The organism is Agrobacterium sp. V1 (genome assembly GCF_030518355.1).
Lineage (GTDB): Bacteria > Pseudomonadota > Alphaproteobacteria > Rhizobiales > Rhizobiaceae > Agrobacterium > Agrobacterium cucumeris.
In genome coordinates this window covers 115,344-173,014 of the sequence record NZ_JAULSF010000003.1, presented here as the reverse complement: position 1 = coordinate 173,014, position 57,671 = coordinate 115,344, and the positions used below count along the sequence as shown (strand labels likewise).

Below are 57,671 nucleotides of genomic sequence, written 5' to 3'. Positions count from 1 at the left end.
AGCAGACGTCGATGAGGTCAGGACAATCGACGCCCCATCGTTTAGCCGCTCCGCCAGTGCGGCAAGCTGCAGGGCCGGACCGCGAACGTTAGTATTCATCAGTTGATCAAAGAACGCAGCGTTGACATCGTCAAACGGGCGTATGCCAACGATACCGGCATTGAGCCACAGTCCGTCAAGCATCTCACCATTATCGAGTTGCGCGACGAGATTGCTCCCCGCGTCGGGTGCGGCGGCGTCATTTTGAATTACCCGAATATCGGACGGTAGCTCCGAAGATACCCTGGCAATGCCCTCTGCCGATCGTCCCGTGATCGTGACAGCCGCACCCTCTGCAAACAGCCGTTCGGCACCCGCCAACCCCATGCCGTTGGTCCCGCCGGTCACCAACACCCTCTTGCCATCAAATCGTTTCATTGCCTCGGTCCCTCCTTGCTTAATTTGGATTGCGGCCAATCACTTGAACGCGCCATCAAGTTGGCCCTTATTCACCTATGGCGTCACCCGCCGCTTCGCCATCGGTGGACGGGCCAAAGTCGTGGCAATTTGAGCCATTCAAGAATTCGGCCGCGCCGCTCTGCGAAGGCTGGCCACCGGCCATTGATCTCACGGCTCAGGCGCAATCAGCGTCGCGTTGTCGGCGCGGGACTGGTGCAATGACTAAAGCTGTTTCTTTATCGCCGGACCGAACCAGCGCCGCCAAGCCCTGTTGAAGCTCGCCGGATCCTCATATCCCAGCCGCGAGGCAATATCATCGCGTCGCAACCTCATTTCTTTCAACTTTGTGGCCCTGCGGCGCAGTTCCCTATCAAGCAGTTCCCTGAAACTAGTTCCGGCTTCTTGAAGTCGACGCACCATCGTTCGCCGCGATAGACCCAGGCTCGCAGCCACCATCTCGGCGCTTGGACGTCCATCGGGCATTGTCTGCAGCAATCGTTCCACGCGCCCTTGAAGCGGGACTGAGTTTTCCTGCCGGCGCTGCAGGGTGAGTTCCAACTCGTCGATCGCCCTCTCATAGAGGACGGGATCTGCGGTGACCGACCGCATAGGCCACCAGGATTGCGGAAATTTCACTCGATTGACCGGCGCACCATACTGCACCTTCTCGCCGAGAACTTCACGTGCGCGAGCCGCGTAAGGCGGAGCAGGCGCGGCAAATGCAAACTCCAACTCAAGTGCCTCACCGCCCAGGGCCGCCCGGATCATCGAACGAATAGCAAGAAAATTGACCTCCATCATCGGTAGCCATTGCGCCTCGGTAAGGGGGACAGTGACCTCCCAGTCCAGCAGCATATAGGTGCCTGAAGGCTTGATCACTCCACGTTGGTACGGCGTTCGCGCCGGGCCGTAGCGGGGCAACACCGCCACCCCGTCCCCAATTGTTGGCGCTGACATGGCCGCGATTGCGACTGCCCCATGGATGGAGGTGTTCCAAATGTCCGGTTTCAGGAACACGAAGCCTGGCCCAAAGAGCGTGAGCAGGTTGTCGATCGCCCGAACCTGCTGGAAGAGGCTGATTTCCGCATGAGGGTTGTCGAGGTCGCCTTCCGTCAGGTTGGTGCCCGCCAAAACCTGATCGCTCTCCGTTCCGTAGGCGCGGCACAGAAGGCGTAGATAGCTTACCGTCATCGGCAATTGATGTAGCGAGTTCTCCATTGGCTCAAAATGCCACATTTTTGGCGTGAGGCCAACTGGCGCCTTCTGACTGACGAATTCTATTGTCGCTGGACGTCAGAAGATCGTCCCACCCATCACGGCTGAAGCACAGGAGGTTGCTTGAGCGCTTTATGGTTCGTGGCCCGTCCTGACGATGGGAGGAAGCAGATGAACGAGCAAACAAGTACCAAAGTGCTGAGTGTGTTTAACACTGATCAGCCAGAAATTGAGCATTTCGACGTTTTGATTGTCGGCGCCGGCATCTCGGGCATTGGCTCCGCTGCACGTCTCATTCGTGATTGTCCCTGGGCGAGTTTCGTTATGCTCGACGCTCTCGATGGCCATGGCGGGACTTGGCGTTCAAACAGCTTTCCGGGTGCGCGATCCGATAGCGATCTGTTCACCTACGCCTACAGCTTTAAGCCGTGGGAAGGTCCCCCGATCGCGCGACGTGACGCAATCCTTCAATATCTAGGTGACGTTATCGACGACTACGATCTTCAGAAGCACATTCGTTATGGCCATAAGACACTGCGCGCCATGTGGTCGAGTACACATTCGTGCTGGTTTGTCAGTGTTCAAACTGACCGGCAGGAGGTCGTAACGATCAAGGCCAATTTTCTCTGGATGTGCCAAGGTTATTATCGGCATCTTGAAGGGTACACTCCAGACTGGCCGGGCATGAGCGATTTCAAGGGCGATATAATTCACCCGCAACGCTGGACGAAAGATTATGATTACGCTGGCAAGCAGATTGTCGTGATTGGCTCCGGAGCTACGGCTGCGACGCTCGTTCCTGCCCTTAGTGAAGAGGCCGAGCACGTCGTCCAGCTTCAACGCCCCCCGTCGTATTATTTCGCTTCGCCGAATGAACATCCGCTGGCGACGCAACTGCGCCAACTGGACATATCGAAAGAATGGATCCATGAAATCCTGCGCCAGCAGCTCCTGAAGGAGCATAATGCCTGGGTCCGCCACAGCCTTGATAATCCAGAAGTGGCGATGAAGGAAATGCTTGATGGCGTCCGCAGCGCGCTTGGCGGAGCCTTGCCAGACGATTTTGTCCCGCATTACAAGCCGTGGCAACAGCGTGTCTGTATGATCCCGGATGGCGATTTCTTCAACGCGATTAACAGCGGCAAGGCAAGTGTGATCACAGGTGAAATCGACAGATTCACGATGAATGGCGTTCTCCTGGAGTCTGGAAAGCTGCTTGAAGCGGATCTGGTGGTCACAGCAACAGGTTTCAACGTCAACGCATTCGGCGACATCCAGATTACCAAGGATGGCGCTGCTTTCGACATGGCGCAGACCATAACTTACCGCGGCTTGATGTTTACGGACGTTCCCAACCTCGCCTGGGTGGCGGGCTATTTCCGCTCCGCCGCCTATACGGTGAGAGCCGAACTTGTCGGCGACCTCGTCTGTAGAATACTGAACTTCATGCGCTCTAAGGGCTTAAAGTCCGTTACCCCAAAACTGCAGGATGAAGACCGAAGCATGAAGCTCGGCTCCGTGCTCGATACTGAAGAATGGAATCCTGGCTTCGTCACGCGCGGGGCAGAGCTGCTACCGAAAAGCGGCAACCGAGACCCGTGGCGCCACTCGCAGGATTATTGGGCTGATCGGGATGATTTCGAAGCGCTCGATCTTACCCGGGAACCTCTCATCTTCAGATGAACACTGTGTTGTAGCCGCGCCCCTGATGCCCGGAGGCGTTCTTCCCGGCGAGGGCACGCAGCAAGCGCTTCTAATTGCAGTCGAATTTTAACTTGGCAGAGGAGACCAGGGCATATGGCTCGCGGAGCGGCATTTCCACCACTTGTTCGGCCAGATGTGCAGGCGTTCTTGAACAGCCTGAACGATATGCCAGGCCCCAAATTTCACGAATTGGAACCCAAGGAGGCACGCTCGCGCTTTCTTGAGGATGTGAGCATGACCGATCTGCCCATGGGAGATCTGGCTGTCATACGTGATCTCGAGATTCCCAGTGCGAATGGCCTGATCCGTGCAAGGATGTTCGATCAACGCGCGAGACAGGGAATAACGGCGGTAGTGGTGTTCTTCCACGGCGGCGGGTTTGTCGTTGGCGACCTCGATTCTCATGCCAGCTTCTGCGCGGAGATGGCCCGCGTACTTGATCTACCTGTCATCGCCGTTGATTACCGGTTAGCGCCTGAGGCGAAGTGGCCAGCAGCGCCAGATGACTGTGAGACCGCCACCCGCTGGGTGGCCGAAAGTCCAGCTGCACTCGGCTTCGATGTGTCTGGACTGATCCTCGTTGGCGATTCTGCCGGTGGAAATCTTGCAATCGTCAGTGCGCTCGCCTTGCGAGAACGTCCGGCTAAAGTGCCGGTACTGATACAGGCGCCTATTTATCCGGCCACGGATATCAGTCGCCCATATCCGAGTGCTGAGGAATTTGCCGACGGTTATCTGCTAACCGAACCGATGCTGGACTGGTTTATCACCTGCTACGTCGCCGATGCGCAAGATCACCGTACCTCACCGGTACTTGCAGATCTCGATGACTTGCCACCAGCCATTGTTGTCACTGCAGGGCTCGATCCGCTTCGCGACCAGGGACGGGCTTATGCGACAGCGCTGGCGGAAGCAGGCGTAGACGTCTGGTTTCATGAAGCGAAAGGGAATGTCCACGGTTTTGTTGCACTGAGGCAGGCAATTCCATCTGCAACTGCCGATGTGGCGTGGATTTTGACGATGCTGCGCACAGAAATCCATCGGGTCATTGCGCAAAATTCACCGGCGGATATGCGCTGAGACGACTCAGGCGCCAGCAAGCGTCAATCGACTGAACCTGACCGTTCAGAACTTCGGCTCTGCACTACAATTTACTTCACCAAACCAGGAGGAAACAGCAATGCGCGGTATGATGATGAATGTTCCCCTGTTGATTTCATCAATACTGAAGCATGCGGTCGAAAACCATGGTGATACAGAAATTGTTTCACGCGCGACCGAAGGTGGAATTCACAGATATACATATTTCGATCTTGATCAGCGCAGCAAGAAGTTGGCGAACGCGCTCCAGAGGATGGGCCTGAAATCAGGTGATCGCGTTGGAACACTCGCATGGAATGGATACCGGCATATGGAGCTCTATTACGGTGTCTCTTGCTCCGGGTTCATTTGCCATACGATTAATCCACGCCTCTTTCACGATCAAATCGCCTATATTGTGAACCATGCCGATGACAGCGTTATCTTCGTTGACCTGACCTTCGTGCCGATACTGGAAGCGATCGCTCCAAAGATTGAAAACGTGAGAGCAATTGTCGTACTGACGGACGAGGCGAACATGCCAAGATCTGCCATTCTGCCAAATCTGCTTTGCTATGAAGATTTGATCGCTCCAGAATCCGAGGCGTTTGATTGGCCTGAATTGGATGAGAACACGGCTTCCGGTCTCTGCTACACGTCGGGCACAACGAGTGATCCCAAAGGTGTGCTTTACAGCCACCGATCCAGCGTGCTGCATGCATTGACCTCTTGTTTGCCTGAGATTTTCGGCTTTACCGTCTGCGACGTCATCACTCCCGTTGTGCCCATGTTCCATGTCAACGCCTGGGGTATTCCTTTCTCCGCATTGATTGTGGGGGCCAAGCTGGTCATGCCCGGCGCAAACCTCGATGGAGCAAGCCTGTATTCCCTGTTCGAAAGCGAAGGCGTCACCATTGCCGGCGGCGTCCCTACCGTTTGGATGGCGCTGCTTGACTGGGTTGATGCAAATGCCCAGTCCTTATCCAGCCTTCAACGAATTGCCGTAGGTGGGTCAGCGCCTCCGCTCGATATGATCAACCGCTTCCAAAGCCGAAACATCCTGGTACGACATGCGTGGGGCATGACAGAGACGAGCCCTATCGGCTTGGTGTCAGCAAAACTGCCAAAACATCAGAATCTCTCGTCGGAAAAGCAAGCGCTCAATCTGACCAAGCAGGGCCGACCGATTTACGGTGTGGAGATTCGTGTTGACGGCGCTGACGGCAAACCCATCCCACGTGACGGCAAGGCCATGGGCAACCTGCTGGTTCGTGGCCCCTGGATTGCATCCGACTACTTTAACAGCAGACAAAACTCTACACATGAAGACAATGGTTGGTTTGACACGAATGATGTCGTCACGGTCGATGCAGACAATATCGTTCAGATCGTTGATCGCACTAAAGACTTGATCAAGTCCGGCGGAGAGTGGATCAGTTCAATTGAACTGGAAAACATCGCGCAGGCGCATCCCTCAATTAAAGAGGCGGCGGCAGTTGCGAAACTGGATCAACGTTGGGGAGAGCGGCCCGTTCTCGTCGTGCAGCTGCAACCCGATGCGCTATTCACACACGACGATATGGTTTCGCTCTTTTCCGGCAAGGTTGGTAAGTGGAGCATTCCGGACGAAGTCATCATCGTTGACGAACTTCCCCACAATGCCACCGGAAAACTCTTGAAATCAGCCATCCGCGAACTTGTCACCATTCGCTTGGCCGGCAAGGCAGACGCGGCGGATGACGACTAAAAGACCTTTACCATTCTCTTGCCGACATTTTCTCCTGCAAGCAGGCCAACCAGGGCACTCGGGAGAGAATCAAAGCCTTCCAGAACATCTTCGCGAACCTCTATCTGACCTGTATTGACCCAGCCGCTTAGTTCGGAGATTGCGCGCTCTTGCTCCCCAAGAAAGTCAAACAGGAGGAAGCCACGGATGGTTAGGCTCTTCAATATAGCCTGACCCGGAAAACCGCTTGGACCAGCACCCGGAGTACCCGCATCATATTGGGAAACTGCCCTGCAGCAAACGATCCGCCCATATTGTGCCATGTTGGCCAAGCAGGCATCCAGCACCTCTCCTCCGGTATTATCGAAATAAACATCGATACCGTCTGGGCAGGCAGACTTTAGATCTTCCAAGAGATTACCGGCCTTGTAGTCGACGGCTGCGTCAAAGCCCAACTCCGCGGTCAACAAAGCACATTTTGCACGGCCGCCAGCAATTCCAACGACGCGGCAACCCTTGATCCGGGCGATCTGACCGGCAATGGAGCCGACCGCACCACCGGCGGCGGATATGACGACCGTATCACCCGGCTTCGGTTGGCCGCATTCCAGCAGACCGAAATAGGCCGTGAGACCAGGAACGCCGTAGATACTGACCAGATGGCTCAACGGCTCAATTCTGGGTAGCTTGGTAAGGGTCTGTGCCGGGACGACGGCGAAAACCTGCCAACCCGTTTCCGTGAAGACAAGATCGCCAGGTGCCAGGTTGGACGAGCGCGACTCGATCACTTCTGCCAGCGACATACCGGCCATGAGATCGCCGCTCGCAAGGCCTGCCCGATAGGTGGCCCCGTGCATCCACGCTCGACTTGCGGCATCTAAAGCCATGTACAACGTTCGGAGAAGAACTTCTCCCTCCGCCGGAACAGGACGTTCAGTTTCACGTCTCTCAAAATGATCTGCGGAAAGCTTGTCCTTCGGAAGTGTAGTCAGAAAGAAATGGCGATTAATCACAATGCTCTTCCTCTCATTTGCTAGATCAGATGCTTTCGACCAACCTTGCGGAGGTGCGAACCGCTCGTCTCGATATCCGGTAGACGCTTGCCGGCGGAAAGTTCGCAATTGTGCCACCGATCCGAGTTGCCTTTAACCCGAGGCGATCGAGTAGTTTTCTGTCAACAGGACAGGTAGGGCCGTAGGTAAACTGGAAAAACGATCCCCCTTGTCCGAGCGCGGCAAAGGCCCCCTCGAGAATTCGCATCACCGTTCGCGGCCGCATCGACAAGAGTGGAAGGCCGCTGACAACGGCGCCAAAGCTGGATTGCTCTAAGCGTGTATCAGCAGGCAGGGAGGATGCATCTATTTGCAGCACGGTGGCGTCAGGGAATCTGTTAGTCAGAAGTTCTGCAAATGCTTCCTCGAACTCAACCAGAGTCAGGTCCGTTTCTGGAACACCACGCCTCAAGATAGCACGGGTAAATACACCAGTCCCGGGACCCAATTCCAGAACTTTCCCCGTCTTGGGTGAGAGCTCCTTGGTCATGAGTTGGGCAAGAGCAGAACCGGAGGGTGCTAGCGCCGCGATTTGCAGAGGTTTTGCACGCCACGCGTTGAAGAATCGCAACTTATCGCCGCGAATGTCACTCCGGCTCGATTCAATGGGAATTGCGGGCTTCGACGATGACAGTTGCTTTGCTTCTTCATGGCAGGAGCAAAGTGAAAAGATGAAATGATGGCTTTTACCGGCTATGTGTTCGCGCATGATCGTCCTTCTTGACAGGATAAGACCATCAGTCTCCACTGATGAATGGGATTGCTGCACCGACCTGTCGCCACACAGTATTCGGTACTTGATCGCGGCGATGGGGCTTCGCCGTTGCTTCGGACCGATCGTAGAGTCCGGTTTGTATAAGCACGGCTACCTCTTGAGCCAAACCCTTACGGCGGATGCTATTCCGGTATTTTGCTCGCCCGATAGATCGTCCCGATCGCCAAAAATACGCCAATCAGAAATGCATACCGAAGACCAATCGCGTCAGAGATAAACCCGACTAATGGCGGAAAAACGAGAAGCCCCGCAAATCCAATGGTCAGAACAGACGCAATCGCGGAACTTGGGGCCATTGTTGAAGATCTGGCGGCAGCGCCCGCGACCAACGGAATGACGCCGCAGATGCCGAGGCCTGCCAGGCAGAAACCGATTGTCGACATTACGAGAGTTGGAAATAGAATTGCTGTTCCGAATCCCGCCAGAATAAATATTCCACTCCATTGCAGTGTTTTTCTCATGCCAAACCGGTTTACGAACCTGTTCAATATGAACAGTCTGCCAACAGTCATCGCGCCCATGAATACTGCAAAGCCGATGCCAACATATCGCTGATCAGGCGAGATGACGTCCTGAAAATAAATGGTGCTCCAGTCATACATGATCGCTTCACATGCCATGCCGAAGAAAGCTATCAGACCGTAATTGAACAACGACCTGTCCGGTATTGCGAATGCCCTGCCCGTCTGTTCGAGGCTTGGCTCGTTGTACAGAAATCGCCAGCAAGCCAAGGCCGATATTGCTGTTATAGCAGATATCAGCCCAAAATGTAGAGACAGATTTACGCCTTGACCAATGGAAAGAGCGCCTAATCCTGCGCCAGCGAAACCTGCCAGTCCCCATATTCCGTGAAAGAACGGTAACCGGGTTTCGCCGCTGATTTTCTCGACAATACTGGCTTGCGTATTATTTGAGACATTGACAGCGCTGTAAGAGAACCCGAAGGCAAACATTACGAGAGCTAATTGGGAAACACTGGCAATAAAAGGCACCAGAGCGAGCAGAGTGGCAATGGTGATAATTGTGAACACACCAACGGTCCTGCTGCCAAATCTCGAGATTGCCCACCCCGATACCGGTAATGAAATCAACAGGCCGGACGTCATGGCGAGCAACACACTTCCCAGCATGCTGTCCGACATTGAAAGCCCATCCCTGACTGTTGCGATCCGTGAACTCCAGCTTCCAAAGCACAATCCCAGCATGAAGAACATGCTGGACACCGCGAAGTTTTTTCCGTTCATATGTAGTTCCGCATTCGGTTGCCCGCCGATCGCCAAACCAAAATGCAGCTGGATCGATAGCAGGGAGACTGCCCATTTGGGCCACTGGTTAATGGATATCTGTCCGGCGACCGCACCGGGGCACGCCTTGCTTCTCGCCCGGCTTCAAGATCACCTTTTCACTTTCTGTTCCCCGCGGCTCCAACACTCCGCCCAGGATCGGTCTGCAGGTCACACCGCGTAACGGTCGTGAAATCTTCGGCGCTAACAGCGCAATTTGCGAGGGTAAGCGGTGCCAAAAAAGTGGCACTTTGCGCCAGGGGTTTTCATGGTTGGCTTCAGGAGCCTCGTGGAACTCTTCGATCACTTAGGACAGGGTGAAACATCTGGTGCATCATCGATCTCGATCCGAACCGCTATTCTGGGCCAGACGGACCCATGAGAATGTCCGGGCGATGCTTGCAAAGGAACCTGCGGAATCGCTTCGCTCCCGATCCTCGCTCCCGGCGGCGATCTTGGCGAAATGCCCGATGACAGATTGCCGCTCACCGGGGCCGGCGCCGCAATCCAGCAAATGGTCGATGAGCTCTCCCCTACCGATCCCGAATTTAAGGCGATGTGGAGCGACAACGAAGTTACGAGCATGCGTGAGGGCGTCAAACGCCTTCACCATCCTGTACTCGTGACAATTGAGCTGGAGTTTTCAGTTTTGCGATCGGGGCACGTTCCGATCTCAACATGATGGCTTATAATCCCTCTAATCCGCGGATGACCGAACGGTTTCGTTCGCTGATCGCAGAAGCCCAATGAATTTGTCGCGCTGTTTGGCTCATGGCCAACGTTCAGCGAAATGCTCAAAGCCATATTTCAGTGCCGATGCCCGCTGATGGAGCGATCTGGGATGCGGCACTGGCCAAATAGAAACCTGATCCTTGATGCCATGGCGTTTACGCCGCGATTTACCGTTGCGTACTTACGCTCGTGCCAGGCTGCCGCCTAACCTCAGACTGTCCGCTTTGCATGGACGCAAAGAAAGGCGAAGTGATGCGCGATTTTAAACGATCGTGCGCGCAGGGATTTGGTCGACCCTTGCAGTTTTTATGGACATCGCCATTGTTCTCCCAAGTTACAAGGCGATGTTTGTGAAAGGCATATCCTAAGAGGCAATGGAAACCGGTTCGAACAGCGCTACAATGGCCAATCGGTGATCTACGCAGCGGCGGCACGGCCTGATCAAGACCAGACTAACAAAAACTGGCCTTGGACAGTTTTTTGTCGCAGTCTCTTGGAGAGCGGGGATAAACCATGATCGCAAAGGACAAAGCCGCCGAAAAACAGACTGTGGCAGCTGCCTTGGGGGGATAGCGTGGAAGCTGACATGCTCCTGGCCTTCAATGCTGGTTCATCGTCCCTCAAGATCGGCGTCTTCGAGGTGATCGGTGGGATGGCAAAGCCTATTGGCCGAGCCAGGGTCGACCTCGAGATTTTACCGCTGAAGCTCTCCGTCAGGACGAAAAACCTTGACAGGGAGGAGCAGATTGCCGGCGATCCGGAAGGTGATTTTTCCAGGGTCATCGAACAGGTCCTCTCGCATATTGAGACCATCCTGCCGGGAAACATCCTGGCCGTCGGGCACCGCGTCGTTCATGGGGGCATGACGTTCGGCGGCCCGGTACTGTTTGATGACAAGGTTGCAGAGAAAATAGAGGAGCTCGTTGCCCTTGCGCCGCTTCACCAGCCAGTGGCTTTGCGCGTCATGAGAGCGGTAAGTGGCCACAATGCGGGCATCAGACAGACTGCGTCCTTCGATACGGCATTCCATATGTCGCAGGATGATCTGGCAAGGAGGCTGGCCATCCCCCGTAAACTTCATGATGCTGGTGTCCGCCGATACGGATTTCACGGTTTGTCCTATAAATACATCGTGACGCGCCTTGCAGAGATCGATCGGGACGCGGCAAATGGACGGGTTATCGCGGCCCATCTGGGAAGCGGTGCGAGTATCTGCGGGATGCTCGCCGGGCGAAGCTGCGACACGAGTATGGGATTTTCTGCCCTGGATGGCATTCCAATGGCCACAAGGCCCGGCTGGCTCGATCCTGGCGCGCTTCTCTACCTGATGCGCAACGGGATGCCAAAGCCAGGGCAGATCGAGCATTTTCTCTATCACGAATGTGGATTGCTCGGCGTCTCCGGGATCAGTGGAGACGTCCGGGTTCTTCTCAAGGATCCGAACCATCGCGCAGAAGAGGCGGTCGAGCTTTTCTGCCTGAGAGCCGCTGGGGAAATATCGAGACAGGCAGCAACTCTGGGTGGGATCGATGCTCTCGTCTTCACTGCGGGCATTGGCGAAAATCAGCCGGCGATCCGCCGGTGCATTGCAGAGCGCCTGAGATGGCTTGGTCTGGAAATCGATGACAAGGCGAACGAGGCTCATGCACAGGAAATCAGCGCGAAGAGCAGCCGCATAAAGGCATTCATTATACCGACTGACGAAGAGCAGGTTATCGCCGACGAGGCACTGTCCGTACTGTCCCGCCACAGTTTTCCGAGGGGAATATCATGAATGAGAATACAGTCACGACCGTTGACGCCGCAGAAATTTCCTTGATCGACCGCTACTGGCGTGCAGCCAACTACCTGTCAGTCGGCCAGATTTACCTCATGGACAACCCGCTACTGCGTGAACCTCTCAGGTCGGAACACATTAAGCCCAGACTTCTGGGACATTGGGGAACGACGCCGGGCCTCAACTTCATCTATGCTCATCTTAACCGTATCATCAGGGCACGCAGCCTGGACGTCATTTATATTTGCGGACCTGGTCATGGTGGTCCAGGCATGGTGGCGAACGCTTATCTCGAAGGTACATACAGCGAGATTTATCCCGAAGTTCCCGAAACCACGGACGGAATGCGGCGGCTTTTCAAGCAGTTCTCCTTTCCCGGCGGTATACCGAGCCATGCAGCACCCGAGACACCGGGGTCGATCCATGAAGGTGGAGAACTCGGCTATGCCCTCGTCCATGCTTTTGGTGCGGTGTTCGACAACCCCAACCTGATCTCGGCATGTGTTGTCGGTGATGGCGAGGCGGAGACCGGTCCACTGGCTGCCGCCTGGCACTCAACAAAATTCCTCAATCCGTCGCGTGATGGGGCGGTACTGCCGATCCTGCATCTCAACGGATACAAGATCGCCAATCCAACCATCCTCGGACGAAGCAGCGACGAAGAATTGACGAGCCTGTTTCGCGGTTACGGCTACGAACCAATCTTTGTTGAGGGCCAAGACCCCGTGCTTATGCATTGCAAGATGGCCCAGGCGTTTGATGATGCCTTCGAAAAGATTCGCGAAATACAGCAGGAAGCCCGCCGAGACGCAGCCTTTGCCGGCGTGCCACGCTGGCCAATGGTCGTGCTGCGCAGTCCGAAGGGTTGGACTGGGCCAAAGGAAGTCGATAGCAAGAAGGTTGAAGGCTTCTGGCGTGCACACCAGGTCCCCGTCGCCAATTGCCGCGGCGACAGCGCGCACCGGAAAATCCTTGAGGACTGGATGCGATCCTATGATCCACAAGAACTGTTTGACGGCGAAGGACGCTTAAAGCCAGAACTACGCGCCTTCGCTCCGAGCGGGTCAAAACGTATGAGCGCAACCCCTTTTGCGAACGGCGGGCTCTTGCGTAAGGAACTGCTGACGAAGCCGATCCATGAATTCGCGGTCCTGATTAGCGAAAGAGGGTCGCAACAGATTCAGTCGACCGAAATCTTCGGTCACTACCTTCGCGAGATCATCAAGCTCAATGCTGAGATGAAGAATTTTCGCGTGTTTGGGCCGGACGAAACGGAGAGCAATCGTCTCGGCAGTGTGTTCGATGAGACGCAACGGGTCTGGATGCAGGCAATCGAAGATTACGACGTTCATCTCGCCCGCGACGGCCGCGTCATGGAAGTGCTCTCCGAACACCTGTGTCAGGGGTGGCTGGAAGGGTATCTTCTAACAGGACGGCATGGTCTGTTCTCGTGCTATGAGGCGTTCATACACATCATAGACTCCATGTTTAATCAGCACGCAAAGTGGCTCAAAGTGACACGGGAGCTGGAATGGCGAAAGCCGATCTCGTCACTAAACTATCTTTTAACCTCGCATGTCTGGCGGCAGGACCATAATGGCTTCTCGCATCAGGATCCGGGCTTCATCGACCTCGTGGCCAACAAGAAGGCAGACATCGTCCGGATTTATCTACCCCCGGATGCAAACACCCTTCTCTGGGTCGGCGATCACTGCCTGAAGACCTATGACCGTATTAATGTCATCGTCGCGGGAAAGCAGCCCGAGCCACAATGGCTTTCGATCGAAGAGGCTGCCGCACATTGCAAGGCTGGCCTTGGCATCTGGGAGTGGGCGAGCTTTGAGGAAAACACGATCTCTCCCGACGTTGTAATGGCCTGCGCGGGCGATGTGCCAACCATGGAAACCCTTGCGGCTGTTATGATGCTTCACCAGGCCATACCTGATTTGAAGATCAGGACGGTCAACATTGTTGATCTACTGGCGTTACAGGATCCTGAACAGCATCCCCACGGCATCAAGAATGATGAATTCGACCAGGTATTCACAAAGGACAAACCGGTGATCTTCGCCTACCATGGATATCCCTATCTGATACACAGGCTCACCTATCGCAGGACCAACCATAAGAACATTCATGTGCGGGGTTTCATCGAAGAAGGCACCACGACTACTCCTTTCGACATGACGGTGCTGAACGAACTTGACCGATACCATCTGGCTCTGGAGGTAATATCGCGTGTACCGGGATTGGCCGACAAGGTGCCGGACGTCGCTGATAGCTTTAGGGCAAAACTCATCGACCATCGAGCCTACGTGCAGGAGCATGGGGAGGACATGCCCGAGATCGCAAACTGGCGTTGGAAACAATGATGGGCAACTGGGCCGTTGGACGATGGCGACGCGTTCAGGTCGCGCAGCCGATCAACCATTGGAAGGAAATGCCCAGGCGAGCCCTGGTATTGGCGTTTTGGTCGAGCCGGTAAACATCAGCCTTGATAGTTCCGGATCATGGCATTCCCGTTGTCTCAGTCTTTGCGACAGCAAGAGGTCGCCTCTGGCGTCTAGATCAACCCCAGTTCCTTCGCCGCGGCGGTTGCCTGTGGAAGAGAAACGGCACCAAGCGCACTCTTGGCTGTTGGTTTGCACGCAGAACTGAGCCGGTTAGGCGCATAATTTCCATTGAGAATTGAGCCATGTGAACCTTCCCCCAACGCGGAGAGCGACGGGGGCAACGGAGTGATCCACATGGGACTTTTAAACATCATCCGTCGGATGGCACTGCGTGAGAAGCTGTCAGTGCGGGAGATCAGCCGACGCACCGGGCTGTCACGTAACACGATCGCGAAGTATCTGAGCGCGGGTACGATCGAGCCGACGTTCACGGTACCGGAACGACCGAGCAAGCTTGATCCGTTCGCCGACAAACTCTCTGGCTGGCTGAAGACCCAGGCCGGAAGGTCACGCAAACAGCGCCGAACGCTGAAGCAACTTCATGCCGATCTGACGGCTCTGGGCTTTACCGGCTCCTATGGCCGTGTCGCCGCCTTCGCCCGTGAGTGGCGGGTTGAGCAGCAGACGGCTGGCCGCGGCATATTCGTTCCGCTGTCTTTCCGCCTAGGCGAAGCATTCCAGTTCGATTGGAGTGAGGACTATGCCGTGGTCGGCGGCGAGCGGACGAAGCTGCAGGTGGCGCACATCAAGCTATCGCACAGCCGAGCTTTTCTGGTCCGAGCTTACCTGTTGCAAACGCACGAGATGCTCTTCGACGCTCACTGGCACGGGTTCCGGGTGTTCGGCGGCGTCCCTGGTCGCGGCATTTACGACAACATGAAGACCGCGGTCGATCGTGTTGGCCGCGGCAAGGAACGGCAGGTCAACGTCCGCTTCCAGGCAATGACGAACCACTACGTCTTTGCGCCTGAGTTTTGCAATCCCGCCGCAGGTTGGGAGAAGGGACAGGTTGAGAAGAACGTTCAGGATGCCCGACCACGTTTGTGGCAACAGATGCCGGACTTTCCGGATCTGGCGGCATTGAATGTCTGGCTGGAACAGCATTGCCAGGACCTGTGGCGCGACACAGCGCACGGCACCTTGCCCGGCACGATCGCGGATGTTTGGGCTGATGAGCGGGTAGCATTGATGGCGCTCCCCGCCATGTTTGACGGCTTCGTCGAGCAGAGCAAGCGCGTCTCCCCCACCTGCCTGATCACCTTCGAGCGGAACCGCTACAGCGTACCTGCGTCTTTTGCGAACCGACCCGTCAGCCTGCGGATTTATCCCGAGCGGCTGGTCGTTGTGGCCGAGGGCAATATCCTCTGCGAACATCCGCGGGTGATCGAGCGCAGTCACGACAAACCGCCGCGAACGATTTACGACTGGCGGCATTACCTTGCGGTCATCCAACGCAAGCCCGGTGCTCTACGCAATGGCGCACCCTTCCTGGAATTGCCGCCCGCCTTACGCAAATTGCAGGACCAGATGCTTCGCCGCCCCGGCGGCGATCGTGAGATGGTCGACATTCTCGCTCTCGTTCTTCATCACGACGAGCAGGTTGTCGTCAGGGCTGTGGAGCTGGCTCTGGATCAAGGCGTCGCGACCAAGACGCATGTGTTGAACCTGCTGCATCGCCTGATAGATGGCAAGACGACTGACGACCCCGACATCGACACGCCACAGGCGCTGACCTTGCGGCGTGAACCTAAGGCCAATGTAGAACGCTACGATGGTTTGCGGGTCCGGATCGTGGGAGGTCGCCATGCGTCATGATCCTGCCAGCGCCGCCGTCGTCATCATGCTGCGTAGCCTGAAGATGTATGGCATGGCCCAAGCCGTCACGGACCTGATCGAGCAAGGAGCTCCAGCCTTCGATGCGGCCGTGCCGATCCTGTCCCAGTTGCTAAAAGCCGAGATGGCCGAGCGCGAGGTCCGCTCTATTGCCTATCATATGAAGGCTGCTCGCTTCCCTGCCTACAAGGACATCTCCGGCTACGACTTCGCCGCCAGCGAAATCAACGAGGCGACGGTGCGCCAACTGCATCGATGCGAGTTCATGGACGATGCGCATAACATTGTCCTCGTCGGCGGGCCGGGCACAGGAAAGACCCATATCGCGACTGCCCTCGGTGTTCAGGCTATCGAGCATCACCGCCGAAAAGTCCGCTTCTTCTCGACTATCGAATTGGTCAATGCGCTCGAGCAGGAGAAGGCAAAGGGCAAGGCAGGCCAGATTGCCGAGACGCTGGTCCGTCTCGATCTGCTGATCCTTGATGAACTCGGATATCTTCCGTTCAGCGCGTCAGGCGGAGCGCTGCTCTTCCACCTGCTAAGCAAGCTCTACGAGCGCACCAGCGTCATCATCACCACAAACCTCAGCTTTAGCGAATGGGCCACGGTCTTCGGCGACGCCAAGATGACCACCGCTCTGCTCGATCGCTTGACCCACCGCTGCCACATCCTGGAAACCGGTAACGACAGCTTCCGCTTCAAGGCCAGCTCGGCCGCAGCAGCACAGAAGAGAGGAGAAAAGGCCAATCCCTTGACCAAAGCCTGATCAGAAAACCATACTTAGAGGTGGCTCACTTCTCGGTGGAAAAACCGGCTCAGTTCCGCGTGCAAACCAACAGGTTGCCTTCCAAATCGGGCAGCAGGTCGATGTTGTGGTTGATCCGCTTGTGATCACCTGTTTTGTAACGCCCGAAAGGTCTGCGGCATGAGCGACCTTTCGATCTTGAAGACCCGCCCAAGCCTGAGGGAGCGGGTATTTCTTTCATCTTCGGCAAAAACCTACCCTCATGCCACGGCAATATTGTTACTCCTGCCATTCTTGGCCGTATTGAGCGCGGGCTTCGCGTATCCCCTTCTCAAACTCATCGCCCTGAGCCTGCCCGATTTCAGCCCTCACCACTATCTGAGAATAGTTCGCGAGCCGCTTTATTTCGGCGTCCTGATGTCAACAGCAATGACTGCCATGTCCGTCATGGTTGCTGCTCTCTTTCTCGGATTCCCGGTCGCCTATGCAATGACACGGCTGAAGCATCGGCTGGCCCTGGTGGTAACGGCTTGTGTTCTCATTCCGCTTTGGACCTCGGTGCTCATCCGCTCCTATGCCTGGATCGTCATTCTTCAACGCAATGGCATCATCAATGAAGGCCTTGTTGCCCTTGGAGTGGTCGATGCTCCTTTGCGCATGATATACACGCAGGGTGCCGTGATCCTGACCATGGCACATGTGCTGTTACCCTTCATGATCCTGCCTGTCTTTTCGGCGTTGCGGGCAATTCCGCCCGAATATGTCCAGGCAGCACGGACGCTTGGCTCCGGTCCGGTCCATGCTTTTGTCACCATAACGATGCCTCTGGCGCTACCGGGCATATTCGCGGGATGTGTCATCTGTTTCGTCCTGGCGCTTGGTTTCTACGTCACGCCGGCACTGGTTGGCGGGCCGGGCTCGATGATGATCGCAACGCTGATAGGACAACAAACGACAGTACTTCTCGATTGGCCCTTTGCCGCGGCGCTCTCAACTGTCCTGCTGATTTTGACCCTGACCGTCATCCTCATCTTTCGCAAAACCCGCTCGCTTAGCAAAGGACTGAACGGTGGTGTCTGACAACCTTACACTAGCGACTGAACGCTTCGCCACACGACCTGGCAACCTCCCCGCTGTCTATGGGGCTATATTGAAGACATTTCTGTCAGCGGCAATCGTCACCACGATCTTGATTTTCCTGGTGTTGCCGACATTGCTGGTGATCCCGATGAGCCTCAATGAAGGAAGTTATCTCGAATTTCCGCCACGCGGGCTGACCTTCGAATGGTACCTTGCGTATTTTGCGGATCCCGACTGGATGGAGGCGACCCGTTTCAGCCTCCAGATTGCGTTTCTTACGGCCGTCATCTCAACAGTCGTCGGTACCATGGCGGCTCTTGCGATCGCCAAGAGCAGTCTACCGGGTCGGGGTATTCTTCAGAGCCTCGCCCTTGGCCCGATGATCGTTCCCCACATCGTTCTGGGCGTTGCCCTGTATCTGGTTTTTGCGCCGTTGCGGATGACGGGAACGATCATCGGTTTCGTCCTTGCCCACACCGTCCTTGCCGTACCCTATGTCGTAATTGTCATCGGGGCGGCCCTGCAGAAGCTCGACAGTTCGCTCGGGCTTGCTGCACAAAATTGCGGGGCAACCCGGATGCAGGCCTTCTTTTTCGTCGAACTCCCCAATATTGGCCCCAGCATTGCTGCGGCATCGGTATTTGCGTTTCTGGCCTCTTTCGACGACGCGACCGTCTCCTTCTTTATTTCAGACGTCGGCGGGAAATCGATCGGGCGAAAGATGTTTGAAGATATCGACTTTAATCTCACACCGGTCATTGCAGCAGCTTCGACCGTGCTGGTCGCTGTCTCTCTCGTTCTCATGGTCGGGGTAAAACTACTGACAGGCAGACGGGCAAAATAGCAGTCTCAACCAAACAACAAAGGATATTAACATGGTCAAATTTGATCACACGCCGAAGGCTTGCCGAGGCCCTTCAACCATTTCGTTCGCGACAATGGCAGCGATCACGATCTTCTCGTCTGCCTCGGTGGTGCGCGCCGAAAGCGTCACTATCGCCACAACCGGAGGGACTTACGAGAAAGTCCTGCGTGATGCCTGGTTCGAACCGTTTACGAAAGTGACAGGAATCGAAGTTGTCACGGTGTCTGCCACGGATGCGGAAAAGCGCGCCAAGGCATCCGCCATGGTACGGACCGGCAATGTGACGTGGGATCTGTTTCTTGACGGAGAAATTCAGACTGGCTCCCAGGCACACTTTGATGTCGCCGAGGATCTCACGGAGTTCTGCAAGAGCTTTGCCACAAGCGCGGACCTTGTTTTCGATGCCTGCACAAGGGGTGGCGTACGTCTGCAATCAACCGCAACGCTTCTGGTGTTCAAGCCGAGCGGCGATGGCAATCATCCGAAAAACTGGGCGGATATGTGGGACACCAAGCGATTCCCGGGGGGGCGGGCCTTTCCGAATTTTGATGACCCCTGGCGAGTGATGGCAGCAGCACTCCTCGCAGATGGTGTGAATAAAGACGCGCTGTTTCCTCTGGACATCGAAAGGGCCTTGCGCAAACTCGACGAAATTCGCCCTGCCGTCGAGCTATGGTGGAAAACCGGCGATCAGAGTGTGCAAGGCTTTCGCAACGGTGACTATAATCTCGGCCAGATTTGGCTCACCCGAGCAAAGGCCCTGCAAAATGAGGGGTTTGATATTGGCTGGAGTTACGATGGTGCCTTTTTGGTCGGCGATCGCATAGCGCTCATAAAAGGCGCAAAAAACCGGGAAAACGCCCTCAAACTCGTAACCTTCTGGCTGGATAACCCCGACGTGCAGGCAAAAGCCTGCGAGCAACTTTCCTGCACGCCGCCGAGCCGAAAATCGATTGCAATGATGTCCGCGGCGGGTCGGGCCGGATTGCCCTCTGCTGCTGATGTCGAAAGCAGGATAATCGTTCCGGACGCTGACTGGATCAATTCTAACATGGCGATGCTGATCCAGCGCTGGAACGAGTGGATCCGCTGATCTTCATTTCAGCACGGTGTTCCGCCCAGAGTCGGGCGGGACGGAAATATCTGGTTCTCTCCGCACTTTGGCATGCTGGGAACCAAGTGGAATGGTTTCGGCGGCGTTAAGGAACGTTGAATGCGTCGCAAGCACTCCGTGCACGAGCTGGATGATGGCCCGATTGGGCGAACTTCGACAGCGTCGTCACGTATTATGCCGACTGTTACGAACTGCTCTCGATTGAAGATCAGGGCAGGCTGGTCTCCGGTTCGATCTTTGGGGGAAGCTGACGCCCAAGGCGTATTAGAGGTGCAGTCGCTCATGGACCTCAAGCCTCCGCTGCAAGCGGTTCTGCATTCCCGTACGGCGATCGCAATCATGATTATGCCGGCCAGACAGCTTCCACGGTCTTCTGGGGAGCCTGTCGCGCTTCTTCGACCGCGCCGCCGTGCAGGTCGACAACCACATAGCCAACGGAGCCGACAAGTCCAACGTGCTCACAATGGGGCCTTCGTCACGTCCTTTTGCGCTACGTCTGGTTGATGAAGTGCGTCATCTCGCTCGCCTCCCGCTATTTCCCGCATACCAGTAATATTGCCAGTCGCTTCCTTCGACTGGCGTGGCTCTGTAGCCCCTTGCCCGCTTCCGCCGTGCCAGTTCCAGAAACATGGCTACAGCGTCCAACTCTTGCCCAAACCTGTGGAGCATAGTCTGTCCGCGTGCACCAATACGTCCCCAACGCCGCATCAGGCAGAGTTCGCCGAACAAATCCCGTTCAATGGACAAGGCATAAAAGCGTGCCATGTTTTTGGACGGTTCCTTGCGCTCGAAATAAAGATGAAAGTGCTGTGTGATCATGCCCAAGATTCGCGCGAACGGAATCTCTGGTCCAACGACATTTCTGAATCGGTCCGGATAAACCGATTCATTTTTGTGAAGTCTCCAATGGACTACATGATTTTTCCCGCCAACCGGCGCCATCACGTCCGGCGCTATTTGGGGACGACCAAGGCGGGCGAAATTAAGTGATCACCTGCATTATTTCTGGATGTGGAATAAGGTTCATCCGGAGACTTAGCCCGTCTACAATAGAAGTTCGCTTTTTCAGGACTGTCGGAATGAATGCCTCATCCTCGTTTCTTGGCTTCCCCGCCCACATGGCGAATGATCGTTTGCCTCGTATGGTGATATTTGGTGTCGGTCACGGCAGCACCTATCCGGGCAAAGATAGCCGTGGCTACACCTTGGCTGCCGACGCCATCCGCGCTGCAAGCCAGGACGATGCCGGACTTGTTGAACACTGGGATTTCGACATGGGTGGCCCACTTTTCAATGGGGGCCCGCAATGCTGCTTGGATGCGGGTAATATCCAGACTACTATGTATGACAATGAGGGTAACCGAGCCCGTATCGAGGCGAAAACGCTTGAAATCCTGAAGTCGCAGGCCGTCCCGATCCTGCTCGGCGGCGACTGCTCGGTGACATTTCCCTTCCTCGCCAGTTTTAAGGACCAGGGTCCGGTCTGGGTTTTGCAGATTGATGCCCATCTCGACTGGCGTGACGAAGTCTACGGTGAACGCTATGGCTATTCCAGTCCAATGCGCCGGGCGAGCGAGATGCGCCACGTCGCTGGCATCGTGCAGGCCGGTCTGCGTAGCGTCGGCAGCGCAGGTCCGGCTGATGTCGATGCAGCAAGATGTTATGGCAGTCACCTTGTAACGGCTCGTGAGATTCATGCCCAGGGGGTCGAGGTCGCTCTTGGCCATATTCCGCAGGGCGCGCGGGTCGTCATCACCCTTGACTGCGACAGCCTTGACCCCAGTATCATGCCGGGGGTGGCTGCGCGCACCCCCGGTGGGCTTTCCTATACTCAGGTGATCGATCTGATAGCAGGCGTGAGCACGCGGGCAAGTATCGCAGGATTCGATCTTGTCGAATTCTATCCGCCCGCCGACATCGACGGGATGTCCGCGCTGACGGCCGCGCGCATTATCGTAAATACGATCGGCTCAATCGCCCGGCAGGTTTAAAACGATAGCGTTAACGCAGGCGCGCGCCCCGCCACTGCAAACCTCCCCGGCCATCATACCAGAAATGCCCCGGAAGGATAAATGCTGTATCGGATCATGATTGTAGACGTTTCAGGCTCGGACAAGACTTGGCCAGCACCCCTTCCAGGGCAGCCTCCTAACCTTCCCAGCCATGCCGTCAACGTCTAGATGACGAGGGCCTGTCGGACGCTACGCTTGAAAGGGGACCGCATCTGCGGTCAACTCCGTTTGGTGCATCCGCTGCGCTTGCTGCCCTTCTCCCCGTTTCCCCCGCTCTACGATGCTTCGTGGATCTCGCCAATGGGCAAGCAGGCTTGCGCCTGTCCGTTCGCCAGAAAATCGGTTTTCAGCGACTGGGCACCGAACCTTCCGATTTTCAGCCGGCCAGACCCATGACCAGCCCCACGCATCACCGGGGAGCGGGCTTTGCCCTTCCCCCTTCGTTCCGGCGGATGTGAGAGCACATCCACCAGAACGGTGGTAAAGGCTTCGCCCATTGCGGGGCTTGCTCATGAACCAAGGCAACAATGGAGAGCCAATCATGACCGTTTACACCTCGTCCGCACGTTTTGACACTGGCCGCGCTTTGAGTGAAGACGAGCTCCGCAAGGCTGCGTCGTCAATTTTCGCGACCTCGGCGCATGAAAGCAGGTCGCGACGGTTCCAGCCAATTCCGACAATCGAAATCCTGCGCGGGCTTATGAAGGAGGGTTTTGTGCCTGTCGGGGCAAAACAATCAGCCAGTCGCATTGAGGGAAAGGCCGATTATACCAAGCACCTCATTCGTCTTCGCCGCATCGATGACGGCAAGATCTATAACGTCGGTGACACCGTCTGCGAAATTCTGCTCAAGAACGCCAATGACGGCACCAGTTCCTACGAGTTGATGGCTGGCCTGTTCCGGGTGCGTTGCCTGAACTCACTTGTGACGCAAACCGGCACGGTCGAGGAGGTCAAGGTCCGCCATTCCGGCGACGTACAGGCGAAAGTCATCGACGGGACCTATGCCGTACTTAGAGCCGCAGAGAATACACTTCGGGCCCCGCAGGACTGGGCAAATATGCGTCTCAACGAAGAGGAAAAGCAAATTCTTGCGCAAGGGGCGCACTTGCTGCGCTTTGGCGATGCGAAAACACCCATTCAGCCAAAGCAGCTTTTGAGGCAACGCCGCGCCGATGATGTCGCTGACGATCTCTGGACGACATGGAATGTGGTGCAGGAAAACACTATCAAGGGCGGTATTCGCGCGATCGATCGTGATGATCCCCGCCATCCTCGCCGCGTACGATCCCGCGCCGTGACTGGCATCGATCAGGACATAAGGCTCAACAAGGCACTTTGGCTTATTGGTGCCGAAATGGCGAAGTTGAAGGGCATACGTTGATGCGCCCTACCATCTCAAATTTATCGGCCCGGAACGCTGCATTTAACTGCCGTCCAGCCCAGCCGGATTGGAGCGATTTTACAAGTCTCGTCCTTGGTGGCTGCGTCGATACCTCTGCCAGGGATTATGACGGAACCTGCATTGAGGGCGGCAAGTCCCGCGCAGAAGCGGAGTTTTTCACGATCTATGGAGAGCTCGCTGCAGGAGGATACCAGATACTCACCGATAGCCCGGATTTTGACGCGGCGCAGCGGATTGCTGCTGATCTATGCTATTTTAGCGGATTGACCCTCAAGGTCGAATGCTAGAAGACATTTGCGGACGCGCTGGAGATGCGGCGTAACCAATAGGCCGGGTTTTGCGAGGAACCCGGCCACTCGCCCCACCCCGCCTATCAATAGCGGCTGGCCGGAGTTGCTTTTTATATGGAACGGGCGAGGTGGATCCAGTCGATCCCGACTTCCCCCATCGATCGCTACGCTGCAACTGCCGCGGCTGGCCTTGTGGCGGACCTGGCGTGAGAGAATTTCCAAAACCGGCCCCGCACGTCTTTCATCATCGCGGCGGGGGCGGGCTTTTTCCCACTCATTTTTTGGCGAAACAAGTCCGATCAATCATGCGGAATCGCAATAAACCGACACTATGCAACCGCAATAGCGTCCATTTCAAAAAGAATGTCAGGGTGGAAAAACGCCGATACCTGTACGAGGGTGCTGGTGGGTGCGTTTTGCGTTGAGATGAATTCATCTCTGACGCGACGAAGCGTCGGAAGCTCACATATATCGCTGAGATAGAGTCCAATCTTGACCAATGCGTTGAAGTCGGCGTCGGCTGCCTTTAAGGCAGCACCCATGTTTTCGAAAACTTTTATCGCCTGAGCCTCGAAATCATTTTTCCCAACCAGAGAGCCATCGGCGTTCAACGGAACTTGCCCGGAAATGTAAATTGTCCTCGCCGCTGCCGATACGATAGCGATATGGGAGTAATTTGCAGTGGGTGGAAGGTTTTGTGGGGACAGAAACTCGACGTCAGGGACCATTCGTCAACTCCAATTCCTGGCTCTTTGCGGTGCGCGCGCCGTGAGGCGGACGATGTCGGTCACCCTGCGCCAGTCGAGGTTAGGTGTTCGATTAATTGGCGCCATGCATGTCATAACGTCACTAAAGTAAAGAAGTTTGCGGTATTCGCAAATGCCTATATCGGCGTTTTGTTTGCTGGCTTCTGGAGACGCTGGCGGTTTGCATTGATCGTCGTGAACAGTTTGGCACGCCGTCGATACGCACGGATATGTTCCGGACGACATCTTGCACCCTCGTCGCGACACTGCTTGGTCTCACAGACGCAGGGGTTTACGCCAAGGTGGATAATTCACGCGCCACTGTAGAAACAAAAGCGAGTGATGCAGGGCTTTCAACCGTCGTGTGGCTTGCTGATGTTTTTGCACAGTCAAAGCGCTTCGCCAGTTCAGACAAGCAACGTGATATCAACCCTAAGAGTGATACTGGTGATCGCCGTGTACCTCTCCGCGTTCTTCCATTTGAATCGTCGAGTGCGCGATACCGAAACGATTTACAAGCATCTGCTCGATCTGCCCCCTGACGGCAGTGCCGTTGGCTTGCCTGTCCAGAGCAACGTGTGCTGTAAAACTAATCTCCCTGCCTGACATCGACCACAGGTGAAGATCATGAACATCGGCAACGCCCGAAACACAAGAGATTGCCTGTCGAACGTCTTTCAGGCTCAACCCTGATGGCACGCCTTCCAGGAGGATGTTTGTCGTATCGCGAAGAAGGGTCCAGGTGCGTGGCAGGACCCAAACAGCGATGAGCACAGCGACAATTGCATCAATCCATGACCACCCCGTGAGATAGATTGCCGTTGCACCCGCAATCACACCAAGCGAACCGAGCATGTCGGCCCAAACCTCCAGATATGCGCCTTTCACGTTCAGGCTCTCCTTTCGTCCCGCGGCAAGAATTCGCATGGAGACGAGGTTTACCAGCAGGCCGAGAGCAGCAACAATCAACATTCCGGTTGATCCTACAGGTTCCGGGTTGCGGAAACGGTCAATCGCCTCAACGAAGACGTAGATGGCGACGGCAAAAAGCAGCAGAGCGTTAAAGGCGGCCGCGAGAACCTCAAAACGCTTGTACCCAAACGTACGCTTATCATCTGCGGCGCGATTTCCAATCTTGATGGCCATCAGGGCTATGGCGAGTGCCGCTACATCCGTCATCATGTGAGCTGCATCGGAAAGAAGTGCCAGGCTATTGAAGTATAGACCCGCGACGACCTCGGCGACGAGAAAGACTGATGTCAGCGTCAATGCAATACGCAGCATCCTAACATTCGCTCCGGCGGTGTGATCGTGACTATGTGCTTCTTGGTCGTGGGACAACACTCATCCTCCTGATGGGCCTTTGAAGCATTGATATTATCTGCCGATCGTCAAGGCCACGTCGGGTGGTTACGGACTATCTCGATTTCCATGCATTTGAATGTTCATGGGTCGCCCGTAATTTGCGGGCATCGCGGTCGGGGCGAACACTGATTATTGTGTTGATCAGCTGGTGATTTGAGCAAAGCACGACATCTCGGACGAAACCGGAGCCGAAGAATTCCCAATTGAGCGACATATCGCTTGGGTCGGCCGATAACCATAATATGACTTGAAATATCAAGTTTTATTGTTATAGAAGCGACGGAATCTGGATTGGATGACCACCCCTTGCTGGACATAACAACGCTTTACGTGACGGAATACGAGCGGCTTCGCTCATTCGTGCGGCGCATGGTCCGCAATCCCGATACGGCCGAAGACCTGGTCCAACAGGTGTTTGCGAACATCCTCGGCTCCGGCGGCAGCTCCAGTCCTCATAATGCGGCCTATGTCAGGCGGGCGGTGCGAAATCTTGCCCTCAATTATCTGCGGGACTCAGGCCGGCATTCACAGGTGGAGATGGTCTGTGCTGCGACAGACGATATAGCGGATACGAAGCCTTCACCGGAGATGGTGGTCCTTTATCGCAGCGAACTCCGCAGGCTTCTCATGGCTATCGCCCAATTGCCCCCGCGTCGGCGGCAGGCTTTCGTGCTTAACAGGATCGAGGGTCTTTCCTATGACGAAATCGCCCGGCACATGGATATTTCCCGCAACACCGTGATCACGCAGGTGGTTGCTGCCATGGCGGAACTCGATCGTCGCCTGGGCGCGGAATAACCGCAGCTTTACATTGGTTTCCCTTCGCCATCTGTCCTATAGATCACCGGAGATGGAAATCGGTGAAACCGACACAACAGCTGGATAGACAGAGCCGGCGAATGACAGGCTGCCATGCAGGACGACGAGACTGATCCAATCTACATGGAGGCGCTGGAATGGTTCGTCCGGATGAAAGAGGAGCACGCCAGTGAAAGGGACCGGCTTGACTTCGAGACCTGGCTGGCCGCCCGCCCATCCCATCGCATCGCTTATGATCGGGCTCGGACATTGTGGGATCGCTTCGATGTGGTGAAGCCGGAATTCGAGCGGCAGCAGCCGGGGGCAATCGGCAGGCGCGGCGCCCTTCTTGGCGGTCTGGCGGTACTGATCGCAGCGCCGGCTGCATATCTTTATACCCGTGCAGACCTGTTTGCGGATTTCCGAACCGATATCGCCGAACGCCGCTCATTCCCTCTGCCTGACGGCAGCTCTGTCGAACTCGGTGGCTATTCCGCCCTTTCGATGCAATATTCCGGCGGTGAACGGCATCTCATCCTGCACCGCGGCCAGGCTTTTTTCCAGGTGGCTGCCGATATCAACCGGCCATTTATTGTTCAGGCCAAGAAGGGTCGCATACGGGCGCTCGGAACCGAATTCGACGTCAAGATCATGTCCGATATCGTGACGGTATCGGTTATCGAGCATGCTGTCGCGGTTCAGACGCCTGGAGCGAATGACGTCGTGGTCCAGTCCGGATGGCAGCTCGATTATGGCGCCGACGGCATCCGGCCGCTGACACAGGCGGATGCGGCCACCGTACAGGCCTGGCGCCGTGACCGCATCGTTTTCGAGGATGTTCCCCTTCGGCGGGTCCTTGCCGAGCTCGAACGCTACCGCCGCGGTCGTATCATTCTGATGGACCAGTCAATCGGCGATGTTCCAGTCACCGCGATCTTTGACACGAGGCATACCGAAACCGCGTTGCAGACAATTGCAGACACCTTGCCGCTCCGGATTTTAAACGCGAATGGCTATGTAACGGCCATCTATCGCCGATAAACCAGAAAAAACTAGAAAAAAAATGCAGCCGCCAGTCATTAGATCGGTCTTCCCAAGTGTCTGACACCATGAGGGTAGCAGCAAAGATTGACCCTCAAGCGAAAACTGAACCCGTGAGGCGGGTTTTCGGACACAGGGGGCGGTTATGCAGAACGAACACGTATCAGGACAGCGTAGGCATATAGAAGGCGGCGTAACTGTCCGACGGCTGCCGCTATCCTTTTTCCGCCGGTCCCTGATGCTCGGAACCGCCCTTGCCCTTGCCTGCGCAGTTCATCCGCTACCAGTACATGCTCAATCGACACAAACAACCGCACGTGAGCGCAGGATTTCTTTCGATATCCCGTCCCAGCCGCTTTCAAGGGCTCTGGTCGCTTATTCAAGCACAACCGGTACCCAGCTGTTCTTCGACGCCAATCTCGCACGAGGGAAAAGCGCTCCGGCCGTGCGGGGCTCGTTTACCCGCAACGATGCGATCGCGCAGTTGCTCGCCGGGTCAGGCCTCGATCACCGCATCAACGGCAGCACCATAACGATCACCGGATTAAACGCGCCGGCCGGAAATGGCGGCATCTCGGCGGATGGCTCGACACTGCTTGACCCCATCCTCATCGAAGGCATCAATAACTGGAATTCGCCCCCGGTCTACGCCGGCGGCCAGATCGCAACCGGCGGAGCGCTCGGCGTTCTTGGCAATCGCGACGTGATGAGTACACCCTTCACCGTCACGAACTATACGGCGAAACTGATAGAGAACCAGAACGCGCAATCCGTCGCAGATGTCGTAAAGAACGATCCGGCCATCCGCAACGTCGAGCCGACCAACGTCGGCAATGGCAACTACTTCATTATTCGCGGCGTCCAGGTTGGCAATGGTGCCCTGGCTTATAACGGGCTGTTCGGGGTCGCACCCAACAGCCAGACCACCCTTGCGGGCATAGAACGTGTCGAGATTCTGAAAGGTCCGGGCGCTTTCCTCGGCGGTCTTTCGCCAAGCGGGGTCGGGGGCGTGATCAATCTCGTGCCCAAACGCGCCGAAGATGAGCCGCTCACACAATTTACCACTACCTACACGACCGACAGCCAATTTGGTGGGCATCTGGATATCGGCCGCCGTTTCGGCGACGGCAAGGAGTGGGGTGCCCGTGCCAATATCCTGTATCGCAACGGCGATACATCGATTTCGGACCAGGCGCAGGAATTGTCCAACGGAACGGTTGCTCTGGACTACCGGGGCGAACGCTTCCGTTTTGCCGTGGATCTTGGGCAGCAGGTGCTTGATACCGAGCGGATGAGCAATACGGTTATAGCAGCGCCCGGCGTTGCGCTGGCGCGCCCACCAAAACCCCAGGAAGGCTGGGTGTCCCCCTGGAACTACAGCGATTTCACCGACCGTTATGCGGCTGTTTCGACGGAGTTTGACATTTCCGACCAGCTGTCGATTTACGCCAAGGGCGGCCTGAGCTCCATGGACTGGAATCAGGCGGTCGAGGCAGGGACCGGTCTCCTGCCGAATGGTGATTTCACCGCTACAGGCCGACGATACCTGATTGACATAGACCGCCGGTCCGCAGAAGCAGGCCTGCGCGCCAGTTTCGATACCGGCCCGGTGTCCCACGACGTCACGCTTTCCGTGAACGGTTATCGCGCCGACCGGAGTTCTGCGACGACCCGGGTTCTGTCGGTAACGCAGTCCAACATCTATAATCCCGTATTTGCACCAGCGCCGACCATCATCGACACGCCGATCGGACTGCAAAGTGAAACGACCTTCACAAGCGTTGCACTGTCCGATACGCTTTCCGTATTCGATGAACGACTGCAACTGACGCTCGGGCTGCGCAAGCAATATGTCGAGGTTGATAATTTCAACATCGTGACAGGATCAAAAACGGGTGCTTATGAAAGTGATGCACTGACGCCCGTCGTCGGCCTGTCGGTGAAGCCGTGGGACAATACCACGATATATGCCAGCTACATCGAAGGGCTGAGCGCCGGTCAGACCGTACCCGATACCTATTCGAATGGCGGCGAGGTACTTTCCCCTTACGTCACCGAACAATATGAGGCCGGCGTGAAGGTTGACTGGGGTGATATTCTCACTACGCTGAGCATTTTCCAGACCACACAGGCTTCCGGCGTCGCCAACAGTGCAAACAACACCTTCAGTGCCGACGGTGAAACCGTTTATCGTGGTGTTGAATTTAACGTGGCGGGCGAAATTACGCCATCGCTTCGCGTTCTGGGTGGGCTTGTTCTGCTTGACGCAGAGACGACAAAGACGGCGAATGGTCTTTATGACGGAAAAAAGGCTGCCGGCGCACCGGATTATACCGTCACGCTCGGAGCGGAATGGGATCCCGAGTTCCTTTCCAACCTGACCCTGTCGGCACGGATGAATTCCACCGGTTCATCCTATGTGGATGCCGCCAATTTGCAGAAAATGTCCGGATGGAACACCTTCGATTTTGGCGCGCGCTATACCTGGGAGCGGGAAAATGCCCAGCCGATCATCTTCCAGGCCAATCTCACCAATGCTTTCAACGAAGCCTATTGGAGCACCTTCCCTGGATTTAACCTGCTGTATCCCAGCGCATCGCGCGCCCTGACCATTTCAACCACCTTCAAGTTTTGACCGGGGCGAATTATGATGCCTTGCTTTTCGCGGCGCGCATTTCTGGCGGCCGGTGCTTCGATGACGCTGCCTGCGCCATCAGCGTCGCCTGCCCCGGACGGGCGACGAAGGGTGGAAACATCTTTTGGGGGCGTGGACATCCCCGCAAGTCCGCAGCGTGTACTTGCGGTCGATTCCCGTATTAGCCTGGAATCGGCGCTGGCTCTCGATCTGCCGATAGCCGGTTACAGCCACAGTCGAGCGCGACCCTGGGTTCCCGTGGCCGATAACGTGCCGATGCTGACGGCTCCGCCGGACCTCGAACAGATCCTCACGCTGGCACCGGACCTGATCTTGTGTCCGGACTCCTCGCCCAGTTCCGACTGGTGGCCATTGATCCGGTTGTCGTCCATCGCGCCGGTTCTGCCCTCCAATCATCTTCAAAGCTGGCAGGTCAATCTGCAGCAACTCGGCAACTGGCTCGGCAAGCCACAACTCGTGCAGCAGCGCCTCAGCGAACACGACAGACTGATCGCGGATGTCCGTTATCAACATGCCGATACGCTGGCGCTCCAGCGTTTTGCCGCACTCTATTACGATACGGTCAAGCGGCGCGCGATGGTTTGCAGCCAGGGTACCGGCTACGGTCTTGTCATGCCGGCGCAGGTGCTGTCGGAACTCGGCGGACAGGAGATCGGCGCGGACCGGCTCGGCCCCTATGGTGAGGTGGCGCTGGAGTGTTTCGGCGAGGTCTTTGGCGATGTCGATGCTATTCTGCTGATCGATTTCGGCAATGGCGCCGCACGCCATCTATCCGCAGAGCCCTTGTGGCAAAGGTTGCCCGCCGTTCGCGCCGGTCGCGTCCATCTCATCAATGGAAACTGCGTGTTCGGTTCATTTTACACGGCGCGATACCTGGCGCAGGGCTGGCGCAGCCTTCTCGTCAGAGGCAAACCGCAATGACGTTGATCGCCGGCAGCAGACTGCGTGTGATCCTGATTGTCCTGTGCTGCGGCCTCATACTGTCAGCAACGCTCCTGCTTGGCCTTTCCACCGGAGCCCGCCATATGTCTTTCGGAACCATCCTCGACGCAGTTCGCAGCCGCGCCGATGATGAGGCAAGCCTGATTTTGTGGGATATCAGGCTACCCCGCGTCATGCTTGCCGCACTGGTGGGGGCTGCCCTGGCCATATCCGGGGGCATCATTCAATCCGTCACCCGCAATCCCCTGGGCGATCCCGGTCTGCTTGGCATCAACGCCGGCGCCGGACTGGCGATCATCATGGGAACGGGATTTTTGGGAACAGACATCGTTTCCTCGCCTTTCTGGCTCGCTGCCATCGGCGCGGGTCTGGCGGCTTTCACCGTGCAGGCTCTGGCAGGCATCCCCACGCCAATGCGCCTCACGCTGGCCGGTATCGCCGTCGGTGCCTTCTGCTTTGGCCTGACACAGGCCATTGCCCTGGTCGATCCGGACCGTTTCGACCTCGTCCGCAACTGGCGCGCCGCCTCGCTGGCGGCGGCAACGGTAAAAAATGTCGTCGCATCGCTCTGGATGTTCGGCCCGGGCTTTCTGCTGGCGCTGTGGATTGCGCCACGCATAAGTCTGATCGCCCTCGGCGACGAGCGGGCGGCCTCGCTTGGTGTATCCGTAAACCGCACGAGATTGATAAGTCTCATAACCGTGATGCTGCTGGCGGGAGGCTCCACGGCAGCCAGCGGCCCCATTGCCTTCATCGGACTAGCTGCCCCGCACATCGCGCGGCGGGCGGTGCGGGCTGGCGAAGGTTTGACGCTGGCTGTTGCCGCTTTCATCGGTGCTGAACTGGTCATTCTGGCAGACGCGATGGCGCGCACGGCCGTCGCGCCGGACGAGATTCCCATAAGTGTGGTGATCGCCGTGCTCGGCGCGCCATTTCTCATTTTCATGGCGCGCCGGCGACAGCCCACGCGCCAGGCCTAGAGGACGGACCGATGCGGCAGCCTGCGGAGAGGCATTTTTCACGGGTCCCCCTGCGCAGAGCGGGATGGAGCACCTTTTTTATCGCGGTGTGCCTCGGCCTGACCATTGTGGCGTTGGCTACGGGGACGCTTTCGACCAGCCTGCAGCAGGTGGTGATCGCTCTGTCAGGCGAAGGTGACCCATCCATCAAGCTCGCTGTCCTTGAATGGCGCGCACCACGCGTTGCTGCCGCAACCCTCGCCGGAATGGCGCTCGGCATGGCTGGCGCACTGTTCCAGACCTTGCTACGTAATCCGCTCGGAAGCCCCGACATTCTCGGTTTCGATTCCGGCGCCTTCACAGGCGCGCTGCTGGCCATGCTCGCTGGGGCCTCCCAGGTGATGATCGCCATCGCAAGCCTGGCAGGAGGAATGCTTGCGGGTGGGTTCGTCTATGGTCTTGCCACCCCCCGCAATACCGGCACGGAGCGCATTATTCTGATCGGCATAGCGGTCGGTGCGTTCTTCATGGCATTGAACGACTGGGTCGTCATGACCGTGCAACTCGATATGGCACTCGCGGCCGCCAACTGGAAAGCAGGATCACTGAACGGGGCAGATGGAACCAGACTTTACCTGGGCCTGCTGATGCTGTGCCTGCTTGTGCCTGCGGCGCTGGCCTGTGCACGCCCCTTGCATATCCTCGAACTGGGAGAGGACAGGGCCGCCAGCCTGGGAGAAAACGTTGCGGCAACGCAACTGAAGATCGCCGTTATCGGACTGGCTCTGACGGCGGTGGCAACCTTCGTGGCCGGTCCAGTCGGGTTCGTGGCATTGATTGCACCAAGGATTGCCTTTTGGCTGACTGGCAGCGCTTCGATCCCGCTCTTCGCCTCCTGCCTGTCCGGCGCCGTGTTTTTGCTCAGCAGCGACCTTGCCGGCCGAATTCTGTTCCTGCCCCGCATTATACCTGCGGGGGCAATGACAGCCGCATTGGGAGGTATTTATTTCGTCGCACTGTTGTGGATCAGGAGAAACGGTAAAGGAGCGGCGGCATGAATGCCTCTTGCCCTGCCATTCATACCGAAGCCCTTTTTGCTGCACCCGGCCGCACCCCGGTTTTGCGCGACGTCAATGTGCGTTTTCCACGCGGAGCCTTTTCTGCGATTATCGGGCCGAATGCATCGGGCAAATCGACCTTGCTGCGCTGTCTGGCGAGGTTGCTGTCCCCGTCCTCGGGACACGCGTTTCTCGACGGGACCGATGTTGCGCACCTCGAGCGCCGCGCTTTCGCAAAAAGGGTCGGTTTCCTGCCGCAACAGGCGCAATTCCCCGACGGAGCAACAGCGCTGGACCTGGTTCGGCGCGGCCGTCATCCCCACCACGGTTGGTTCCGTCTCTGGTCTTGCGCTGATGAGGCAGCCGTGGAAGAGGCCATATCCGTCACGTCCATCGGACCCTTCGCGCTGCAGCCGGTCAATCAGCTGTCGGGCGGGCAAAGGCAAAGAGTGTCTCTGGCCATGCTTCTTGCACAGGGAACCGATATTCTCCTACTGGATGAACCAACCACCTATCTCGATCTTGCCCACCAGATCGAGATGCTTGAAATCTGCCGGGGCCTCATCGCCAGCAATAGAACGATTATCGCGGTGATGCATGACTTGACCCTCGCCGCGCGCTACGCAAGCCATCTGGCCATTGTCCATCGGGGAACGGTCATTGAGCAGGGCAGGCCCTGGGATACCCTGACGCAAACAGCAATCGAGCACGTCTTCGGATTAAGGTGCACCATCATGCCGGATCCGGACTATCAGACACCGGTTATCCTGCCCAGAGCAGCGACGAGTTTCCCTTGCCACGGGCGATAGCCCGGCAGCACCTGAGTTCATCGCCGTTGCGAAAATGCAGGTCGTTGAAGCACTGTTGATTGGAATTCATTTGTCGTCCATCAGGTGATCGATATTTGTTTTTTCTAGAACCTGGCGTGAGCCTGAACCAGAACGTGCTCCCCTTGGCAGCCCGGTGATGGTGAATATGCCGGCAAGGAAGCAAGAGTACCATGATATCTTTATGCAACTCAGCCTTTGGCCGGGCCAGGCACACGGCAACCAAAACCGTGACGCGCCCTTTTGAAAACCAGCTTGCTTGTGCTGAGAGCGACGTCTGATTGAGGGGCCGTGTAAAAAACTGGAAGACGAAGTCGGAATTACCGGTGCGAAAGAGTATCACTTGCCTCTTTATGCCAGGGCGATGACTTCACGAAGACCGATATGGAAACAGTCTGTTGATTGAGGTTGGGATGCCAGATTTTCTTGTCCATGCGAAAAGTCCTGCCGTCCGGGCGGGCCTCATTATTCCCGGTGCCGTCATGATGATCATGATCGGTTTTTCAGCTTTGCCGTTCCTGAATGAAACCCTTGTCGCACTTTTCACGACCGTCGCTTTGGCGTCCGGTCTTCTGGGTGGTCTCTTCCACCTTCTCGGTATCATGCCTCCGGCACTTGCCATTGAAGAGATCGAATGGAGGAAAAAACATCCCGAAGAATATGGAGCCGAGGACTGGCAGGTGGTGCCGTTTTTGCAGAATGTCCTGGTTCGCATCCAGGCGATGTAAAATCCTGCCCGATAAGCTTTAGATCCTCTTGCCCCGCCGCTTCGAGCGGTAGGAACAGGCCCGTGGGGTTCCGCTTTTTGGAGCCCTATCCCGAACACCCGCCTTCGATCGATGGCGGCCGTCCAGGGCCGGCCTTTGATGAGGAACGCAAAGCGGGGCCAGTCGGTCCCGCCTCCCCGAAGGGACGCTATGCTGAGGCTCCTGCGGCTGGCCTGGTTCCGCTCCCAGCGTGTCGAGAATTCCCGAAATCCCGCCCTACGGCCGGCGCTATGCTGATTTCTCCGATGCTCTCCATTTGGCTGGATCGACCGCGGTTCGCAGGCTCGCCTTGTCGATCACCTATGGGCATTCTCCAGGCGACACCGGGCAATCTGGACGTTTTCCACTGTTTCCCAAGGCCTTCTGTGTTTTTTTGGTCAGCATGGTCCGTGCCCCTCCCCTCCCCTCCCCTCCCCTGCCCGTGCCCACGTACAGCCGAGCCTGGCTGCCGCCTGCTTTGCTCTGAGCGGGATCGCACCGGAGCGCGCGCTGATCGCTCGCTGCGGTTGCCAGGTCCCGATGTTACGGGCCACAATCTTCATGGGTCAAACGGGGAAAATCAGCCGGTTTTGCGATCTCGTCGGCCAGTCCTCGGACAATGGTTTTCTACGCGGTTTCACTGCGCGATCTTCATACTCGCCTCTGTCCTGGTTTCCGGCACCAAAACACTATTGTGGCCGACTTACAAACAAATGAGCGATATCGCTCAAATAAAGTTGTTTTGCTTGAATAGCTTAGTGAGGCGACGATGGGTGTCTGTTGCTTTTCCCTTGCATTAAGGGGTTTTTGTCATATTGTTGTCATCGAGGAAAGATAGATATCGCTCAAATTGATGATCGATATCTATCAAATGGGAGGAAATCTGGTCGTGCTAACGCAAGCTGAAGACCGTCAGGCAAAGATTGTCGAGCTGCTCCGCGAGACGGGCTTCCTCGACCTGCGCACGCTCACGGAGCGACTTGATGTCTCCGTCGCGACTGTTCGGCGCGATCTAGGCGAGCTGGAAGAAATTGGGTTGCTTCGTCGCACGCATGGCGGTGCAGTCAGTGTCAACCAGGTCGCCCTTGATGCGACCAACGCGGCTCGCCTGGTATGGAAACAAACTGAGAAGGCAGCGATTGCTCAGACGGTTTCAGGCATGATCGTCGACGGCGACACGGTGCTGCTGGATTCAGGCACGACCGCCCTTGAGGTCGCTCGGGCGCTGGCGGGGCGCAGCAATCTGACCTTCATCTCCAACGGGCTCGATATTGTTGCCGAGCTCACCCGCGTCGAGGGCCGAAGCATCTACGCCGTCGGCGGTGAGTACTTCGAAACCAACAGGTCATTTGGCGGCCCCTTGGCGGAGCACTTCGTTCGTCAGTTCAATGTCGACAAACTGATCCTCAATGCTGCGTCAGTGGATGTCGACCGGGGCGTTGTCTGCACATCGACACCAGTGAACGCCAGCATCGCCCGAGCGATGATCGAGGTTTCTCGCCGTACGATCGTCGTGGCGGATCATTCGAAGTTCACGAAATCGAGCATGTCCGTCATCACAAGGATCGAGGATATCGGGGTCATCGTTACCGACGTCGGCTCAAAATCGATTATCGACGCGGCCCCCGAAAAGCTGCGGAAAAAGTTCGTCATCGCGAACTGACCCCTATTCCCATATCCGTCAACAGCATCTTGCCAAGCAGGAGACAACAGATGCTTTCGTCCAGCCGTAGAAACTTCATCATTGGAGCAAGCGTCGCTGCGCTTGCATCGACAACGAGCCTCAAATTTGCATTCGCCCAGGAGCGTAAAGCCCTGCGTATCGGCGTGAACGGCCTTCCCTCTACGCTGGAGCCGGTCAACGCCATCAGCAACGTCGGTCCCCGCATCATCAACCAGATCTTCGACACGCTTCTTGTTCGAGATTTCTTCCAAAATGGCGCGCCAGGCAATGGCATTAATCTGATCCCGGCACTTGCAGAGAGCTTCGAGCGCATTGATGACAACTCAGTGCGGTTCAAGCTTCGCCAGAAGGTCATGTTCCACAACGGGGTGGAGATGACGGCCGACGACGTCGCCTATACGTTCTCGTCTGAACGTCTGTGGGGACCGGAAGCGATCAAGGCGATTCCCCTCGGCAATGCCTACTCGCTTGACTTCGATGAACCCCTCGTCGAGGACAAATATACGGTGGTGCTGCGCACCAAGACCCCAACCCACCTTACCGAAAGCTATGTTGCTTCCTGGATGGGCCGTATCGTTCCCAAGGATTATTACAAGAGCCTTGGGCCGGTCGGCTTCGGCAACAAGCCGATTGGCACAGGTCCGTACAGGTTCGTCGAGATGATCGCTGGCGACCGTGCAGTGGTAGAAGCGAATGACGCCTACTGGGGTGCGAAGCCGACGGCTTCGAAGATCACCTATCAGCTCGTCGCCGAGCCCGCCACCCGCGTCGCCGGACTGATCAGTGGCGAATACGACATCGTCACGACGCTGACGCCAGATGACATGGACCTGATCAACGGATATCCGGACCTGGAAACCCGCGGGAACGTGGTAGAGAACTTCCACATGTTCACCTTCAACATGAACCAGCCCGTGTTCAAGTCGAAGCAACTTCGTCGCGCACTGGCGCTCGCGGTCAATCGCCCGATCATGGTCGAGTCCCTCTGGAAGAACAAGGCAAGCATCCCGCACGGTTTCAACTTTCCGAACTACGGCAAGACCTTCGATCCGGACCGTCGGCCGCTCGACTACAATATCGAGGAAGCCAAGAGGCTGGTAAAGGAAAGCGGCTACGACGGAACTCCAATCACCTATCACACGATGGGTAACTATTACGCCAATGCAGTTCCTGCCTTGATGATGATGATCGAGATGTGGAAGCAGATCGGCGTCAACGTCGTGCCCAAGATCTACGCTCCGGGCGCTGGCCCCAAGGATCCGGACAGCTACATCCGCAACTGGTCCAACGGCCAGTGGATGACCGACGCCTGGGCCACCATGGTCTGCGAGTTCGGGCCGAAGGGCCAGGTGCAGAAGCGCTGGGGATGGCAGGCACCGGCGGAGTTCAACGAACTCTGCGTAAAGGTGTCCCAGTTGCGGGATGGCAAGGACCGCTTCGATGCCTACAACCGGATGCGCGACATCTTCGAAGAGGAAGCCCCCGCGGTCATCCTCTACCAGCCGTTCGATGTCTATGCCGCTCGCAAGGACGTCAACTGGAGACCCATCAGCTTCGAAATGATGGAATTCCGAAACAATCTCAGCTTCTCGTAACGACATCCAGCGTGACTGCGGTGCGCATTCGTGCGCACCGCTTCAGGGAGATAGTCCATGCCCAAGCTCTTGACGGTGCAAGACCTCGTCGTCGAAGTCCCGGCCCGTGGGATAAAGATCATCGATGGCATCAGCTTCTCACTCGATGCTGGACAGACACTTGGTCTGGTGGGCGAGTCCGGCTGTGGCAAGAGCATGACGTGTTATGCTGTTGCCAACATGCTTCCACGCGGTATCGCGCGTAGTAGCGGGGCCGTGATCTTCGAAACGGATCTCAATGCGGAAAAATCCAGGGCTCCGACGATCGCGATGATCTTTCAGGATCCCACAAGCAGCCTCAATCCAGTTCACACAATCGGCTACTATCTGGAATCCGCACTCTGGCGCCATCAAGGACTGAAGGGGAATGACGCCCGGCTCGAGGCAATGCGCCTGTTGGAACGGGTTGGCATCGATCGAGCCAGGAGCAGATTGCGCGCTTATCCCCATCAGTTTTCGGGCGGCATGAATCAGCGCGTGATGATCGCACACGCTCTTGCTGCAAAACCCCAGCTTCTCATTGCCGACGAGCCGACAACCGCGTTGGACGTGACGATGCAGGCCCAGATACTGCACCTGCTCGAAGAACTCAGAGCCGAGACGGGGATGGCGTTGATGATCGTCTCCCATGACCTCGGTGTCATCGCGCGCCTCGCGGACAGGGCGGCCGTGATGTATTGTGGTAAAATCGTCGAAACGGCCCCTGTCGCCGAACTGCTGCAGCGGCCTGCGCATCCCTACGCCCGCGCGCTGATCGACTGCATGCCAAGCATCGAACCCGGTGATCTCGAGCCTCCGGTTCCAATTCCCGGATCGGTGCCGCTCCTCGATCGTCTGCCGGACGGATGTCATTTCCATCCGCGCTGTTCACGCGCCAGCGGAGCATGCGCTGCCCGGTTCCCGGCCCCTGCCAACGTCAGTCCCGTCCACCAGGCCTCCTGCTACCATCCGGTGATCGCATGAATACGCCTCTGCTCCAGACCCGTGATCTCACAAAGGCCTTTCGTCACAGGACGGGGTTTTTCGCCAAGCCGACCAGCCAGCTTGCTGCCAACGCCATCACATTCCAACTGTCGCAACGGGAGCGTATCGGTGTTGTCGGTGAATCGGGCAGTGGCAAGTCTACGCTTGGTCGCCTTCTTCTTGGCCTTACACCCCCAACGAGCGGTGACGTCTGGTTCGAGGGCGTCAATCATCGCGATCTAAGCCCGGCCGAGTGGACGAAGTTCCGCATCCGCACGTCGCTCGTTCAACAGAACCCTTTATCCGCCCTCAATCCGCAGATGACGATCGGCCAGCAAATCGCTGAAGGTCTTCTGGTCCATCGCATCGTTGACCGATCCGGTGCACTGGAACGCGCGTCAACCATGCTCGAACGAGTAGGTCTCTCGAGGGTAATGATGGACCGCTATCCTCATCAAATGTCCGGTGGTCAGAGGCAGCGTGTTGTCATTGCTCGCGCCCTGATCCTGGATCCGAAGCTTGTCATCTTTGACGAGGCGGTGTCGGCCCTGGACGTATCCGTTCAGGCGCAGGTGGTCGCACTTCTGCGATCGCTCTGGCAGGAACTCGATCTCGCATACGTCTTCATTACTCACGATCTTCGCATCGTGCGTCACCTCGTCGATCGGATCGCCGTCATGTATCTGGGGCGAGTGGTCGAGACCGGCGATATCAAGTCCGTCTACGCATGGCCGCGCCATCCCTATACACGCGCCTTGCTCGCGTCGGTCCCAACCATGGATCCGCGCATGCGCAACATCGAGCCGCCCATCAAGGGAGAACTCGATGCCACGAAGACGGCGCAGGGCTGCGCCTTTCGGTCCCGCTGTCCCTTCGCGATCGGGAGATGCTCGACGGAGATCCCCGAGCTGAGAGCAACAGGCGGCCAGCAGGCAGCGTGCCACCGCGCCGAAGAATTGCCTCGATCGATCGCCTCCGAGTTGGTGGTTCCGCAGCGAGAGGAGCTGGCGCCATGACATCATTCGTCCTTGCCCGGTTCATCAGGGCTGTGGTGGTCCTGATCTTTACAGTTACGCTCGTATTTGTTGTTCTCAGACTGAGTGGCGATCCTGCTCAGCAGATGCTCTCGGATAATGCAGGCCCGGACGCGCTTGCAGCCTTCAATGCCAAATGGGGTCTCGATCGCTCGATAGCGGAACAGTACCTGATTTATGTCGCTAACGCGCTGCGCGGCGACTTCGGGATCTCGTTTGCCGACGGACGTGATGTCTTCACTGTTGTCAGCGAGCGTCTCCCCAAGACGCTCCTCGTGACGGTTTCCGCATTGCTTCTGAGTATTCTGATTGGGGTTCCCGCGGGAATTCTTGCGGCGGTGCGGCGTGAATCGGCAGTGGATAAGGGTGTTATGGCCGCGGCCGTTCTCGGCTACAGCATACCCAACTTTCTCCTGGGACTTGTGTTCATCTTTGTATTTGCCGTGTGGATACGCATTCTTCCCAGCTCGGGCAGCACGACCTGGAAGCATGCGGTCTTGCCGATCGCTACGTTTGCGCTGTTCAATGCCGCTGCAATTGCGCGTTTCATGCGATCGACGCTCATCGATGTGCTTGGCCAGCCCTACATCGCTGCAGCCCGCGCCGACGGTATTCCAGGTTGGGAAATAGTCCTTCGCCACGCATTGCCGAATGCGGCGATCCCGATGGTCACGACTTTGGGATTTACCGCCAGCGGCCTCCTCGGCGGTTCGGCACTCATCGAACCCGTCTTTTCATGGCCAGGCCTTGGGAGCGGCTTCGTCAGCGCCACGAACACGGGAGACCTTCCGGTCGTTCAGGCGATGATCGTGCTGTTCACCGCGTTCATGGTCGCAATCAACCTGACGGTTGATGTCCTCTATGCGGTCCTCAACCCGAAAATCCGGAAGCACTGACATGGCGATTGCACGATTTTCCACCTCCTGGGACACGATCCGTGTACCCTTTCGCCGCATGCCTGCGAGCATCGCCCTATGCTGCTTATGGATCGGCACGGTCGTTATCGTTGGTGTGACCGCCCGATGGCTGGCTCCCTTCGATTATCTCAGCCAGGACCCGCTTGCCCGGTTTGCCCGGCCCTTCGTGTCGACCAGCCATCTGCTGGGAACCGACTACTTGGGTCGCGATGTCGCCAGCAACCTTCTGGTGGCGACGCAGACGACTTTAATGATCGCAATCATCGGATCGCTGGTCTGCGCTCTGATCGGAACGATCCTTGGCCTGATTGCCGCCCATTTCGGCGGCTGGGTCGACAATGTCATCATGGGCTTCTCCGACTCCATGGCATCGATACCTTTCATCATCATCGCACTCGGTGTGCTCGCCCTGTTAGGTTCCAGCCCCATCCTCTTTGTCTTTCTCGTTGGTTTTGCCAACTGGGAGCGATATGCACGATTAACCCGCGGTCTCGTCATCAGCGCGAAGGAAGAGGGTTATGCGGAAGCAGCCCGGATCGTCGGTGTCCCGGCACGCCGCATCTACTTGCGACACATGCTGCCCAACATTGCCGGCCCGCTGATCGTTCAGTTCACCGTGAACTTCCCGGAAATCATTCTCCTCGAGAGCGGTTTGAGTTTCCTCGGGCTGGGCATCCAGCCGCCAGCCACCAGTCTTGGTCTCATGGTCGCTGATGGCCGTAATTACCTGGCGATCGCCTGGTGGCTCTCAGCATTCCCGGGCGCGGTCATCGTGCTTACGACCCTCTCCATCAGCCTTCTGGGCGACTACCTGCGCGATCGTCTCGACGCTCGGCTCCGTTAAATGAAAGGAAACAAAATGAATCCGCTGAGAATGACCATAGAGAAGATGCGCCTTGGCGGGCATCGCGGACACAGCGCCGGAGCGCCGGAGAACACGCTTGCCGCATTCCGGAAGGCGTTCGAATACGCCGGACTACTGGCCACCTGCGAGACCGACCTCAGCATCACAAGCGACGGCGAACTCGTCCTGATGCATGACAAGACCGTCGATCGGACCACCAATGGTCACGGTGTCGTGCAAAAAATGACCTACTCGGAACTTTCGAAGCTCGATGCGGGCAGCTGGTTCAGTGAAGAGTTCGCCGGCGAGCGCGTTCCCCGGCTCCGCGATGCCCTGGAGCTCGCGCGCGCGCTAGGGATCATCTACCAGATCGAACTCAAGATTTACGATCAGAATGAAGTGTTCTTTCCAAAGCTGCGGGCGCTTATCGATGAATTGGGTTGCGCCGATCTCATGCAGTTCTCCTCGTTCGACTACGTCCAGCTGAAGGCCGTCAAGCAAGCCATTCCCGAGGTGCCGACCGTCGGTCTGATGCACTCTCGCCTTATCGATCCGGCGGCCATCGCGCGTCAGGCAAATCTCGATGCCATGAACATCGAGGTTTATCACTTCGCAAGCGGTGAGGCGCGCCAGCTCCACGAGGAAGGTTTCGCCGCTTTCACCTATCTTCCCGCCGGATATCACGAAAAACTCATGCAATACGGTGTCGACATCGAATCCCAAGTGGTCGAGTGGGTTCGCCAAGGTCAGCTCGACCAGCTGCTTGGTGATGATGTCGCCCAGGTGACAAGACTGAGGGACAAAGCTCGTGCCTGATATCCGATCGTTATCCGTATCACAACGGCCCGTCGAGGCCGTGGTGGAAGCAATCGCCAGGGAGGCCGGGAAACTGGCACTCGGCTATTTTCAATCGCTCGCAATCCTGCCTGTCGAGAACAAGGGCCATCTTGATCTCGTCACGGAGGCCGACAAGAAGGTCGAGAAATTCCTGATAAAACGCCTGCGCGAGGCTTTCCCTGACGATGGTGTCTTCGGGGAAGAAGGCGGAGAGATTCCGGGCACTTCAGGCAAGATATGGGTCATCGATCCAATAGATGGTACATTCAATTTCGTCCGGGGCAGCCAGAACTGGGCCGTCTCGATCGGCCTTTACGAGAACCGTCGTCCCTCATTCGGTGTCATCCATGCTCCGGCCAGGAGTTTGACCATTGTCGGGGGACGAACGGTTGCGGCCCAACTCAATGGAAAACCGATCAAGCCACTCCCGGCCTTGGACATGTCGCGCGCTTCGACGGGCTTCAGCATCCATCCCTCCGTATCAACGGCCGACCGTCTGGAAGTGGTACGGTTCATTTCGGAGGATTTGGGGATCAGCTTTCGTTTCTGCGGAGCAGCCACCATCTCGCTACTCGAGGTGGTGATGGGCGAAACCGATGGATATGTCTCGGTCGGAGACTCGACCTGGGACGTTATGGCCGCGCTGCCGATCCTGGCCAGTCTGGGCGTATCCGACACCATCGACTGGGATAGTACCGAATTGCCACAGAAACTCCGCTTCGCGTGCGGAAGCGAAGATTTTCTGCAAAGGGTGAGACCCCTGTTGAAAACCCTGTCGGCCGCCGCCTGATCGTATTGGTTTGGCCATATGGTTGGCCCACAGCCCGCATTGTTCAGCGTCGCGTGAACCATCGCGACGCCCCAAACTCGAGTGAGCATCTCCGGTTCCCGCATCCGGGAAGCTTCCTTCATCCACTCGCCGATCACGTTGAACCATAGAGGGGTTAAACGACAGGGGTGTGAAAGGAAAGACCTTCATGTTGAATAATCAGACCGCAGGGCAATCTCGTTGCAAGGGTGCCAGCGAGCAGGCCAGGTACCCCGGGATCCAGATGCAGTATGCGGCAATCTGTTTCAGGGAGGCAGCGGGTGGGGGTGACCATCGGATCAAGATACTGCTGATAACGAGCAGGGATACCGGCCGGTGGGTGATCCTAAAGGGATGGCCTATGCGGAAGAAAAAACCCTACGAAGTCGCCAGTATCGAGGCCTGGCAGGAAGCAGGTGTTCGAGGGGCGGTGCGAAAGAAGGTTTGGGGCAGCTACGCCTATCTGAAGAAGATGAAAGATGGCCAGCTCCTGCATACCCTTGTCGAGGTTCATCTTCTTCACGTCGAGGAGATGGACAGTCAATTCCCCGAACGAAAGCAACGTCTGCTGCGCTGGTTTTCACCAGCCGATGCCGCATCCGCGCTGCGCGAACCAGGTCTTGGAGCACTCCTTTCTAAGCTTGATGCGTGCCAAAGCCGGATAGCCGTTTGCTAGAAGGTGAAATTCGAAACCGCGTCTTGCAGTATCGCCCGACGCTGACCCCGGGATCCATGAAATGAACTTTGACCTTTTTAAACGCACACCGGATCTGCGTGGCGTCGCCGAAATCAGGCTTATGACGCTGGATGACGGTCCTGGCCGCGGCCAGCGAATGCTGGTGGCCCGAAACGCGGTCGGTCTCGGATTTGAAATCTCCGTGGATCGTGGCTTCGACGTCTCTGCACTCTCTTTCAAGGGGCTGAATATCGGATGGCACTCGCCGACACAGATGGCGTTTCCGACACACGATCCAGACACAGAAGAGGGCCTGGGCTTCTTCCGGAATTTCGACGGCTTCATGGTGACCTGTGGTCTGGACCAATACAGTCGACCCCACGAGATCGACGTTGCTCATTTCAACTATCCCGGCCTCAAAACCCGCAGATTGCCACAACACGGAAGAATTCATGCGCAGAAGGCGCGGATAATACGCTACGGTGTCGATGGCGAAACCTCGACGATCTCCTGCGAAGGCATCGTCCGGCAGGCAAGCGTCTTCGGAGAAACTCTGGAATTGCATCGCAGGATCACGGTTCCGATTTTTGATGGTGTACTGACGATAAGGGACACCGTCACCAACCGTGCCTTTCGGCCGTCGGATCACGCCATCCTCTACCATCTGAACGTTGGCTATCCTTTTCTGGATGAATTCCTGAAAGTCTCGGGGCTTCCGAAGGCTCTAATCGATGAAATCAACTCCGATCCACCGGTCCCGAGCGATGATTTCGGGGAAAAGGTTGACCTGGTCGACAGTCGCATTGTGCCACATGAAACGCCGGTATCGCTCCATAGCCCATCATGCGGGCTGACCCTTTCGCTGGACTATGATCAGGCCATGCTCCCGAAGTTTGCGATATGGCGAGCTTACCAGTCAGGGGTGTTTGCCCTCGGCATCGAGCCCCGTTCCGATTTACGACCACCTGGTGAGAAACTTTTAGGCCCAGGGGAAACCCGGGACTACTCTGTGCGAATTGGCCTGGCATAGACACCATGCCACGCAAGACCGCGCCATGGCCGTCCGTCAGGGTTTTCCGAGCGGATCGCCGCTGTCATATTCCTTTAGCCGTTCGCTTTTGCTCCATCCGCGGGCTCGATGGGCAGGTCTGGCCGGAGATTGGCTGCGCCTCGATCGGTGTCACACAACGGCGCCAGGGAAACTTTCATCCCCCGCCAGCTGAAGCCGGCATTCCTCGCGAGACAAGAAAGTGTCTCTGCGCCGCCCTCCACTTCGTTGCGGCCCTACGGGTGCGGACCGCTCGTCTCCGGCCTTTGCGACTACCATCGAGGCCGCAATGGAGCGACCCGAAACAGCGAAAAGGAACATGACAATGGCTACCATCGGCACCTTTACCTCCACGGAAAATGGCTTCACCGGCTCGATCCGCACTCTTGCTCTCAACGTCAAGGCTCGCATCACCCGCATTGAGAACGCCTCGGACAAAGGCCCGCAGTTCCGCATTTTTGCCGGCTCCGTTGAACTCGGCGCCGCCTGGCAGAAGCGATCGGAGCAGGACCGCGATTACCTCTCGGTCAAGCTCGACGACCCAAGCTTTCCCTCGCCGATCTATGCGACGCTGACCGAAGTCGAAAGTGAAGATGGCTACCAGCTGATCTGGGCCCGCCTGAACCGCGACTGAACTCGCAGACCCCGCCGACGAGGCGGGGTCTTTTCTGCCGCAAAGACCAGGCCGGATGGGCCTGCCTGCATATCCAGAGGTTGCCTTTTGCCTGCCGGCATCTTTGAAATTGGCTCTCCGACCTGTTTGGTCGTCGGGCTGCCGCATTGATCTGCCCATGCTGCCACCCCTCACCCGGGGCAGGACCTTTTGGAAGGACATTCCCGTCATTCGTCTCGTTCCGAGCCGACCCCTGAGCGTCGGGTGTCGCTGACGCAATTTTTCATGTCATCGCGTCGAAACCAGATTGCACGACCGCATCTGAGAGGCGCATTACCGGCGGTGAACACGATCTGTTCGTCGCTACGCATGCGCAACACCTCATGAGGCTGGATCAGCGGTCGCGGGGCGACCTGCTTGGAACGTGTCCTGGACGATCCACGCGGCTGGATATTATGGCTGATCTGGTCGATCTCGACCGTCGTCATGCCGCAGCGTTGGGAAATGTAATCGGCGGTTTCCGGGTCGTTGATGGCTGCAAAACTTATCCAGCTTGCGCTCTCGAACCACTTGCTGGAGGCATCACGACCGCCATAGGTTTCCCGCAACTGGCCGATCGACTGATAGATCATCATCAACGAGATGCCGTGTTTGCGACCGGCATCGCGGGCAGTTTCGAGAATGCGCATGTAACCGAGCCGGGCGATTTCATCGAGCAGAAACAGCGCGCGGCCGTCCATTTTGTCGTCTCGATTGTAGATCGCGTTCAGCAGGGAGCCAATCACCACTCGCGCCAGCCCGGCATGGGTCTCCAGTATCTTGAGGTCGATATTGATGAACACGTCCGTCGTGCCCGCAGAAATATCGTCACTTCGGAAGGTCGAACCGGAAACAAGTGCCGCGTAATTCTCATATGAAAGCCAGTGCGTTTCCTTGATCGCATTGGCGTAAACGCCGCTGAATGTTTCAGTCGTCATGTTGACGAAGGCGGCCACGTTCTCCTTCACGAAATCGGACGAAGAATTGTCGTAGATATTCTGCAGGCGTTGTCGCAGCTTGGGTTCCGGCTCAGAAAGGTTGGCACGTACCTGGCGCAAGGTCTGCTGTGCCTCCGGCGTGTGTCCGGACAGGCATACATCGGCAATCATCGCTGTCAAAAGCTGCAGGCCGGAAGCGCGGAAAAAATCCTCGCGTACACCGCCGATACGCCCGCTATCGCTTATGATCCAGGACGCTACCGAGGCAATGTCCTCCTCCTTCGTGCCGCCGTGCCGGCCAACCCAGTCAAGCGCGTTGAAACCGGTAGAAGGTCGGCGAGGGTCGAGAATGCGGACGCGCCGACCGGCACTTTCACGATGTTTCGAAACCAGTGGTGCGACTTCTTTCGACGGGTCGAGGACGATGAGGGAGCCACCCCATTTAAGCGCTGTAGGGATCGTTACCGAAGTCGTCTTGAAACCACCGGATCCGGCAAAGACGATGCCGTGCGAGGAACCGAACGATCCATCGAAGCAAAGGAGCGGAGCGCGCCCACCTTTTCCCCAACTATCCCTGTTGGCGGCCCGAAACACGACACCAGAAACACTGTCCTGGTCGACCCGATATCGCTCACCAACTACGATTCCACCCCTATCGGAAAACAGCTTTTCGGCTGCTGCGAGTTTCATCCAGCCCGCTTCGCCGTACAGCGCCCGCTTGCCGACAAGCCTCCTCGGCGACGCCGGCGCGAAAGCGACGTTGCCAATCATCGCGACACGCATTGCAAAGCAGCCGGCCATCAATGCGACCGCTGCGCCGGCCATGGTTGCGGGATCCAGACAGGCTGGAGTCGATATTCCCGCCGGCAGCCGGGATGCAGGCATTGCCAGCCTCATGACTTCCCTCGTCAGGACAAGCCCGATGATCCCTGCGTTCCCGACAACGACGCCCCACGCTGCCGCGCGAATTCCCGGTGATCCGGCTGATGCGAAGAGAAAAATCAAACCGATCACTGCGGCCGCAGCATAGGGAACTGTGAGCCCTGCCCGCTCCAATGCGGACCGGGTCGCCTCTGTCCTCCCAAGATCGGTCAGCCAGGTTTCCGTACCGGTCATCGCAAACACGGTGACGGCCATCATGGCCACAGGTAAAATTGCAAGCGCGATCCTATTCCGTTTCATTTCCGAACGCCTTTGCACCGATTGCCGTCAATCGGTTCCGCTCGCTCTCGTCCGATTTCAGGCGCCCCTTCAGTTCGACCAGGGCACCGAGCAGTAGGGCGCGCTTCTCATAGCGAAGACCTGCTTTGACAATCAGCCCTCCCAACTCGATCTTCTCGCGGGTGTCTTTTCTGCGAGCGTCTGCTGTTACCTTTCTGGCCATCCGTTCAAGCCTTGCCAGAGATGCCCGCAGCCGCGCCAGCTGCGACCGTGTCGGAGTTTTCCGCGGCCGTGCCGCCTTGGTCTGCCCGGCTCCGTTCGCTCCTGCCCGGCTTACTGGCGCGAAAGCGTTTTGCCAGGTCTTCAAACGCTGCCTGCAACTGGTTCTCGTCGACCTCGATCTCACCGACGCCTGCCCGCAGCGCAACGCGCCCGATGCGTTCTGCTTCTCTGGTCTCCGCCAGTTTCAACTGTTCCTGGAGCCTGGCGATTTCCTCGCGGATTCTGGAGGATGGTTTTTTCATGTCCGGATTGCCCTTGAATGTTGCTCGCCTCGTCGGCCAAACCAGATTTCTCCAGATCGACGTGCCGATCTACTGACAGAAATGCCAGTAGGCGAAGCCTTCGCACTTTGTGCATGATCCCGACCGTTCCGAAGGAGCGGATCCCAAGGGCGCAATTATACGTCGCGGATGCGACGTGCTGTTTTGTGGCCCAAAAACGGGAGCTGCAGCTTTTGACGAGCCGTTGAATTGATCGACCGAGGAGCCCTTGCTGTCATGGCGGTCCCGCATTTTTCAGTCAGCATCGTTACCCGCGGCAAAGGCGCAAGTGCGGTGCTCTCGGCTGCCTATCGGCATTGTGCAAAGATGGAATACGAGCGGGAAGCGCGAACGGTCGACTACACCCGCAAGCGGGGCCTTTTGCATGAGGAGATTGCCATACCCGCCGATGCACCACTGTGGTTGCGTCAGATGATTGCGAATGGCTCGATGTCGGTTACCTCGGAGGCCTTCTGGAACAGGGTCGAGCACTTTGAAAAGCGTTCCGATGCCCAGCTTGCCAAGGATGTGACGATCGCCCTGCCAAATGAGCTTTCGGCTCGCCAGAACATCGAGCTCGTGAAGGATTTTGTGGCCCGGCACATTACGAATGAGGGCATGGTGGCTGACTGGGTTTTCCACGACGCGCCGGGTAATCCCCACATCCATCTTATGACAACATTGCGGCCGCTGACTGAAGACGGTTTCGGCTCGAAGAAGGTCGCGGTCGTTGGACCCGACGGCGTGCCCGTTCGCAACGAAGCTGGCAAGATCATCTATCAACTTTGGGCCGGTGGATCTGAAGAGTTCAATGCGTTGCGTGACGGCTGGTTCGCCTGCCAGGCCCGGCATCTCGCGCTCGCTGGCCTCGACGTGAGAATCGACGGCCGTTCGTTCGAAAAGCAGGGTATCGGTCTGGTGCCCACCATTCACCTGGGCGTCGGTGCCCGCGCCATCCAGCGGAAAATGGACGACAGGGCAGAGGTCGCCGCTTTGGAGCGCCTGACGTTGCAGGAAGGCCGACGCGCGGAAAATGCACGCCGTATCGAGCGCGACCCGGGTCTCGTTCTGGCCCTGATAACACGCGAAAAAAGCGTATTCGATGAACGCGATGTCGCAAGGATCGTGCATCGCTATATCGACGATGCCAGCATCTTCCAGAGTCTGATTGCTCGCATTCTGCAGAGCCCCCAGACGCTGCGGCTTGATCGGGAGAGGATCGATCTTGTCACTGGGGCGCGCATGCCGGCAAAATATACGACGCGTGAACTGGTCAGGCTGGAGGCCGAGATGGCGAACCGGGCGATCTGGCTCTCGCAGCGGGCCAGGCACGGCGTTCGCCGAAAGGTGCTCGATGCGACCTTTGCGAAGTATGAACGGCTGTCGGCCGAGCAGAAGACAGCAATAGAACATGTTGCAGGTAAGGCGGGGATCGCTGCCGTGGTCGGTCGTGCTGGCGCCGGTAAGACGACGATGATGAAGGCGGCATGCGAGGCCTGGGAAGCTGTCGGTTATCGGGTCGTTGGTGGCGCGCTGGCCGGCAAGGCCGCCGAGGGCCTGGAGAAGGAAGCGGGGATCCCCTCCCGCACCCTGGCGGCATGGGAGCTGAGCTGGAGACAGGATCGCAACGCGTTCGATGACAGGACAGTCTTCGTGCTGGATGAGGCTGGCATGGTCTCGTCGCGGCAGATGGCTCTGCTTGTTGAAAGGATGACCAGGACCGGGGCCAAGCTCGTTCTCGTCGGGGATCCGGAACAGCTGCAGCCCATAGAAGCGGGCGCCGCCTTCCGCGCCATCGCTGATCGCATTGGCTATGCCGGACTTGAAACCATCTATCGCCAGCGTGAACAATGGATGCGCGATGCGACACTCGATCTTGCCCGCGGGAATGTCGGGAGGGCACTCGACGCCTATCGCACAAATGGCCGGCTGGTTGGTGCCGAGATGAAAGGCGATGCCGTCTCGAAGCTGGTTTCGGACTGGATCCGCGAATACGATCCTGCCAAGTCCATCCTGATCCTGGCGCATCTGCGGCGGGACGTTCACATGCTCAATGAGCTGGTGCGCGCCAGGCTCATCGAAAAGGGGGTCATTGAATGCGGGTCGGCCTTCAGCACGTCAAACGGCAGTCGCCGCTTTGCCGCCGGCGACCAGATCGTGTTCCTCAAGAATGACGGCTCTCTCTGCGTCAAGAATGGCATGTTGGGTAAAGTGATCGAAGCGGCATCAGGTCGCATCGTGGCCGAGATCGATGACGGCGAGGCGCGTCGTCACGTGTCGGTCGAACAGCGTTTTTATAACACCATCGATCATGGCTACGCCACCACCGTGCATAAGGCCCAAGGCACGACCGTCGACCGGGTCAAGGTGCTCGCATCGCTGTCGCTTGACCGGCACCTGACCTATGTCGCGATGACACGTCATCGTGAGGATCTCTGCGTTTATTATGGCCGCCGCTCCTTTACCCGGGCAGGCGGCCTTTCGCAGATACTCTCGCGCAGGAATGCCAAGCAAACCAGTCTCGACTACGCCGGCGGAAGCATCTACGCGCAAGCTCTTCGTTTTGCCGAGGCGCGCGGGCTCCATCTCGCCAACGTGGCGCGGACCATCGCCCGGGATCGTCTCGAATGGACGGTGCGGCAAAAGCACAAGCTCGCTGAGCTCACCCGTCGGCTTACGGCGCTCGGTGCCAGGATTGGCCTGGGTCCCGCCAAGAGGATCATCCCAGACCAGGCGGCCAGGCAAGCCGCCATGGTTGCAGGCATCACCACCTTTTCGAAATCAATCGGTCAGGTTGTCGAGGACAGGATTGCAGCCGACTTGTCATTAAAGAAACAATGGGAAGAAGTCTCGATGCGCTTCCACCATGTCTACGCGCAGCCGGACTCCGCTTTCAGGGCCATCGATGTGGATGCGATGCTGCAAGATCAGGCGGCTTCGGCAAGAACAATCATGAAGATCGCCAGCGATCCGGGATCTTTTGGCGCCCTCAACGGCAAAACCGGTATATTTACGAGCCATACGGACCGGCTGGATCGTGAGCAAGCGATAAAAAACGTCAGGCCACTCGCCGACAGTATCGGCGACTACCTGCGCCAGCGACGTGAGGCCGAGCGCATAAATCATGCCATGGAGGCTGCCGTTCGCCGCCAGGTCGCCCTCGAAATCCCTTGCCTGTCTCTTCATGCGAGGAACGTTCTTGAGCAGATGCGCCAGGCCTTTGATCGCGACGAACTGCCGTCTGGTCTTCAATCCGAGCTCGCCGACAAGGTCGTAAGCACCGAAATCGAAACCTTCGCCCAGGCTGTCTCAGAGCGCTTTGGAGAGCGGACGTTCCTGCCGGACATAGCCAAGGAGGCGAAGGGTGAGACGTTTCAGCGCGTGACTGCCGGCATGAATGCAACGCAAAAGAGCCAGGTTGAACGCGCGTGGAGCGTAATGCGCACGGCACAGCAGCTTTCAGCCCATCAGCGTTCTACCATCGCCATGAAACATACCGGGGTACTGCGCCCGACCAGCAGCAAGAAGGTCACCCTCAAATGATGGCTTCAGATTCTGGCTCCGCGCCGGTCAAGGCCCGGTGCCCTACGGTGTTGGCATGGTGTGGTGGATCGGTACTTGCGATGTGCGCCGTGGCCTTGGTTTTCGGGCTTGGCGGTGTCCGGATCAATGTCACGCCGAGTGAGCCTCTCGGTTTGTGGCGCATCCGCCCTCTTGATCGTGCGGTCGCCATCGGTGATCTCGTCTTCATTTGTCCGTCGACGAACGATATCATGCGCGAAGCCTACAGGCGGGGATATCTGCGACGGGGGCTCTGCGCCGGAGCGCGAGCGCCGCTGATCAAAACCGTCATGGCGACCTCCGGTCAGGTGGTTGAAACCGGCAGTCGCGTGCATATCGACGGTAAACCACTGCCGTGCTCCCAAATAGCGTTAAAGGACGGCCGAGGCCGCACCGTCGCGGTTTATGGTGGTGGTGTGGTGCCGCCGGAGACCGTCTACCTGCATTCCTGCTTTCAAGGCTCTTATGATTCGAGATATTTCGGCCCGCTGCCGGCCGGCAATATTCTTGGGCTGGCACAGAAGGTCTGGACCCATGGTCAGTGACCTTCTCCGCGTCTGCATGCTGTCGATGCTGTCGGCTCTCGCTGGGTGGATTGGCTGGAGCGGCCATGTCCTGCTTTTGCCGGTGACGCTTGCATTTCCGGCGATCTGGTCGTGCGCAAGGACACGCCCGCAGGCGGCGCTTTTTGCTGCGGCGTATTTTCTGTCCGCTTCGCGTGGGTTGCCACTCGGCGTTGCAAATTATTATGCGTCGGACATCCGGGCGGGGCTTTTGCTCTGGCTGATCGCCTCCGTATCATTCGTGATCGTGCATTGCACGCTGTGGAATAGCCGTTGCAACTGGCAGAAACCGGTGCGCTATCTCATTGCCTGCCTTGTCATGGCAATACCTCCGTTTGGTCTCATGGGATGGGCGCACCCAATCACCGCGGCGGGTGTGCTCTTTCCGGGGTGGGGTTGGCTGGGCCTTTGTGCAATGATAGCTGGCATGGGCGTCATGACCACGCGCCGGTGGCCGGCGGCAACCATTGTATTGACGGGCTTGTGGCTCTGGTCCGCTGCTGGGTGGACGACGCCGACATCACCTGCATCCTGGCAGGGCGTCGATCTCGAAATGGGGGCGTCGCTGGGGCGCGTTGCGGGCCTTGCGCGGCAGGAGGCTCTGGTTGACATTCTTCGCAAACATCCGCCGGGAACCACGGTCGTTTTTCCGGAAAGTGCTCTTGGTTTCTGGACGCCGACGGTTAGCCGTCTCTGGCGAAGACAGCTTGCCGGATCGAACATCGTCGGTATCGCAGGGGCGGCGATCGTCAACGATGACGGTTACGACAACGTGCTGGTAAGCCTGTCCCCGCAGGAAGGAAAGGTCCTTTACCGGTCGCGTATGCCGGTTCCCGGATCAATGTGGCAACCCTGGCGCGCTCTGGCCGGCGGCGGTGGTGCGCGCGCCGACTTCTTTGCAAACCCTGTGGTGAACGTCGGTGGTGTGAAGATCGCGCCGCTGATCTGCTATGAGCAATTGCTTGTCTGGCCCATACTGCAGTCGGCCCTCCACGGTCCCGAAGCAATTGTTGCGGTTGGGAATGGCTGGTGGACGGCGGGAACCTCAGTCATCGACATCCAGCGCGCGAGCAGCCAGGCATGGGCACGTCTTTTCGATCTGCCGCTCGTCATTTCGTTCAACACCTGAAACAGGGGACTTCATGCTGGATGCCGTGCTGATCAATGACTGTGCCGACCCATCGCTGAAGCCGGCGATCGTTGAACAGTTCGTACAGGCAGTCGGTTCGGCCGACCCGCTTGCCATAAGCGTGAAATCGGGAGATCGCCTGCTGCTTGTTCCCAGGCCGAAAACACCGGAGGAGGCAATTGAGATCATCCGCGAGAATATTGGCAGCGCCGTCGTGCGGGTCGGATTGACACAATTCCCGGCAGGTACGGTCCCACCGGATGCAGGCGAACCGGGCGTCGATCTGGTTGATCCCTGCTTCAATCTGCACAAGGGGACCGCGATGTTTGCCAAGATCCTCCGTATCGTTTCACGATGGTACGGAAACCCGACCACTACGGACGTGTTCCCTCAGCTGTTCGAGGATGCCATTCATGCCTGGCAGACCGGAAAGTTCGAGGGTGAGAGTGTGTTTCAGGCAAATGATCCGGGCGGACCGATCATGCAGCCGGTTTCGGCGGCTTCGGGCAATGGCGGGACTGAGATCGAAACTGTCAAAGGAGCACCGCAGGAGCCCGCCGAACCCGAAAAAGCCGGCATCCGGATTGATCTCACGAGAATTGGTGGCCAGAAATAAGGTAGAGGCGCGGCGGGGTGCAGCCCCTTTTACGAAACCCAAACCAAGATGGTTCGATTTGTGAAATTCTGCGTCCCTTGCCTGGCGTATTCATCGTTTAAATCCGGCCGCTACACGAATTGAAAATAGACGCTTTCATACTTTGAACTGGCCTGGCTACGGATGAGGAATGGCCGCATGATCAACTACCTCCATCTAGGGTGATTATGGACCGCCAGGCGTTCTTCCATGGTTGCGAACTGGCGAACGCCAAGTTCGCAGCGCGCTCACAATTCCTGCCGGAGAATATTACCTGTGGCGCACACTAGGGCGCCTGTTTTTCGATATGATGCGGAACTGATGATCAACATGCGCGGGAGCCGATCCTAGTTTCGATATGAAGTTGGGAAAATCATGTCCTGGTCGACCAGGATGTTGAACCTGTATCCCGCTCGGATCGTAATTGTCGGTTGGACGTTGAGGTTTTTCGAAATCGTCTGCTCCGCCACCCGGCCAAAGCTTTCAGCAAAGTTACGACGCGCAGCGTCTGAGGCCGTCTGCTGCGTGGCTAGCGTCGAACTCTGCGGCATCGACATATCGATACCCGCGCCGATGATGGCAACGAGTGCCGCGGAGGCGAAGGTGCGCCACGTATGTCGATCGACCTTGTCCTTGAAGCCGCCGTATCCTTGCGCGTCCGTGCCGGCCAATCCTCCAATCTGAAGCGTCGAGCCGTTCGGAAAGATGATGTCGGTCCAGACGACCAGCACGCGCTCCTGCCCAAATGACAGCTTGGAATCATATCGGCCAAACAGCCTTGCGCCTTGCGGGATCAGGAGCCGATGGCCGGAGGCGCTGTCGTAAACATTCTGGCTGACTTGCGCGGAAAGGCGTCCCGGAAGGTCAGAGTTCAGGCCGGTGATTAATGTCGCTGGGATTACCGAGCCCCGTTTCAATTCAAAAAGCGAGAGCTGCGGGACGACCTGGTTCGGAAGATATCCCAGATCCTTTATGTCCTGATTGAAGAAATCCTCCTTGGATGTCTGGCCATTGGCATCGACATTTTGTCCAAGAAGGCCGGATTTCATTGCTGCATTATAGAGATCGGACGCGGTGTTGGCTGTGATGTTCAGCGATTGTTGAGCGGCCGTCCTGTCGCCGGAAGCGCTTTTCTCATCATCCGGAATGTCGACCTTCAAGGGTGAATCAAGTGCAGTCGCCCGCGCCTGCAGCCTGGCCATCCTCTGGCGTTGCGCTTGCCTGAGGATCTGCTCGTCCTGTTCGCGGGCAAGCCGTGCCCTCCATTCCTCCTCGGGCTCCAGTTGCGATCGTGGTTCCGTGCGAGCCTCTCGCAGCCGGTCGACAATCACCTCCGGCATGGGCTCACCTTCGACAACCGGCGCTGGCTGAAAAACCTCTGCTTGCTCAGGCTCGCCAATGATCCCGTCGGTAATGCCACGCTTCAACTGATCGCCAAAGGTGGTTGCCGGGGAGGTGGAAGCGCTGTCGAAGCCATTGTTCCGGTCGAATAAAAAGCCCCGCCAGGAAAGACCGATGAAGACCACCCCGAAAAACAGCGCAATAATCACGATCGCGACAAGAACGGGCAGTCGGTTGAGCCGCCGCATGGGCTGCTGATCGTCACCATTGCCCGTCGTGCCAAGCTCAAGCGATTGCACCATGGCATAAACCCTCCTCAGCTGCGCTGCAGGATGGAAAGCGGACTTGCAGGGGTCGCACCTGTCGGCGTCGCTGAGTACGCCCGACCCAGCGCAATGGCCGGCGTGCTGATACGTGCCAGCACCTGGCCATCGAAATTGTCGATCGACCATGCGATTTCGACCGGCTTTTGATCTTTTTCTGTCTTGCCCTCGTCAATCACGATATAGCCCCAGCCCTTTAGCGCGGTCGCAAGCGCCAGAGCATAGTCAGATGCGTCCGTTTCCATCCTGAGGATCGTGGCCCCGGCCGGTCTCACCTGTTCCGCAAAACGGCTGGCCATGTCGCCGGCGATCGCATTTGCGGTCGCGCCACTCATGGTGATCGGCGTTGAACCGGCAGGCGGTGTTTCAGCTGCTGTCTGGCAACCGGAAAGGACTGTCGAGAGGAAAAATGCGACAATCGTCCTGTTCATCGATCAACCTCCCCGCCGGATAATAATCTTCTGCTGGCGCCAACCGACCCCGGATATAAGCACCGCCCTGTCGATGGCGTAATCGACGATCATCGTGTCGTTCTTCATACGATAGTTGACGATGCGGTTCTGACCGCCGCTGACGACGAAGAGTACCGGTGCATCCTGCCCGGAGATCGACCGGGGGAATTGGATGTAGGTCCTTGCCCCGTCGGAATAGACCCGCTTTGGCCGCCAGGGTGCACGGCCGGTGAGCGAATAGGAAAAGTTCAGCTTTTCGGGCGCGGTGCCCGGGGCTCCTCCCGTCTCGAGCCGGGCGTTGATATCGGCAAGTTTGGTTGATACATCCTCGGGATACTCGAACCCCACCCGGGCCATATATTGGCTGGGATGTGATTTCAGCTGGATATGATAGGTTCTCCGGGATGTCGTCACCACCATTGAAGTCACAAGGCCGGCTTCGGAAGGCTTGACGATCAGATGGATCGCCTGTCCTGCGATTGCACCCGAAGTTGCCGGCTCGATCTTCCATCTGACCGTATCGCCAACCAGAACATCACGGACGATCTCGCCGCCTTGCAGTTCGATATCGCAGACCTGAAGGGGCGAGCACACGACCGAAGGCTGTGTTTCTCCAAACAGGAAGATGACTTTCCCATCCGGTCCGGTTGTTACCAGGCCCGCTGTGGCGCGCCATTTGCGCGAGATTTCGGTGCCCTTGACGTCGTTTGACGTCATGGTTTGTGCGATGACGCCGTCGGCAAGGACAAAGCCGACCGTGCAGCAGACGGCTGCGATCAATCCTGTTCGATGCATATGAATTCCCCTGCCCTCAGAGCTGCGCGGTCCAGTCGAAGTCCTGGACATAAAGACCGATCGGGTTGAGACGGATGATCGCCTCATCCTGTGGTGCCGTCACTGCGACAGTCGCAATTCCGCGAAACCGCCTGATGCCTGTTTCCTTGCCCTTGCGGTCGCGCTCATATTCAGTCCAGTCGATCTGGTAGGTCTGATTGGAGAGCGCGACGATATTGTTCACCTCGATCGCGACCGTTGACGTCCTGGCCTTTTCGAAGGGCGAATTTCCACGAAACCATGTATTGATCTTCTCGGTCGATGGGTCTGAACCTCGAAGAAGCGCGTAGGTCCGGTCGATGTTTTGCTTTTGCACCACCGCATCCGGTGTGATCGAGCGGAAACTCGTGACGAAATTTCCAAGTGTTGCCCGCACCAC

The 57,671-nt window shown here is 57.3% G+C and carries 53 protein-coding genes and 1 pseudogene (2 of these 54 cut by a window edge); 37 read left to right on the top strand and 17 right to left on the bottom strand.

The genetic code is table 11. From position 1 onward, the window contains the following. Both QSV77_RS24345 and QSV77_RS24340 read right to left on the bottom strand, forming a co-directional pair. On the bottom strand, positions 1–417 hold the 5' portion of the coding sequence (locus QSV77_RS24345) for an SDR family oxidoreductase (protein ID WP_302735432.1). 324 nt of this gene lie to the left of the window's left edge; only the first 417 of its 741 coding nucleotides appear in the window; its start codon is at positions 415–417; the stop codon falls past the left edge of the window. Between the two features lie 243 nt (positions 418–660). Further along, positions 661–1,629, bottom strand: coding sequence for an AraC family transcriptional regulator (locus QSV77_RS24340; protein WP_302735541.1), 969 nt, complete (start codon positions 1,627–1,629; stop codon positions 661–663). Positions 1,630–1,824: 195 nt separating this feature from the next. Here QSV77_RS24340 and QSV77_RS24335 point away from each other — a divergent pair, with 195 nt between their 5' ends. The 3 genes from QSV77_RS24335 to QSV77_RS24325 all read left to right on the top strand — a co-directional run bounded on the left by QSV77_RS24335 (position 1,825) and on the right by QSV77_RS24325 (position 6,184). Next, the gene (locus tag QSV77_RS24335) at positions 1,825–3,336 is read left to right on the top strand and encodes an NAD(P)/FAD-dependent oxidoreductase (RefSeq protein WP_302735431.1); all 1,512 of its coding nucleotides are present in this window, start codon (positions 1,825–1,827) and stop codon (positions 3,334–3,336) included. A 114-nt stretch (positions 3,337–3,450) separates the two neighbouring features. After that, positions 3,451–4,437 carry an alpha/beta hydrolase gene (locus tag QSV77_RS24330; protein ID WP_302735430.1) on the top strand — a complete coding sequence of 329 codons (987 nt, stop codon included), beginning with the start codon at positions 3,451–3,453 and terminating at the stop codon, positions 4,435–4,437. Between the two features lie 100 nt (positions 4,438–4,537). Beyond that, positions 4,538–6,184, top strand: a complete 1,647-nt coding sequence (locus tag QSV77_RS24325) for a long-chain-fatty-acid--CoA ligase (RefSeq protein WP_302735429.1) — start codon at positions 4,538–4,540, stop codon at positions 6,182–6,184. Here the strand turns inward: QSV77_RS24325 and QSV77_RS24320 are convergent. From QSV77_RS24320 to QSV77_RS24305, 4 genes and pseudogenes are all read right to left on the bottom strand, one after another. Then, entirely contained in the window at positions 6,181–7,176 is a 996-nt protein-coding gene (locus tag QSV77_RS24320; RefSeq protein ID WP_302735428.1) for an NADP-dependent oxidoreductase, read from the bottom strand. The genes QSV77_RS24325 and QSV77_RS24320 overlap by 4 nt on opposite strands. A gap of 25 nt (positions 7,177–7,201) precedes the next feature. Next, on the bottom strand, positions 7,202–7,924 hold the full coding sequence (locus tag QSV77_RS24315; protein ID WP_302735427.1) for a class I SAM-dependent methyltransferase: 723 nt from the start codon (positions 7,922–7,924) through the stop codon (positions 7,202–7,204). A gap of 188 nt (positions 7,925–8,112) precedes the next feature. Next, complete coding sequence (locus QSV77_RS24310) at positions 8,113–9,234, bottom strand: MFS transporter (RefSeq protein WP_302735426.1); 1,122 nt, start codon at positions 9,232–9,234, stop codon at positions 8,113–8,115. A gap of 342 nt (positions 9,235–9,576) precedes the next feature. Then, positions 9,577–9,763: pseudogene (locus QSV77_RS24305) on the bottom strand (efflux transporter periplasmic adaptor subunit); the annotation flags it as partial. Here QSV77_RS24305 and QSV77_RS25850 point away from each other — a divergent pair. The 8 genes from QSV77_RS25850 (at position 9,737) to QSV77_RS24265 (ending at position 19,851) form a co-directional block, all read left to right on the top strand. Beyond that, a complete protein-coding gene (locus QSV77_RS25850; RefSeq protein ID WP_368045866.1) occupies positions 9,737–9,955 on the top strand; it encodes a hypothetical protein in 219 nt (72 codons plus the stop codon). The pseudogene QSV77_RS24305 and the gene QSV77_RS25850 overlap by 27 nt on opposite strands. A gap of 624 nt (positions 9,956–10,579) precedes the next feature. Next, entirely contained in the window at positions 10,580–11,779 is a 1,200-nt protein-coding gene (locus tag QSV77_RS24295) for an acetate/propionate family kinase (protein WP_302735425.1), read from the top strand. Beyond that, positions 11,776–14,154 carry a phosphoketolase gene (locus QSV77_RS24290; RefSeq protein WP_302735424.1) on the top strand — a complete coding sequence of 793 codons (2,379 nt, stop codon included), beginning with the start codon at positions 11,776–11,778 and terminating at the stop codon, positions 14,152–14,154. The genes QSV77_RS24295 and QSV77_RS24290 overlap by 4 nt, the downstream gene beginning before the upstream one ends. Before the next feature lie 375 nt (positions 14,155–14,529). After that, on the top strand, positions 14,530–16,050 hold the full coding sequence (gene istA / locus QSV77_RS24285) for an IS21 family transposase (RefSeq protein WP_302734003.1): 1,521 nt from the start codon (positions 14,530–14,532) through the stop codon (positions 16,048–16,050). Then, positions 16,040–16,834 carry an IS21-like element helper ATPase IstB gene (istB, locus tag QSV77_RS24280; RefSeq protein WP_302734002.1) on the top strand — a complete coding sequence of 265 codons (795 nt, stop codon included), beginning with the start codon at positions 16,040–16,042 and terminating at the stop codon, positions 16,832–16,834. The genes istA and istB overlap by 11 nt, the downstream gene beginning before the upstream one ends. A gap of 159 nt (positions 16,835–16,993) precedes the next feature. Beyond that, complete coding sequence (locus tag QSV77_RS24275) at positions 16,994–17,893, top strand: ABC transporter permease (RefSeq protein WP_302735423.1); 900 nt, start codon at positions 16,994–16,996, stop codon at positions 17,891–17,893. A 67-nt stretch (positions 17,894–17,960) separates the two neighbouring features. Continuing rightward, entirely contained in the window at positions 17,961–18,737 is a 777-nt protein-coding gene (locus QSV77_RS24270) for an ABC transporter permease (RefSeq protein WP_302735539.1), read from the top strand. Between the two features lie 94 nt (positions 18,738–18,831). Next, on the top strand, positions 18,832–19,851 hold the full coding sequence (locus QSV77_RS24265; protein ID WP_302735538.1) for an extracellular solute-binding protein: 1,020 nt from the start codon (positions 18,832–18,834) through the stop codon (positions 19,849–19,851). A gap of 534 nt (positions 19,852–20,385) precedes the next feature. On the opposite strand, the gene QSV77_RS24260 is transcribed toward QSV77_RS24265, so the two are convergent. Then, entirely contained in the window at positions 20,386–20,691 is a 306-nt protein-coding gene (locus QSV77_RS24260; protein WP_302735422.1) for a WGR domain-containing protein, read from the bottom strand. A 260-nt stretch (positions 20,692–20,951) separates the two neighbouring features. On the opposite strand from QSV77_RS24260, the gene QSV77_RS24255 reads away from it, so the two are divergent. Next, positions 20,952–21,863: an agmatinase gene (locus QSV77_RS24255; RefSeq protein WP_302735421.1), complete on the top strand. Its 912-nt coding sequence runs from the start codon at positions 20,952–20,954 to the stop codon at positions 21,861–21,863. Between the two features lie 296 nt (positions 21,864–22,159). Here the strand turns inward: QSV77_RS24255 and QSV77_RS24250 are convergent, their stop codons facing one another. Next, positions 22,160–22,381 (bottom strand): hypothetical protein, encoded by a 222-nt coding sequence (locus QSV77_RS24250; RefSeq protein ID WP_302735420.1) that lies wholly within the window; start codon positions 22,379–22,381, stop codon positions 22,160–22,162. Between the two features lie 44 nt (positions 22,382–22,425). On the opposite strand from QSV77_RS24250, the gene QSV77_RS24245 reads away from it, so the two are divergent. Beyond that, positions 22,426–23,268, top strand: coding sequence for a DUF932 domain-containing protein (locus QSV77_RS24245; RefSeq protein WP_302735419.1), 843 nt, complete (start codon positions 22,426–22,428; stop codon positions 23,266–23,268). After that, positions 23,268–23,576 carry a hypothetical protein gene (locus tag QSV77_RS24240; protein ID WP_302735418.1) on the top strand — a complete coding sequence of 103 codons (309 nt, stop codon included), beginning with the start codon at positions 23,268–23,270 and terminating at the stop codon, positions 23,574–23,576. Before QSV77_RS24245 ends, QSV77_RS24240 begins: the two co-directional genes overlap by 1 nt. A gap of 332 nt (positions 23,577–23,908) precedes the next feature. On the opposite strand, the gene QSV77_RS24235 is transcribed toward QSV77_RS24240, so the two are convergent. Next, positions 23,909–24,307, bottom strand: a complete 399-nt coding sequence (locus QSV77_RS24235) for a RidA family protein (protein ID WP_302735417.1) — start codon at positions 24,305–24,307, stop codon at positions 23,909–23,911. A 450-nt stretch (positions 24,308–24,757) separates the two neighbouring features. Then, positions 24,758–25,609 carry a cation diffusion facilitator family transporter gene (locus QSV77_RS24230; protein WP_302735416.1) on the bottom strand — a complete coding sequence of 284 codons (852 nt, stop codon included), beginning with the start codon at positions 25,607–25,609 and terminating at the stop codon, positions 24,758–24,760. Positions 25,610–25,996: 387 nt separating this feature from the next. Here QSV77_RS24230 and QSV77_RS24225 point away from each other — a divergent pair, with 387 nt between their 5' ends. The 19 genes from QSV77_RS24225 (at position 25,997) to QSV77_RS24135 (ending at position 45,796) form a co-directional block, all read left to right on the top strand. Then, a complete protein-coding gene (locus tag QSV77_RS24225; RefSeq protein WP_302735415.1) occupies positions 25,997–26,488 on the top strand; it encodes an RNA polymerase sigma factor in 492 nt (163 codons plus the stop codon). A gap of 114 nt (positions 26,489–26,602) precedes the next feature. Next, positions 26,603–27,529, top strand: a complete 927-nt coding sequence (locus tag QSV77_RS24220) for a FecR family protein (RefSeq protein WP_302735414.1) — start codon at positions 26,603–26,605, stop codon at positions 27,527–27,529. A gap of 145 nt (positions 27,530–27,674) precedes the next feature. Continuing rightward, positions 27,675–30,164 (top strand): TonB-dependent receptor, encoded by a 2,490-nt coding sequence (locus QSV77_RS24215; protein WP_302735413.1) that lies wholly within the window; start codon positions 27,675–27,677, stop codon positions 30,162–30,164. Positions 30,165–30,296: 132 nt separating this feature from the next. Continuing rightward, a complete protein-coding gene (locus tag QSV77_RS24210) occupies positions 30,297–31,106 on the top strand; it encodes an ABC transporter substrate-binding protein (RefSeq protein WP_302735412.1) in 810 nt (269 codons plus the stop codon). Next, the gene (locus QSV77_RS24205) at positions 31,103–32,107 is read left to right on the top strand and encodes an iron ABC transporter permease (RefSeq protein WP_302735411.1); all 1,005 of its coding nucleotides are present in this window, start codon (positions 31,103–31,105) and stop codon (positions 32,105–32,107) included. The genes QSV77_RS24210 and QSV77_RS24205 overlap by 4 nt, the downstream gene beginning before the upstream one ends. A gap of 11 nt (positions 32,108–32,118) precedes the next feature. Further along, entirely contained in the window at positions 32,119–33,144 is a 1,026-nt protein-coding gene (locus tag QSV77_RS24200) for an iron chelate uptake ABC transporter family permease subunit (protein ID WP_302735410.1), read from the top strand. Then, the gene (locus QSV77_RS24195; RefSeq protein ID WP_302735409.1) at positions 33,141–33,953 is read left to right on the top strand and encodes an ABC transporter ATP-binding protein; all 813 of its coding nucleotides are present in this window, start codon (positions 33,141–33,143) and stop codon (positions 33,951–33,953) included. The genes QSV77_RS24200 and QSV77_RS24195 overlap by 4 nt, the downstream gene beginning before the upstream one ends. 431 nt (positions 33,954–34,384) lie before the next feature. Then, on the top strand, positions 34,385–34,699 hold the full coding sequence (locus QSV77_RS24190; protein ID WP_302735408.1) for a hypothetical protein: 315 nt from the start codon (positions 34,385–34,387) through the stop codon (positions 34,697–34,699). A gap of 871 nt (positions 34,700–35,570) precedes the next feature. Further along, positions 35,571–36,380, top strand: coding sequence for a DeoR/GlpR family DNA-binding transcription regulator (locus QSV77_RS24185; protein WP_302735537.1), 810 nt, complete (start codon positions 35,571–35,573; stop codon positions 36,378–36,380). A gap of 50 nt (positions 36,381–36,430) precedes the next feature. Further along, on the top strand, positions 36,431–37,996 hold the full coding sequence (locus tag QSV77_RS24180; protein ID WP_302735407.1) for an ABC transporter substrate-binding protein: 1,566 nt from the start codon (positions 36,431–36,433) through the stop codon (positions 37,994–37,996). A gap of 57 nt (positions 37,997–38,053) precedes the next feature. Continuing rightward, the gene (locus QSV77_RS24175; RefSeq protein WP_302735406.1) at positions 38,054–38,998 is read left to right on the top strand and encodes an ABC transporter ATP-binding protein; all 945 of its coding nucleotides are present in this window, start codon (positions 38,054–38,056) and stop codon (positions 38,996–38,998) included. Further along, positions 38,995–40,014, top strand: a complete 1,020-nt coding sequence (locus QSV77_RS24170) for an oligopeptide/dipeptide ABC transporter ATP-binding protein (RefSeq protein ID WP_302735405.1) — start codon at positions 38,995–38,997, stop codon at positions 40,012–40,014. The genes QSV77_RS24175 and QSV77_RS24170 overlap by 4 nt, the downstream gene beginning before the upstream one ends. After that, positions 40,011–40,928 (top strand): ABC transporter permease, encoded by a 918-nt coding sequence (locus QSV77_RS24165; protein ID WP_302735404.1) that lies wholly within the window; start codon positions 40,011–40,013, stop codon positions 40,926–40,928. Before QSV77_RS24170 ends, QSV77_RS24165 begins: the two co-directional genes overlap by 4 nt. Before the next feature lies 1 nt (position 40,929). Further along, the gene (locus QSV77_RS24160; protein WP_302735403.1) at positions 40,930–41,793 is read left to right on the top strand and encodes an ABC transporter permease; all 864 of its coding nucleotides are present in this window, start codon (positions 40,930–40,932) and stop codon (positions 41,791–41,793) included. A gap of 15 nt (positions 41,794–41,808) precedes the next feature. Beyond that, a complete protein-coding gene (locus QSV77_RS24155; RefSeq protein WP_302735402.1) occupies positions 41,809–42,609 on the top strand; it encodes a glycerophosphodiester phosphodiesterase family protein in 801 nt (266 codons plus the stop codon). A gap of 1 nt (position 42,610) precedes the next feature. Next, positions 42,611–43,420, top strand: a complete 810-nt coding sequence (locus QSV77_RS24150) for an inositol monophosphatase family protein (protein WP_302735536.1) — start codon at positions 42,611–42,613, stop codon at positions 43,418–43,420. A 187-nt stretch (positions 43,421–43,607) separates the two neighbouring features. After that, the gene (locus QSV77_RS24145; protein ID WP_302735401.1) at positions 43,608–44,114 is read left to right on the top strand and encodes an NUDIX hydrolase; all 507 of its coding nucleotides are present in this window, start codon (positions 43,608–43,610) and stop codon (positions 44,112–44,114) included. 61 nt (positions 44,115–44,175) lie between these two features. After that, entirely contained in the window at positions 44,176–45,144 is a 969-nt protein-coding gene (locus tag QSV77_RS24140) for a DUF4432 family protein (RefSeq protein WP_302735400.1), read from the top strand. Between the two features lie 343 nt (positions 45,145–45,487). Then, positions 45,488–45,796, top strand: coding sequence for a DUF736 domain-containing protein (locus QSV77_RS24135; RefSeq protein WP_302735399.1), 309 nt, complete (start codon positions 45,488–45,490; stop codon positions 45,794–45,796). A 206-nt stretch (positions 45,797–46,002) separates the two neighbouring features. Here the strand turns inward: QSV77_RS24135 and traG are convergent, their stop codons facing one another. From traG to traC, 3 genes are read right to left on the bottom strand one after another with little or no spacing between them, the layout of a single operon-like run. After that, the gene (gene traG, locus QSV77_RS24130) at positions 46,003–47,934 is read right to left on the bottom strand and encodes a Ti-type conjugative transfer system protein TraG (RefSeq protein ID WP_302735398.1); all 1,932 of its coding nucleotides are present in this window, start codon (positions 47,932–47,934) and stop codon (positions 46,003–46,005) included. Then, on the bottom strand, positions 47,921–48,136 hold the full coding sequence (gene traD / locus QSV77_RS24125) for a type IV conjugative transfer system coupling protein TraD (RefSeq protein ID WP_302735397.1): 216 nt from the start codon (positions 48,134–48,136) through the stop codon (positions 47,921–47,923). The genes traG and traD overlap by 14 nt, the downstream gene beginning before the upstream one ends. A gap of 4 nt (positions 48,137–48,140) precedes the next feature. Continuing rightward, entirely contained in the window at positions 48,141–48,437 is a 297-nt protein-coding gene (traC, locus tag QSV77_RS24120; RefSeq protein WP_302735396.1) for a conjugal transfer protein TraC, read from the bottom strand. Between the two features lie 255 nt (positions 48,438–48,692). On the opposite strand from traC, the gene traA reads away from it, so the two are divergent. The 4 genes from traA to QSV77_RS24100 all read left to right on the top strand — a co-directional run bounded on the left by traA (position 48,693) and on the right by QSV77_RS24100 (position 54,324). Then, positions 48,693–51,998 carry a Ti-type conjugative transfer relaxase TraA gene (traA, locus tag QSV77_RS24115; RefSeq protein WP_302735395.1) on the top strand — a complete coding sequence of 1,102 codons (3,306 nt, stop codon included), beginning with the start codon at positions 48,693–48,695 and terminating at the stop codon, positions 51,996–51,998. An 80-nt stretch (positions 51,999–52,078) separates the two neighbouring features. After that, entirely contained in the window at positions 52,079–52,561 is a 483-nt protein-coding gene (gene traF / locus QSV77_RS24110) for a conjugative transfer signal peptidase TraF (RefSeq protein ID WP_302735535.1), read from the top strand. Further along, positions 52,551–53,708, top strand: a complete 1,158-nt coding sequence (locus tag QSV77_RS24105; protein ID WP_302735394.1) for a conjugal transfer protein TraB — start codon at positions 52,551–52,553, stop codon at positions 53,706–53,708. Before traF ends, QSV77_RS24105 begins: the two co-directional genes overlap by 11 nt. 13 nt (positions 53,709–53,721) lie before the next feature. After that, positions 53,722–54,324 carry a TraH family protein gene (locus QSV77_RS24100; protein ID WP_302735393.1) on the top strand — a complete coding sequence of 201 codons (603 nt, stop codon included), beginning with the start codon at positions 53,722–53,724 and terminating at the stop codon, positions 54,322–54,324. A 365-nt stretch (positions 54,325–54,689) separates the two neighbouring features. Here the strand turns inward: QSV77_RS24100 and trbI are convergent, their stop codons facing one another. The 4 genes in view from trbI to QSV77_RS24080 are tightly spaced (at most 16 nt apart) and all read right to left on the bottom strand, a layout consistent with a single transcriptional unit that may run on beyond the window. After that, complete coding sequence (gene trbI / locus QSV77_RS24095; RefSeq protein WP_302735392.1) at positions 54,690–55,985, bottom strand: IncP-type conjugal transfer protein TrbI; 1,296 nt, start codon at positions 55,983–55,985, stop codon at positions 54,690–54,692. A gap of 14 nt (positions 55,986–55,999) precedes the next feature. Next, entirely contained in the window at positions 56,000–56,437 is a 438-nt protein-coding gene (gene trbH, locus QSV77_RS24090; protein ID WP_302735391.1) for a conjugal transfer protein TrbH, read from the bottom strand. 3 nt (positions 56,438–56,440) lie between these two features. Next, positions 56,441–57,253: a P-type conjugative transfer protein TrbG gene (trbG, locus tag QSV77_RS24085; RefSeq protein ID WP_302735390.1), complete on the bottom strand. Its 813-nt coding sequence runs from the start codon at positions 57,251–57,253 to the stop codon at positions 56,441–56,443. 16 nt (positions 57,254–57,269) lie between these two features. After that, on the bottom strand, positions 57,270–57,671 hold the 3' portion of the coding sequence (locus tag QSV77_RS24080; protein WP_302735389.1) for a conjugal transfer protein TrbF. It continues 261 nt past the right edge of the window; 402 of the gene's 663 nt are visible here — the last part of the coding sequence; its start codon lies beyond the right edge, outside the window; the stop codon is at positions 57,270–57,272.

Coding starts and splice junctions, on each gene's coding strand:
- trbI (WP_302735392.1), bottom strand. CDS start 55,985: ATGGTGCAATCGCTTGAGCTTGGCACGACGGGCAATGGTGACGATCAG.
- QSV77_RS24335 (WP_302735431.1), top strand. CDS start 1,825: ATGAACGAGCAAACAAGTACCAAAGTGCTGAGTGTGTTTAACACTGAT.
- QSV77_RS24290 (WP_302735424.1), top strand. CDS start 11,776: ATGAATGAGAATACAGTCACGACCGTTGACGCCGCAGAAATTTCCTTG.
- QSV77_RS24315 (WP_302735427.1), bottom strand. CDS start 7,924: ATGCGCGAACACATAGCCGGTAAAAGCCATCATTTCATCTTTTCACTT.
- QSV77_RS25850 (WP_368045866.1), top strand. CDS start 9,737: ATGCCCGATGACAGATTGCCGCTCACCGGGGCCGGCGCCGCAATCCAG.
- istB (WP_302734002.1), top strand. CDS start 16,040: ATGCGTCATGATCCTGCCAGCGCCGCCGTCGTCATCATGCTGCGTAGC.
- QSV77_RS24260 (WP_302735422.1), bottom strand. CDS start 20,691: ATGATCACACAGCACTTTCATCTTTATTTCGAGCGCAAGGAACCGTCC.
- trbH (WP_302735391.1), bottom strand. CDS start 56,437: ATGAACAGGACGATTGTCGCATTTTTCCTCTCGACAGTCCTTTCCGGT.
- QSV77_RS24255 (WP_302735421.1), top strand. CDS start 20,952: ATGAATGCCTCATCCTCGTTTCTTGGCTTCCCCGCCCACATGGCGAAT.
- traF (WP_302735535.1), top strand. CDS start 52,079: ATGTGCGCCGTGGCCTTGGTTTTCGGGCTTGGCGGTGTCCGGATCAAT.
- QSV77_RS24340 (WP_302735541.1), bottom strand. CDS start 1,629: ATGACGGTAAGCTATCTACGCCTTCTGTGCCGCGCCTACGGAACGGAG.
- QSV77_RS24325 (WP_302735429.1), top strand. CDS start 4,538: ATGCGCGGTATGATGATGAATGTTCCCCTGTTGATTTCATCAATACTG.
- QSV77_RS24195 (WP_302735409.1), top strand. CDS start 33,141: ATGAATGCCTCTTGCCCTGCCATTCATACCGAAGCCCTTTTTGCTGCA.
- QSV77_RS24175 (WP_302735406.1), top strand. CDS start 38,054: ATGCCCAAGCTCTTGACGGTGCAAGACCTCGTCGTCGAAGTCCCGGCC.
- traC (WP_302735396.1), bottom strand. CDS start 48,437: ATGAAAAAACCATCCTCCAGAATCCGCGAGGAAATCGCCAGGCTCCAG.
- QSV77_RS24155 (WP_302735402.1), top strand. CDS start 41,809: ATGAATCCGCTGAGAATGACCATAGAGAAGATGCGCCTTGGCGGGCAT.
- QSV77_RS24215 (WP_302735413.1), top strand. CDS start 27,675: ATGCAGAACGAACACGTATCAGGACAGCGTAGGCATATAGAAGGCGGC.
- QSV77_RS24160 (WP_302735403.1), top strand. CDS start 40,930: ATGGCGATTGCACGATTTTCCACCTCCTGGGACACGATCCGTGTACCC.
- QSV77_RS24330 (WP_302735430.1), top strand. CDS start 3,451: ATGGCTCGCGGAGCGGCATTTCCACCACTTGTTCGGCCAGATGTGCAG.
- QSV77_RS24100 (WP_302735393.1), top strand. CDS start 53,722: ATGCTGGATGCCGTGCTGATCAATGACTGTGCCGACCCATCGCTGAAG.
- QSV77_RS24165 (WP_302735404.1), top strand. CDS start 40,011: ATGACATCATTCGTCCTTGCCCGGTTCATCAGGGCTGTGGTGGTCCTG.
- QSV77_RS24145 (WP_302735401.1), top strand. CDS start 43,608: ATGTTGAATAATCAGACCGCAGGGCAATCTCGTTGCAAGGGTGCCAGC.
- QSV77_RS24140 (WP_302735400.1), top strand. CDS start 44,176: ATGAACTTTGACCTTTTTAAACGCACACCGGATCTGCGTGGCGTCGCC.
- QSV77_RS24190 (WP_302735408.1), top strand. CDS start 34,385: ATGCCAGATTTTCTTGTCCATGCGAAAAGTCCTGCCGTCCGGGCGGGC.
- istA (WP_302734003.1), top strand. CDS start 14,530: ATGGGACTTTTAAACATCATCCGTCGGATGGCACTGCGTGAGAAGCTG.
- QSV77_RS24205 (WP_302735411.1), top strand. CDS start 31,103: ATGACGTTGATCGCCGGCAGCAGACTGCGTGTGATCCTGATTGTCCTG.
- QSV77_RS24220 (WP_302735414.1), top strand. CDS start 26,603: ATGCAGGACGACGAGACTGATCCAATCTACATGGAGGCGCTGGAATGG.
- QSV77_RS24310 (WP_302735426.1), bottom strand. CDS start 9,234: ATGAACGGAAAAAACTTCGCGGTGTCCAGCATGTTCTTCATGCTGGGA.
- QSV77_RS24180 (WP_302735407.1), top strand. CDS start 36,431: ATGCTTTCGTCCAGCCGTAGAAACTTCATCATTGGAGCAAGCGTCGCT.
- QSV77_RS24105 (WP_302735394.1), top strand. CDS start 52,551: ATGGTCAGTGACCTTCTCCGCGTCTGCATGCTGTCGATGCTGTCGGCT.
- QSV77_RS24135 (WP_302735399.1), top strand. CDS start 45,488: ATGGCTACCATCGGCACCTTTACCTCCACGGAAAATGGCTTCACCGGC.
- QSV77_RS24230 (WP_302735416.1), bottom strand. CDS start 25,609: ATGCTGCGTATTGCATTGACGCTGACATCAGTCTTTCTCGTCGCCGAG.
- QSV77_RS24170 (WP_302735405.1), top strand. CDS start 38,995: ATGAATACGCCTCTGCTCCAGACCCGTGATCTCACAAAGGCCTTTCGT.
- traA (WP_302735395.1), top strand. CDS start 48,693: ATGGCGGTCCCGCATTTTTCAGTCAGCATCGTTACCCGCGGCAAAGGC.
- QSV77_RS24250 (WP_302735420.1), bottom strand. CDS start 22,381: ATGGGCGAAGCCTTTACCACCGTTCTGGTGGATGTGCTCTCACATCCG.
- QSV77_RS24240 (WP_302735418.1), top strand. CDS start 23,268: ATGCGCCCTACCATCTCAAATTTATCGGCCCGGAACGCTGCATTTAAC.
- QSV77_RS24200 (WP_302735410.1), top strand. CDS start 32,119: ATGCGGCAGCCTGCGGAGAGGCATTTTTCACGGGTCCCCCTGCGCAGA.
- traD (WP_302735397.1), bottom strand. CDS start 48,136: ATGGCCAGAAAGGTAACAGCAGACGCTCGCAGAAAAGACACCCGCGAG.
- traG (WP_302735398.1), bottom strand. CDS start 47,934: ATGAAACGGAATAGGATCGCGCTTGCAATTTTACCTGTGGCCATGATG.
- QSV77_RS24265 (WP_302735538.1), top strand. CDS start 18,832: ATGGCAGCGATCACGATCTTCTCGTCTGCCTCGGTGGTGCGCGCCGAA.
- QSV77_RS24185 (WP_302735537.1), top strand. CDS start 35,571: ATGATCGATATCTATCAAATGGGAGGAAATCTGGTCGTGCTAACGCAA.
- QSV77_RS24235 (WP_302735417.1), bottom strand. CDS start 24,307: ATGGTCCCTGACGTCGAGTTTCTGTCCCCACAAAACCTTCCACCCACT.
- QSV77_RS24245 (WP_302735419.1), top strand. CDS start 22,426: ATGACCGTTTACACCTCGTCCGCACGTTTTGACACTGGCCGCGCTTTG.
- QSV77_RS24275 (WP_302735423.1), top strand. CDS start 16,994: ATGAGCGACCTTTCGATCTTGAAGACCCGCCCAAGCCTGAGGGAGCGG.
- trbG (WP_302735390.1), bottom strand. CDS start 57,253: ATGCATCGAACAGGATTGATCGCAGCCGTCTGCTGCACGGTCGGCTTT.